We start from the raw sequence: 57,671 nt of genomic DNA, 5'->3' as shown, positions 1-57,671 counted from the left end.
TCAGGAGCAAAGACTATGTCGATAGGAACCAGATGTATGTGATGGGCCTTTCGATGGGAGGTATGGGCACCTACGAACTCTTATCGCGCAAACCGGATGTCTTTGCGGCGGCAATTTCGATTTGCGGAGCGGGAGAACCGGAATCCGTCACGAATTATGCGACCAAAGTCCCGCTTTGGGCCTTTCACGGGGCGCGGGACAATGTGGTAGACCCCCAACATTCGCTAACGATGGTTTCAGCACTTCTGAAAGAGGGCGGTCATCCGAAGTTCACACTTTATGACGACGCCAATCACAACAGCTGGGACAACGCCTTTGGAGAACCCGGACTGCTGCCCTGGCTTTTTTCACATTCCCGTTGACGATATCAAGGTATTCGATAAAAGCATCCTGTTAAGGAAATTCACATACATCTAATACATCAATTATGGCTACATATTCGAAACGTTTTGCACACCTAAGAACAAGCTGCCTACTTTTAGGCTGTATCGGCTTAGGGCCAATACTTGCCCAGACCGAAACCTATTGCAATCCCGTTAATATCGACTACACCTACATGATCTACAACTCCCACAAAGATCTTTCGTATCGGTCGGGCGCGGATCCGGCAGTAGTACGCTTTAAAGATGAGTATTATATGTTCGTCACCCGCTCTATGGGCTATTGGCACAGCAAGGATTTGGACGAATGGGAGTTTATCAAGCCCAAACAATGGTACTTTCAGGGCTCCAATGCCCCCGCTGCCTTCAACTATCGCGATTCCGTACTCTATATGGCCGGAAACCCATCTGGCTCCATGAGTGTTCTCTATTCGGATAATCCGCAGGACGGGGAATGGACCGCGACCCCGGGAATTTTGCATAATCTGCAAGATCCCGCGCTTTTTATCGACGACGACGGACAGGGCCATATTTACTGGGGCTCCTCGAATAAATTCCCCATCCGGGCCAGGAAACTGGACAAGGACAAAAGATTCCGGCCCTCGGAGAAAATCCACGAACTATTTAATCTCCAGCCCGAAAAGCACGGCTGGGAACGTTTCGGCGAAAACCACTCCGACACCGAACTCAGCGGATATATCGAAGGCCCGTGGATGACCAAGCACAACGACAAGTACTATTTACAATACGGCGCCCCCGGCACGGAATTCGACGTCTATGCCGATGGCGCCTATATCGGCGATTCGCCATTGGGGCCGTTCGAATACATGCCAAACAATCCCTTTTCCTACAAACCAGGGGGCTTTATTAACGGCGCCGGGCATGGCAGTACGGTCAGGGGCCCGGGGAATCAATGGTGGCATTTTTCCTCTATGGCCGTCAATGTCAATATAGGATGGGAACGGCGTATCGGGATGTTTCCCACCTTTTTTGATGAGGATGGATTGCTGTGGTCCAACACCTATTTCGGCGACTATCCCCATTATGCCCCGTCCGAATCGGACAAAAAAGGAAAATTCACGGGTTGGATGTTACTGTCATACGGCAAACCGGTAAAAACATCCTCCCATCTGGAAGATTTCGGGGCGGATGCCCTTACCGACGAGAACGTAAAATCATATTGGGTCGCCGAGCGGAACGATGCGGACCAATGGGCGAAGATCGACCTCGGCGAACCGGGCGAGGTTTATGCCGTACAGGTCAATTACAACGATTATAAAACCGATATGTACGGGAAGATACCCGGGCTATACCATCAATATACGGTAGAGGGATCATTGGATGGAACCCAGTGGTTCAACCTGGTGGACCGGAGTACCAACGATAAAGACGTGCCCAACGACTATGTAGCCTTGGAAACTCCGCGAAAGGCACGGTTCATTCGGTATAAGAATATCCACGCACCCACACCATACCTATCCATATCCGACATCCGGGTGTTCGGAAACGGGAGCGGAAAAGCACCAAAGTCAGTAAAGAACATCGAAATTATCCGGAACGACCAAAGGCGGGGCGCCAAAATCAGTTGGAAACCGGTCAAAAATGCCCAAGGATATAACGTATTGTGGGGCATCGCGCCGGATAAACTGTACAGCTCATGGCTGATCTACGGCGAAGAATCATTGCAGTTAAAATCCCTGAACACCGATCAGACCTATTATTTTACGGTCGAGGCCTTTAACGAAAACGGGGTTTCGGAAAGAAATCCGGTAACGGAGGTAAATTAGTTTTAACATAGAACAAAAGCATGAGGTCGGATAATCTATTTTTAGCAGTATTTCTTTTGGGTTTTATGGCCCATGGTACGATTTTGTCGCAAGATAAAACATGGTACAAAGGCAACCTACATGCCCATTCCTACTGGAGCGACGGAAATGAATTTCCGGAAATAATCATGGATTGGTACAAGACCAACGGATACGATTTTACAGTACTCTCGGACCATAATACCTTAGCGGAGGGCGAAATGTGGATTACCTTATCCGAAAAAGAATATTTGCAAGAAGCCTTTCATGACTATCTTGACCACTATGGGGAGTCGTGGGTAGAACATCAATTGGACAGTACGGGCCGAACCAAAGTCAAACTAAAGACGTTGGAGGAATATAGGTCCCTTTTTGAGGAAGACGGGGAGTTCTTGATCATTCAGTCGGAAGAAATAACCAGTAATTTTGGAGACAAGCCCATCCATATCAACGCGTCCAACATCCAAGAAAAAATAAGTCCCAAGGAGGGTGGGAACGTTGCGGAAATCATCCAAAATAATATCGATGCCATTTTGGAGCAGCGCGAAAGACTGAACGTACCGATTATGCCCCACATCAACCATCCGAATTTTGGATATGGTATTTCAGCCGACGACTTTATGCAGTTGAACGATGTGCGTTTTTTTGAGGTTTATAATGGACATCCTTTGGTCAATAACGACGGGGATTCGACACATCTGGACACCGAATCCATGTGGGATTTGATCAACGCTTCCTACCTACAGGAAGGCAAGCCCCTGTTATATGGGGTGGCCACCGACGACAGTCATAATTACCATCGGTTCGATAAGAGTTATAGCAATCCCGGAAGAGGTTGGGTCATGGTCAGGGCGGACTCTTTGACCGCTTCCAGTATAATCACAGCCATGGAAAATGGCGATTTCTACGCCTCGACCGGAGTGCTATTGAAAGGTCTGGAAACGGGCAACGACAGCCTACAGATAGAAATAGCCGCTGAACCTGATGTGGGGTACGAAATTCAGCTTATTGGAAAGGATCCGGCGTCCGACGCTTACCAAATTATAGAGCGGGTAAAAGGCACAAAGGCGAGTTTCACACTACCTCACGGATATGGCTTTGTACGAGCTAAGGTCGTATCGGACCAAACGAACCAAAATTTTTTCGACGAGACCGAATACGAAAAAGCTTGGACACAGCCCATAGGCATTAAAAAACCAAACTGATATGAAACTTGAGAAATGTATTGCTTTGCTCTTTTGTATGTGTTCCAATGCCTTTGCGGCGCAAAGCCAAAGCCCGATTCCCGAAGTGGAATCCCTTTTGGAACAAATGACCGTCGAGGAAAAAATTGGCCAGTTGAACCTGTTGACTCCCGGTGGTGGTATCGCGACCGGATCCGTGGTCAGCGAAAATGTGGAGGCCAAGATCAAGGCGGGCGAAGTAGGCGGCATCTTCGGCGTCACGGGTCCCGATAAGGTCCGAAAGGCGCAGGAAATTGCCGTCAACAGTTCCCGTTTAAAGATTCCCCTGCTCATTGGTTCCGACGTAATCCACGGCTACAAGACCACCTTTCCCATTCCCTTGGGTTCGGCATCGAGCTGGGATATGGACCTATTAAAACAATCCGCCCAAATCGCGGCGAGGGAGTCCACCGCCGATGGTATCAACTGGAACTTCTCCCCCATGGTCGATATCGCTCGCGACCCCCGCTGGGGCCGGATCGCAGAGGGCGCCGGGGAGGACCCTTACCTGGGTTCTGCGGTTGCAACGGCGATGGTCGAGGGGTATCAAGGAACCGACCTTACCGCACCGCACACCATGTTGGCGACCGTAAAACACCTCATCCTTTACGGAGCCTCGGAAGGGGGGCGCGACTACAATTCGGTGGATATGGGCAAAATCAAGATGTTCAACCAATACCTACCGCCTTACAAAGCGGCGGTCGATGCGGGCGTGGGCAGTGCCATGACCTCCTTTAACGATATCGACGGTATTCCTGCTTCCGCCAATAAATGGATGATTACCGACCTGTTACGCGAACGTTGGGGGTTTGACGGCCTTGTGGTTTCAGACTACACCTCGGTCAACGAAATGATAGCGCATGGCTTGGGTGATCTGCAGGCGGTGTCGGCCATGGCGCTTGAGTCGGGACTCGATATGGATATGGTCGGGGAAGGCTTTTTGACCACCCTTAAAAAATCCTTGGACGAAGGCAAAGTGACCGAAGCGCAGATCACCACGGCCTGCCGACGGATCTTGGAAGCCAAATATAGACTGGGACTCCTCGAAGATCCTTTCCGCTATTCGAACGAGGCGCGCCCCGAAAAGGATATCCTGACCGACGAAAACCGAAAACTGGCCCGCAAGCTGGCGGCCCACAGTTTTGTGCTGCTAAAAAGACATCAAAATATTCTTCCCTTGAAAAAGAATGTTAAAATCGCCTTAGTGGGGCCCTTGGCGGACAGTCGCAATAATATGTTGGGCACCTGGGCGCCCACCGGGGAGCATCGATTGGCCGTCACCGTACTGGAAGGTTTTAAAAATGTTGCTCCCGAAGCTTCTATTACCTACGCTAAGGGCGCCAATATTACCAACGATACCGTAATGGCCAAAAACGTCAATGTGTTCGGGCCGAAGGTGGAAATCGATAAACGTTCTCCCGAAACCCTCTTGAACGAAGCCCTGGCAGCGGCCAAGGCGGCCGACGTGGTGGTCGCGGTGGTAGGTGAGGCCTCCGAAATGAGCGGCGAAGCCGCCAGCCGGACGGAGATTTCGATTCCCGATGCCCAAAAGAGACTGATTCGGGCCTTGGCGAAAACAAATAAACCCTTGGTACTCGTGTTGATGAGCGGCCGGCCCCTGACCATAGAAGAAGAATATGAGCTCCCGGTAAGCATCCTACAGGTATGGCATCCTGGCGTGGAGGCTGGGAACGCCATTGCCGATGTGGTTTTCGGGGACTACAATCCTTCTGGAAAATTGACGGCCACCTGGCCGCGCAATGTAGGACAAATCCCCGTTTACCACAGTATGAAAAATACGGGACGGCCCGCCGCGCCAGTGGAAAGTACCCAAGACGCGGAGGCTTTCCAGAAATTCAAGTCCAACTACCTCGATGCGCCCAATTCCCCTTTGCTGCCGTTCGGCCATGGATTGAGCTATACGGAATTCGAATATTCCGACCTTCGGGTGGACAAATCCGAAATCGGCGCCGATGAGACCGTAACGGTTTCCGTAACCCTTAAAAACATCGGCAGTTACGACGGCGCGGAAGTGGTACAACTATATCTCCGGGATGTGGTACGCAGTATCACCCCGCCCAAACGGCAGCTGAAAGGTTTCCAAAAGGTGTTCCTCAAAAAGGGGGAATCCAAGAAGGTAAACTTGACCTTAAGTCCCGATGACTTAAAATTTTACAACAGTGATTTGGAGTTTACGGTCGAGCCCGGGGAATTTCAGGTCTTTGTAGGAACGGATTCCAATGCGGCCTTGAAGACAAGCTTCAGCTTGAAGTAGCAGACATTGATCAGCGAACTAAATCCGACGTAAGACGGTAAGACGTAGTAAAACATCATTCTAAGGAAAAGTCATCGGTCATACGTTTGAGATCCTACAGTTCTACCTTCTATTTGACGATTAGGTACATAAACGGACAAAAGTTTAAAACAAAATAACCCTTATGATACGTTACATCATTCCCCTGATAACCCTCCTATTTGTAGCGGGATGCAAATCGGATAATCCCGAAGAAACATCCGACGGTAAAAAGCCCAACATCCTCTTTATCATGGCCGATGACCATGCCATTCAGGCCATCAGTGCCTACGGACATCCTATTAGCGAGCTCGCCCCTACCCCGAATATCGATAGAATTGCCGAAAACGGGGCCCTGTTCCACCGTGCCTATGTCACGAATTCCATCTGTGGACCCAGTCGCGCGGTGATATTGACGGGTAAACACAGCCACATCAACGGCTTCCGACAGAACGGTGACCGTTTCGACGGTAGCCAGCCTACCGTACCTAAAATGCTGCAAAAACTCGGCTATCAAACCGCGATTACGGGCAAATGGCATCTTCACGGCTATCCGGAGGGCTTCGACTATTGGAACATCATTGTGGACCAAGGAAATTATTATAATCCGGATTTTATCAGACAGAGTGGTGATACCGTCCGTATCAACGGTTACGCCACCGATATCATTACCGACGACGCCATCGACTGGTTGCAAAATCAACGCAACGAAAGCATGCCGTTCTTTATAATGGTGCACCACAAGGCCCCGCACCGAAACTGGATGCCCCCGTTGCGGTACGTCAACAAATACGATTCGGTGCAGTTTCCGTTACCGGATACCTATTTCCCCGATTTCAAGAATCAAAAAGCGGCCCAGGAACAGCTTCAGACTATTTATGAGGACATGTACGAGGGTCACGACCTCAAGATGTCAAAGGAATATGGTAGCACCGAACTGGCGGCCAACCCTTGGATAAATGATTTCGTCAGAATGTCGCCCTCTCAACGTGAGGCCTGGGACGCGGCCTACCTGCCCGAGAACAATGCCTTTTGGAAGGCGGACCTGCACGGCAAGGCACTCGACGAATACAAGGGGCAACGCTATATTCGGGACTATATGGCCACCATTGCGGCGGTGGACGATGGGGTTGGTCGACTGCTCAATTACCTAGAGGAAAACGGACTTGACGAAAATACCTTGGTCATATACACATCCGACCAAGGTTTTTGGATGGGCGAAAAGGGATGGTTCGACAAACGCTTTATGTACGAAGAATCGTTTGGCACGCCCCTAATGGTACAAATGCCCGGCACTATCGAAGCGGGAACTGAAATCGGTGCCATGGTGCAGAATTTGGATTTCGCCCAGACCTTTCTCGATTTCGCCGGAGCGCCCGAAACGGGCGGAGAGATGCAGGGGGAATCGCTAAAAGGACTTATGGATGGAAGTATGGAGGATTCCGATTTTAGGGATGTTGTCTATTACCATTACTACGACTACCCGGCCTTTCACATGGTCAAAAAACACTATGGAATCCGTACCGATCGCTACAAACTCATGCATTTTTACGACGATATCGACACTTGGGAATTCTACGACCTTGAGGAAGACCCCCGCGAGCTCACCAACAGCATCGACGACCCCGACTATGCCGAGGTAATCGAAACCATGCATCAAAAACTCGACAGCATTCAAAAAGTGTACAAGGTAACCGAAAAGGAGTTCGAACAAGCCCCAAAACAAAAAGTGGAGCGGGCCTATAAGCTGTTCGACAAATTGCGGGGGACACCTATTGAATAGCGCTGTGGGAAAATCGTCTAAATCGAAGTGTTCTATGAACGTCTTTTTCGGACAAGCTTTTAATCTTTTTCCGTAATCACCCCGATTTCCCCAAACGACGTCCTAAAATCGTCGCCATCAACATTCGTTGCCCTTAATTTGATATACTGCCCCTTGGTTGGCTCAAACTCAACGGTCTGTTCGATACGGTTGTTGACCACATTGCCGAACTCGCCTTCGGCCACGGCTTTCCAATTTTGGGCATCGGAACTGACCGAAAACTTGTAGCCCGTAATGATTCCGAAGGGATAGCGTTCTTGTATCGGCCAGTAGGTAAAGCCTTTTAATTTGTACGACTTCCCCAGGTCTATGACCAGCTCCTGCGGTCTTTCCCCGCCTTCGTCCGTTGCCCAAAAGGTGTCGGGATTCTCATCAATCGCCTTTATGGCCTCCGAAATGGTTCCGCTGGATACTTCCACGACCTTCCAGTCCTTTTTAGCAATATCGTAGCGTTTGAGCGCAGTCTCCGTCGTCTCCCCCGATTCGGGGTCATATGCGATCGCCTTGACCGTGGTCGGTTCATCTACCGGAAACGGCTTCTCGAATTTCGGGGAAGCCGCGGTAGGCTTACTACCGTCCAAAGTATAGTGCACCTCGATATTCTTATCGGGAACGGACAGCGTGACCCTGCCGTCCCTGTTTCTTTGGAGGTCGGGCAGCGTAAGCAGGTTAGGGGCCCGATAGAGTTCGATGTTGGAGATGGCCAAGGGTCCTTTGGCATCCAAGAAATTGACCCGCACTTTGGATGCCGTCACGGGATCGAACCGCAATATCCGTTTGTACCCGACCGTGGTCTGTCTATCGATTTCCTTCCATTCGCCGTCGACCTCTGCTTCGACGCTAAAGTTTTTAACCCGCTGCCCCAAGGGAATATACTCTTGCAAAAGGACACGGTTGACCTCGGTAGGATCGCCAAAATCGAAGGTGATCGAAGCGGAGGAAAGGGTATCGTTGGTCGACCAGTAGGTGTCGTCAGCCCCGTCGTTGACATTGGTCGCACCGAATTGCCGGCCATTGCCACGTTCATCGGTGGCCGTTACCCTGGCGTTTTTGGCCAATTCGGACTTAAAATCCAGGTCCAGTTGTCCACGCAGGGCCATCAACTGCTTTACATCCGTCTCGTGCACCAATCCCCTGTCGTCAACGGGCAGGTTGAGCAGTAAGCTGGCGTTGCGGCCCACCGAACGGTAGTAAATGTCCAACAAATGGGGAAGGGACTTTACCTGATGATCTTCGGCGGAATGATAATACCATCCCGGGCGGATGGAGACATCGGCCTCTGCGGGGAGCCAGTGGGTACCGTCTTTATGACCGGAGCGCAGTTCTTTGTAGCGCGGCCAACCGGGATAGATCTCATCGCGCCGCATAATGCTCCAATTGGTCTCGTTGGCATATCCTTCTTCATTGCCTACCCAACGGATATCGGGACCTGCATCGCTAAAGATGACCGCATTAGGCTGCAGTTCCCTGATTATGTTCGTGACCTTGTCCCATTCATAGTAGGTCTTGTTATCGATCTTACGTTCCTCGTTCGCCCCACCGTAATAGCCCGTTCCACCGTTGGCCCCGTCGAACCAGACCTCGAAGATATCTCCGTAGTTCGTCAACAGTTCCCGCAACTGCTCATGAAAAATGGCGACGTATTCCGGATGGCCGTACCGCGGATTGTTCCGGTCCCAAGGGGATAGATACACGCCGAATTGGAGTCCATATTCCTCGCAGGCTTCCGCCAGGTCCTTGATAAGGTCGCCATTACCATCTTTCCAGGGGGAATTCTTGACCGAATGCTCCGTAGTCTTGGTCGGCCACAGGCAAAAACCGTCGTGGTGCTTAGCGGTAATAATGATGCCCTTCATACCCGCCTCCTTGGCGACCTCGGCCCACTGCCCGGCATCCAAGGCGGATGGGTCGAATTGTTCGGGGGACTCCCCGCCGGTGCCCCATTCCATATCCGTAAAGGTATTCATGTTGAAATGGATGAAGGCGTAGTATTCCAATTGCTGCCAACTGAGCTGCCGCTCCGAGGGCAAGGGGCCCACCGGCTTGGGCTGTGCTGCAATTTCAAAGGAACTACATATCAAAAACAGGAGTAGTATCGCAAAAGGCAGTTTAAAAAATTGAAGTGAAATCTTCACGGGATATCGATTTATTATAGTTGGAGTTCAAGTTAACGGAGTCCAGTAACCATCGGAATTACTGCTGGCAAGTAATCAGGTCGTCGACTTTTTGTCCCGTCTTTTCATCCTTGCATCATTCCGTCCTTTTGTCCTTTTGTCCTTTTGTCCTTCTGTCCTTTTGTCCTTCTGTCAAGAACATCACATTTCCCCATTGAAGGAAACGGACAAGAACCTGAATACACGGCCTTCAATGCGTATTATACGTTCTCCATAATCCCCAACGCCCGCTCTTCCTTCCAATTTCCCCGTGTAAAATCAGGAAATTTGACAGGCGCATTGCCTTTTTGGATAGAAATACCTGAAAGCGGCGTCACCACGGACCAATCCGCGGCATCGTACACATCCATATCCAAAGCTCGGCCTTGGTTGAAACCATCGATTAGCCGGTATAGCAGTACGAAGTCCATTCCCCCGTGTCCGCCGTGTTTGGCAATTTCGTCCTTGAGCCTGTTCCAAATGGGGTGTTTGTATTTCTCGAAGACCTCGGCATGTTCGGCCTCGGTCAGCCAATCGTGCTTTCCGTTCACGCTCAACCGGCTGGGATAACCCTCATGGTAGGCCTTGGTTCCCGAAATCGCATTGATACGGCTATAGACCCTGGGCGATGCCACATCGTGTTGCACCATAATCGTCCGCCCCTTGGCGGTTTTGATCAGGGTCATATTCATATCGCCGTGCTTGAAATCGGTATGCTTATAGAATTCGTTGTCGGGCTCGATGGTCTTGGCATATTCGGATAGATTCGCCTCCAGCGAGCTCATCGATACCAAGTGGTTGAAGCGATCGCCCCGGTTGATGTCCATATACTGTGCGACCGGTGCCAGCCCGTGCATCGGGTACAGGTTGCCGTCGTATTTCACATGATGCCGGATACGCCATTGGTTATAATACCCGGTCTTGCTGAACATCGAGTGCCTGAGATCGTGGATATAGGCCGCTTCGCCGTGGGTGAGGGTGCCGAAGTAGCCCTGATCGACCATTTGCAGCAGGGTAAGCTCTTCATTGCCGTAGCACACATTCTCCAGCATCATGCAGTTGCGCTGGGTCTCTTCGGCCGTATCGACCAGTTTCCAGCAATCTTCGACCGTATAGGCTGCGGGTACCTCAACGGCGGCGTGTTTGCCCTGTTGCATGGCATATACGCACATGGGCACGTGGTCTTCCCATGGGGTGCTGATAATCACCAAATCGATATCATCGCGCTTGACCATGTCTTTCCACGCCTCTTCGGTACCGCTATATTTTTTTGGATTCTGGCCCATTTCCTTGGCGAAATCCACGGATTTTTGAGCGTATTCATCCCGGATATCGCAAATAGCGGTAATTTTTGCTTTGGGATGTAGGGCCGCCATGTGTTTGACGTGGCTACTCCCCCGGTTTCCCACCCCGATAAAAGCTACGTTCACCTGCTCTATGGGTTCGGTTTTCAATCCGATGACGGACTTCCCATAGGATGGTCTTTTTTCGGACATCTTCTCCAAGGCCCTGTCCACGTCGGACTTGCCAAAGGCCGCCGCTCCCGGAAGCCCCAAAAACGCCCCGACCAGGGCCGAGGACCGTATAAATTTTCTTCTGTCGAAACTGTTCTTGGAATCTTCCATGGTATTTGGTTTTGTGATTTTTGTTTTTATGTATCGCTTTTTTGAATGCTCTTGGTTCGAACCCGGATTACCTTAGAATTTAAAGTTCTATCGTTACTTTGTAGCTGTTCAAGGTTCAAGGTCCGTCCACTTAGAACCTTTAGTTAGAACTGATGACGACCAGCTTCCGTCAACTACTTCCCTTGATATGCTCTTGCTGTCTGCTTCGATCTCCCTAGACCTTGGATTCCAAGTTCGACCACATCGCCGGGTTTCAAATATCTCTGGGGGTCGAGTCCGAGTCCCACCCCGAACGGGGTGCCGGTGGAGATAATATCGCCCGGCATCAAAGTCATAAACTGACTGATGTAACTGATCTGTTCGGGAATGTCGAATACGAAATCCGAGGTGTTGCTATCTTGCATCGTTTCCCCGTTCAAGGTCAACCAAAGATTAAGGTTGTGCGGGTCATCGATTTCATCTTTGGTGGCGATAAAGGGACCGATCGGTGCAAAGGTATCGCAGCTTTTGCCCTTGACCCATTGACCGTGACGCTCCAGCTGAAATTCCCTTTCGCTATAATCGTTATGCAATACGTAGCCCGCCACATGGTCCATCGCCTCGTCTTTGGAAACGTAAGATGCTTTTTTGCCTATGACCACGCCAAGTTCGACCTCCCAATCCGTTTTTTGGCTTCCCTTTGGGATGATCAAGTCGTCGTTGGGACCCACAATCGCGGAGGTGGCCTTAAAGAATAGCACGGGTTCTTTTGGGATCTCCATTCCGCTTTCCGCGGCATGCTTGGCGTAGTTCAATCCCACACAGACCAGTTTGGAAGGTCTCCACGAAGGCGGTCCCAGCCGGATGGTCCCCTCGATTTTCGGGCACTTGTCTTGATGGGATGCCAGCCAATCCTGAAGTTTGGAGATCCCTTGGTTTCCAAAAAAGTGCTCGTCGTAATCCTGTCCGAAAGCGGATACATCCAACCGGGTGCCATCCTCAAGTTGTACCCCGGGCTTTTCTTTACCTGTTTCGCCAAATCGTATTAATTTCATACGTTGAAATATTTTAATGAATTTATTAATGCTCGTTTCGTAAAAAAAATTGTTTCAAGTTCTTGTTTTACGTTGTCAACATCGGGCTTCAGCTCTGACAAAGTTCCCTGATAAATTTCATCAGATCTCCCTCAGCTTTGACCGAGGGATTTTACTCTTGTTCCTTAGAAATCTCCTCCCAGACCCTACCTTCGGGAAAACTATATGCTTGAAGGGATTCCCTTTTTATCTCGATACTATATCCCGGAAGTTCAGGTGGCATGTACGCTCCATTCTTCATTTTTACCGGATCGATAAAATGCTCGTGCAGGTGATCGACATATTCAATGATGCGATTTTCGAGAGATCCGCTGATCGCAATATAGTCGATCATGGACAGATGTTGTACATATTCACAAAGTCCCACTCCGCCCGCATGCGGACAAACGGGAATTTCGAATTTGGCCGCCATCAACAAAATCGCCAAAATCTCGTTTACGCCCCCTACTCTACAGCTATCGATCTGGCAGATGCCGATGGCCCTGGCCTGCATCAATTGCTTGAACATGACCCGGTTCTGGCAATGCTCGCCCGTAGCGACATGGATCGGGGCAATGGCCTTTGCGATTTTCGCATGGCCTAGAATGTCATCGGGACTGGTAGGTTCCTCGATCCACCAAGGATCGAACTTGGCCAGTTCTTCCATATTGGTGATGGCCTCATCAACATCCCATTTTTGGTTGGCATCCATCATCAGCCTCAGGTCCGGCCCGATTTCCTCCCGGATGATGGCTGCCCGGCGCATATCATCGGCTAAATCGGAACCTACTTTGATCTTGATATGGTCGAAACCCTCGGCCTTGGCCTCTTGGCACAGCCTGCGCATCTTATCATCGGAATAGCCCAGCCACCCCGCGGAGGTCGTATAGGCAGGATATCCATCCTTATGCAATCTATCGATACGTTCCTGTTTTGAAGCCTTCTTTCTTTTTAGCAATTGCAAGGCCTCGTCGGGCGTTATGGCATCCGTAATGTACGTAAAGTCGACACAGGAAACCAGCTCTTCGGGGGACATATCGGCGACCAGCTTCCAAAGTGGTTTACCTTCCTTTTTGGCGTACAAGTCCCAAACGGCATTGACCAGGGCGGCCGTCGCCAGGTGGATAACTCCCTTTTCGGGACCCAACCAGCGCAACTGGCTATCCCCGGAAATCATTCTATAGAAAGCGCCCATGTCCGCCGTGAAGCTTTCGAGCGTTTTCCCAATAATCAGGGGGGATAACGAACGCACCGCCGCCACACAAAGCTCGTTGCCCCGTCCTATGGTAAAAGTCAGTCCGTGCCCCTCCAGACTATCGGGATGGTCCGTTTTCAAAATGACGTAGGCCGCCGAATAATCCGGATCAGGATTCATGGCATCGGAACCGTCTAAAGACCGACTGGTCGGGAAGCGGACGTCGTTAATCTCGATGTCCGTAATACGGGTGGTGTTTTTCATTTCAAATAGCTTAGAATAACAAAACTAAGGTTTAGGCCGTTATTTGGCTACGCCGTTACTTTCTAAAACCGATATTTTTTTGTCCTTAATCGCCATCACTGAGCGAATCATAATCGAAATATAGGTATTAATACCAAAGATAGAACTTTGGTCCACCTGTCGGGGGTAGAAATCCTAAGAAATTGGATACCCTGAAATTTAAAATTTCGGTACCCTTAGCTGCCCGGGGTTTTCTATCTTTGTAGGATACTAATTGCATGGCATGGAACGCAACGAACTGTATCCCATATTTTTAAAGGTGTCCCACCTGAACATCTTGATCGTAGGGGGCGGGAACGTGGCCCTGGAAAAGCTGACATTTTTGTTGAAATCGAGCCCTACGGCACAGGTAGCAATGGTGGCGCCGCTATTTCGCGCCGAAACGTCTGTCTTGGCCGACAAGCACGGCATCGCCATGCATAGGGACAGCTATGACCCCAAATATCTTCAGGACAAACATATCGTCATCGCCACGACCGACCGACCGGAAATCAACGAACAGATATATCATGACTGTCGGGCGCAAAGCATCTTGGTCAATGTCGCCGACAACCCACCGTTTTGCGATTTTTATATGGGCGGAATCGTGACCAAAGGTAACGTAAAGGTGGCCATCTCCACGAATGGTAAATCGCCCACCACGGCCAAACGCCTTCGTCAATTTTTCGAGGATGTTATTCCGGAAAATATCGACGATCTGGTCAAAAACCTCAACGAATATCGCAAGACCCTCAAAGGCGATTTCGAGCAAAAAGTGGAGACCCTGAACGAATTTACGAAGGACTTGGTACAAAAACGGAGGTAGAACCGCTGCGCTTTAGAACCTGAGACGTAAGTTCTTTCTCTGACTTTCGCTGGATGCACCTCAGAGATCAACTGCACGCCCGTTCATTCAAAAACCCCGGAGTTATCGTTTGAACAGCGTGTTCCAAATTATCGATCGGCCAAAACGCCCTGATATCTCTCAATGATTTTACAACTCGAAAATATGTTCCATCAACCGCCATTTTTCTCCGGGTTTTGAACCGGGCAGAGCCTGTTGGTAATCCCACATCAAGGTTTCCCATTCCTGTACCTTAGGATTGGCCTCATCGGACTTTTGTTTTTCTTGGAACGAAAAATCGGGCCGGGTCTCCATAATCATAAACAATCGGTCTTCTACGTGGTAGATGTCCAATTTCTCTACTCCGGCCTCCTTGATGCTTGCCGTTATTTCGGGCCACACGTTTTCGTGGTACTCCTTATATTCCTTGATCAGGTCGGGGTCGTTCTTGAGGTCAAGGGCTAGGCAGTAACGTTTTGTTTTCATGGAAGAGCTTTTTTTTAATTTTGTCTTTTGCCCTAAGTCTCACCGTTGTACATCGGGTTTAGGTTTTAAAAGGATTCAGCGTTCAGTTGTAGGCTACCTACTACATCGGGTGCTCTTTCAACAACTCGGCAGGCGAATAGAAACCTTCCTTATCCTTGATTGCCTCCCTCACTTCTTTTACCTTCTCCGGGTCGATGGGGTCGGCTTTGTTGCCGAAACTGTTCCGCACGAAGGTCAATACCGACGCAATCTCCTCATCGTTGAGCATACCTCCGAAAGGCGTCATAGGTACTTGCCCGGGGTAGGACTTGTTTTCAAGCTCAAGCGGCCCCATAAGTCCCTTTAAGGTCAGTTTGATCAAACGTTCCTCACTGCCGGTCACCCATTTCTGACCTGCCAAAGGCGGGAATTGCGATGCGCTCAATCCCTGTCCATCGGATTGATGACAGGTAACACAAAAGCCTTCGCGGTTATAGATTTCCTCACCCTTAACGAACAATTCCTTGGCGGCTCCCTCGAGATCCGTTTTCGTTTTACCGGACTCATCTTCCCCCAGATTATGATCTTTTAAATGGGCCAAGGCCGCTTCGTAGGGTTTTTGCATCCAATCGTCCATCGGCAGTTCCCCCGCGGCCTCTACAATCGGCACGCCCGTCTGCTCATCCAACCAAGAGGCGGCCACTAGAGCCTCTAAACGGACCCGTGGGTTTTCGTCCTTGGCGGCTGCCATCAGCAGATCCGCCTGCTCGGGAATTTGGTGCCCGGTATACCGCAAAACCTTTACGGCGGCGGCTCGGGCCCGAAAATCGTCGGCGTTCAGCAATTGTATCAAAAGATCTTTGTCCACTTGGTTCAGGCCCCAGGTCACCCAAAGAGCTTCCAACAGATGGTGTTCGTAGCGGGGGTCGGAAGTATCAAGGTCCGCGACCCATGTTTTCAGTTGGGGCAGTACCTTTTCCGCATCCCGGCCCCGAAGTTCTCGGCGGGTCCGGTATCGGGAACGGTATTCGGGCAATTTGAGATTATCCAACAGAGTCTCGATGGAGGCCCCGTCGATTTCTGCCGGTTCTACCAAGGGGCGCGAAGGATACGTCATTCTATATATTCTACCGTGTACATGGTCACGCAATGGATCACGGGCGTTGTGCTGCATATGCCCGATCAGTACATTGTGCCAGTCCACGAAATACAGCGAGCCATCGGGGGCGAATTCCATATCCACGGGACGGAAATTCGTATCGGAGGAGGTCACCAGGTCCACACGATGTTCACTGACGTACCCCGATGATTCCGGGTCGTCGACCACAACATGCTGTTTGGTCCCCAAAAAACCGATGGTATTATTGATCAACAGATCGCCCTGCACCTCATCCGGAAAATGTCGGCTGGAAACGAACTCCAGTCCCGACGTCGGCCGTACGCGATGTTCATCCTCGATAATATTCTTGGGAAGCGGACTCGATTGACCGTAGCGCGACTTGATGGTTCCAGGTTGCATCCAAGTAACGTCAGGGCCCGAGGTATGGGCGAAAAACGGTTGACCCCATTCGTCAAAGGCAATCCCCCAGGGATTGGGGATGGGCAACTGCGCGGTACGTTCGAGACGATGCCTTTGTGGACTGTACCGGTAAAAGCCGCCATTGGTCGCCCGAACGGTGCCGTAAGCGGTCTCCACATTGGTATGCAAAAAGACACCTTCACCCATGTAGAGAGCCCCACTGGGGTCGGCCGTAAAAGCGCTGATCGCATGATGCGTATCGTGGTCATCGAAGCCACTGAGCAGTACCTCGCGGGTATCTGCATGGTCGTCCCCGTCGGTATCCTTGAGCAATACGAGGTCAGGGGCCTGGGAGACATACACGCCTTCGGGAGCCAATTCAAACCCGATGGTCAGGCTCAGGCTATCGGCAAACACGGTCTGTTTGTCCGCCTTGCCATCGTTATCGGTATCCTCTAGAATAAGCAATTTATCGTTCGGCTTTCCGTCGCCGGGTTTCCAATGTGGATAGCTTGGCATGACCCCCACCCAAAGGCGACCTTTGTTGTCAAAGGATAACTGTACCGGGTTGGCCAAGTCCTCGAACTCTTCCTCGGAGGCAAAAAGTTCTATTTTATAGCCGTCGGGCACGTCGATTTTGTCGAGGGCATCCTGTCCGTAAAGGTATTTGGGGTCTCCGGATCCATTGACTTCCTTATAATTCGTCTCCACAGGGGGCAATACGCGGGTCTTTGCGTCCATGGCAGCCAGATCGGTGGTCTTTCCAGCGGCGGCGTTCCAGATTGCCGTATCCCGATTGGCCGTCATTTGACGGACTTTTTCTATCTCGTAAGGGTAGTTGTCAGGACCGAAGGGGTCATAGCGCCGTCCGTAGGCATGCACCCCATTGGGAATCTTAAAATCATGGTGCCAGTACCAGTTTTTTTCCACCACGGCGTCGGTCACCGCCTCCCTTTTCGATTCGGCCACAGCATCCTTCTCTCCGAAAATTTGATCGGCCAGAAGCTCGGCAAATTTTTGGTATCCGTAGTCATTCAATTGGAAGCCGTCGGAGGTTATATCTTTTTCGTCGGAATCCATCCAATTCTTACTGGGTTCGAAGGCATCCACGAAGCCTATGCCGTTCTGCGCGGCCACATCGGCCATAGCCTCCGCGTACATCTCGAGGTTCTTGTTTTCGGCGACGCCATCGGGCAGGTCCATTTTATCGGACAGGTCCTCAAACGCGATGGGCGAGACCAATACCAGTTCCGGTGCCGATTCGCCGTTGTATTTTTGTGTTTTGGTATGTTCGATAAAGGCCTGCAGTTCATCCTTATAATTCTGAACACCTTCGGCACCTTGAAAGGATTCGCTGTAACCAAAGAAGGCAATGATAATATCGGCCTCTAGATCGGTCAACCATTCGTCTTCGGTAGGAAAATGACCGATGCTACCCGACTCATTGGCATATTCCGTTTGGAATTTTTCCGCACCCGGAAAGGCCCAGGGGGAATTCCGTGAGGAATGGGGCCGAAAACCCGGCGTATTGCCCCCGTCGCCCATATTTCGGATAAACAGGGTACTATCGGGGTAGCGCAGGTGCAGCTCCGTCTCGAAATGGCCAAAATCCATCATTCGGGAAGCGAGATTGTTTCCTATCAACACGATATGGTCTTTATCATGTACTTCGACCAGGCCCTCTTCTTTGTCGGTACAACCGGTAAAGATGACCAGCAGTAAAACTATTGCCCCAAAAAGGACTTTGTTTTTCTTTGGCATTTTGTTAAATGTTTAGTTTAGATGTTGGTATTTAGTGGTCACTTGGTCACTTGGTCACTTGGTCACTTGGTCACTTGGTCACTTGGTCACTTGGTCACTTGGTCAAGTATGAAAAAATCTAATTTTTTTAGGGATGCTAGCCACTTTTGGGACGGTTTCGAAATTATTCTACTAGGTTGTCTAGACTCCTATTTCTCAAATCTCCATATTAAAGTTTCAAACCTTACGTTCCATGTCTTAAGTCTCAAGTCTCGATTCTAATCTTACATGAACCCCTTCCGTTTCCGACCTCTCACAGGCCTCGATGATTCGCTGACAGGTGATGGCGTCTTCCAAGCTGGACAACGGGTTTTCATCATTGCGGATGACTTGGTCGATAAAATGGACCGCCGTGTTCTTTATGGATTCCGGATAGCATTGATAGGTCTGTGAATGGGGACCATTGGCAGCGTTGATTACAAAATCTCGGTAGCTGTACCGGGTGCTACCTTTGGTTCCCATAACCTTGATGATGCATGACCAGGGATCGCCTGCATGGTCGTCGTTGGCAAAACTGGCACAGAGATGCGATAAGGATCCGTTTTGCATCCGCAAGTTCGCCATGGCCAAGTTCTCCTGGGGCGCCAAGCTCGGATCCGAAGTGTATTTCAAACAGGAAACGGTCTTCGGCTGCCCGGCAAGATATAACATGGTATAACTATGATGGGTCAAAATCTGTCTAATTACCCCTGGATAACGCGCCCTGATTTCGTGCGCATGATGGATGTTGTACATCATATAAAATTGCGTGATTGTACCCAGCTGGCCCTTTTCGATCATGGCTTTCGCCCTTTTGATGCCCGGCTCATAAATATAATTGTGTACCGGCATACATTTCACTCCCGCCTTATCAACTGCATCCTGCATCCGCTCCAGCTCTGAAATACTGGAAGCTGCCGGTTTTTCGACAAGAATGTGCTTTCCGGCCTCTGCCGCACGTATCGTGTATTCGCAATGCGTCTCCATATTGGTCAACACAAAGACAGCATCGATATCGGGATCCTCGAGCAGCTCGTTGACCGAGTCATAGGTCTTGCACCCGAATTTCTCCGCTTTGGCCCGGCCTTTTCCCGGAGTCCGGTTCCACAATCCGACCAACTCGGCACCTTGAAGTCCATTTACGGCCTCGGCGTGTAGATCCGCGATGTCGCCCGCTCCAATAAATCCGATTCCAATGCTTTTCATGAGGCGGGACTTGAAAATTCCAAACTCCCTTTTTCCGCCATATCCCTAAATTCTATCAGTGATTTCCTTACTCCTTCCGCGATTGGAGTCAGCGGAAGGTCTTTAAACGTCGTGTCTATTTTTCCGTGGTTGAGATCGCATACGAAGAGGTTGGGGTCGGCATCCTCGGCAATCGAGAATTTTGCAAATTCATCCATTTCGAGAAGAGCTGCCTCCTTTTCGATGATTTTTAAAAATTCCGGAATAGGGATGGTCTCGCCCTTTACATTAAATGCCCCGAACCCTTCGTAGGACTGCAAGGTGCACTCCGCAAATGCACTGCCGATATCCTCCACAAAATGATAGTTTTCTCGGCCTTGATATGGCATTTCAAAGGGAATCTTCTCTCCGGACACGGTCCCTAGGGCCACCGCCTTCATCGCGTTGGTCGGTGCCGAGGTCTTTCCTTTGTCCCGACCTTTGCCATACGTCGTATTAATACGCAGACACAGGGTCGGGACGCCAGTAGTGTCGTAGAATAACCGGGCCAAATGCTCTCCCGCCAACTTCCAAATTCCATAGTGGTTCGGGGGTGCCAGGGGCACATTCTCCGAAATAAGTTCTTGAGGATACATGGCCCTTTTGCCGTACACCGCCGCGGAACTTGCGAATACAAACCGCTTCAGATTCGCAAGTTTTTCGGCAGCATCGAAAAGCGCCATCGTACCCCCCGTATTGATCTGCATCCCGCCGATGTGGTCCCTCGAACAATCGGGACTCTGATAGGCGCCCAAGTGTATGATGTGGGTGGGGTCGATTTTCGGTAATAGTTCCGAAATGGCTTCATAGTTCGATACATCCAACTTTACAAATTCCAAACGTGCATCCAAGCCTTCGCCCAGCCATAATTTTAAGGGTTCTTTGTTGCTCGAACGGGTAGCGACTACAATTTTTTCGACTTCGGAATACTGTAATAATTTATATATCGTGACCGCTCCGATGCAACCCGTACCGCCTGTTATGAAGATTCTGCTCATTTTTGTTGAATGTTAGATTTGATTCGACAGTGTTTAGTTCATTTTAACAACCGCTTTTACATTGTTCGCACCAATAGAATCTTCGAAGGCTTGGGTGATGTCCTTAAAATCATAGGCGTCGATATAGGCATCAGCGGGAAAAACACCCGTTACCATTAATTTTTGGGCAACCCTATAATCCTCTCTACAAGATCCCATCGATCCTCGCATGTTCAACGAGGTACGGGTCAAGTGGGTAGCGTTGATGGCAACTTCCTTGGGGTAGGTGGCGATAACACAAATATCGCCTTCCGGTCGGACAACGGATATAGCTTCGGAAAGCACTTGGGGTACGCCAGAACATTCGATCAACAGGTCAACTTGTCCGTTGGTGCCGAAGGGAATTCCATCGGCATCTTCGATTCCCGCTTTTAATTGTTGTGCGAGCGTGTTTTCGGGGGATACCTCAATGGTGATAAATCCCTGTTCCCCGGCCTTTTTCAAACGGATGTCACGGTCGTGTGCGATGCCGGTCACCAGCACCCTGGCCCCAGCGGCCTTTGCCAATTCGGCGGACATAAGACCTATGATTCCACATCCGGTCACGACCACATCGTCACCTGGCTTAATGTGACATTTGTGGTATAGGGCATTTACGACAACGGACAGCGGTTCTACCAATGCCCCTTGTTGAGGGGAGAGCCCTTTCATAAGCGGGACGACCCGGTCGGATTCCAATACCACTTGCTGTCCGAATCCTCCATTTCTATGGAAACCAATAATCTGTTTTTCCGGACAGAGGTTCCATTTCGCCACGCTACAGGCGGGGCAGTCCTCATCTTGGCAGCCCAGCATCGCCAAGGGCGTAAAGCGGTCGCCGACCTTGAGGCCATCGTGGTCGCCGGGACCCAGCTCGAGAATTTCGGCACTGAATTCGTGACCGATGATTCGAGGCCGTTCGACCCAATCAAAATTCGGTTTGCCCAAGGCGGCACTGTTGTCTGATCCGCAAATTCCAGTATATAGCGTTTTTGCCAAAATCTCTCCTTCCCGAAGCTCTGGAGTCTTCATTTCAACCACTGCGGTATTGGCGGTCACAGAACCCTCCGAACCGGGATAAATTCTTTCACGACCTTGTAGGCAGAAGCCTTTTAGTTGTTCTATCATTGTTTTTTTAGGCTAATTGTCCGATTTTTAATTTCAAGTGTTTTGGTTTAAGGTTCAATCGCTGCTGCGCAGCTGTTCAAGGTATAAGGTTGAAAGTTAAAAACCCCGAACCTTTAACGCGCCTTTGGCGCCATTGAACCTTGAACCTTCTCGGGCGGGTCATTGACTAAAAACCGCTACCGCCACTGCCGACCTTATTTCCACTCCACCCCGGTGTCCTTCCAGCTTCTGGACTTCGCCGATTCCAGAACCGCCTCACAGACTTTCTGGGTTTCTTGGGCTTCCTTAAAGGTGGGGGAGCAAGGTTTTCCTTCCTCCAAAGCTTTCAGAAAGTCCGCTACCTGATGGACAAAACTGTGTTCGTATCCGATAGAGAGTCCCGGAACCCACCACTTGTCCATATAAGGCTGATCACCATCGGTGACATGAATGGAGCGCCAACCCCTCTCGACGGATTCATCGCGGTGGTCGAAGTACTCCAATCGCGATAGGTCGTGTAAATCCCATCTAATGGAGGCATGTTCGCCATTGATCTCAAAAGTATATAGCGCTTTATGGCCCCTGGCATACCGGGTGGCTTCGAACAGCCCTAAAGATCCATTGTCGAAATGACAATGGAACAAACACGCATCATCGATGGTCACTTTCTGTTTTTCTCCGGTTTTGGAATGCACCCGTTCTTTGATAAAGGTCTCTGTCACGGCGGAGACATCCTTAATGCCGCCGTTTAACCACATTGCCGTATCGATACAATGGGCCAACAGGTCACCGGTCACTCCGGATCCGGCAGCGTCATTGTCTAACCGCCACGTGCCCTCGCCACCTTGGGGCAGTTCCGGACTGATGGTCCAATCCTGCAAAAAGTTCGCTCGGTAGTGAAAAATTTTGCCGAGTTTTCCGGCGTCGATCAGCTGCTTGGCCAGGGTCACAGCAGGAACCCTCCTGTAGTTGTAATATACCGTATTGGCGATCCCGGCCTTTTCGACGGCATCGACCATCGGCTGGGCCTCGGCAACGGTACGGGCCAAGGGTTTCTCGCACAGCACCATTTTTCCTGCCTCTGCCGCAGCAATAGCGATTTCGGCGTGCATGTGGTTCGGGGTACAGATATCGATTGCGTCGATATCATCGCGCGCCACCAATTTGCGCCAATCCGTTTCGAAGGATTCGTAGCCCCATTGTTCCGCGAAGGCCTTGACCCGTTCTTCGTTCCTGGCACAGACCGCCTTCAGAATAGGATTGTATTGTAAATCGGGAAAAAAATTGGGCACCCTTCTATAGGCGTTCGAGTGGGTACGGCCCATAAAGCCATACCCGACCAAGCCGATCCGTAAGTCTTTTTTATTGCTCATTGTCTATATTGTTCTATGTATTTAATCAATTCAGATTGCTAACTGCCACTGCCTACTGCTACCGCCTACTCTTCCTCGTACCACCCGTGCTTCTCCCTAACCGCTATCATGGCGGCCAGAATATCGTTCCAAGTTTTCGGCTTCATCATGACCTCATTGGGGAACATACAACCGTCCCAACAGATATGACGCAACTTCTTGGTCAAATTTCCGTTTTCGTCGCGCAGCCAGTGTCCCGCATCTACGGCGATATCGAGCTTGCCATTGGGGTCGTCGGCCAGGCAATGCCTACCGGTCTTGTCGTGGGAACCGGAACCGAAAACAGTACCGTCGTTCTGCGCGACGTGAAAATCGATGGTCCACGGCCGTAGGGCAGCGGTCAGTTTTTCGAGTCCTTTTGTCAGCGTCTCCCGATCGTTCCAATCGAAGTCTTGGGGCAAGATGCGCTCGTCGGGTTTATTGTATCCCAAGAGGTATAATAAGGTATGTGCCATATCGGCCTGAAATCCGATGTTGGGCCGATCCACGGCCTCGAGGTTTTCGACCATGGTCTTCCAGCCGTGCATACCGCCCCAGCATATCTCCCCTTCGGCCGCAAGTGATTCCCCGTAGTCCGCGGCTACGTCACAGGCCTCACGGAAAGTCTGTACTATTAATTTATTGTTCTCTACGGGATCGGCCTCCCAAGTGATGGGATCTACGGAAGAATCGATACGCACCACCCCCGAGGGCCGGATACCGAGTTCACGGAATTTTTGGCCGATTTCGCAGGCCTTTCGGACCTGGGTCACGAATTTCTGCCGTTCTTCCGCCGAACCCATGGCCGAACCTCCTCCTACCGGAGCCCAGATCGGGGCTACCAGACTTCCGATTTTCAAATTTTTTGCGGCGACCTTGTCCGCCATTCTCTTGAGAACATCGTCGTCGGCATCGATATCGAGGTGCGGATCGGCAGCAAAAAGATCGATCCCGTCGAATTTCACCCCATCGACCTCCGCGTCCGCGGTCAGGTCGATCAGGGTATCGATATCGATTGCAGGTTCAGAATCGGGACCTTTCCCGACGACACCTGGCCATGAGGCATTGTGTAGTTTTGGAAAATTATTTTTTGGCATTTGTCCTTTTTTTAAATTATTCGCGGTAATTATTTTATGTCATGCTCCGTCCACTAAAAATAGGGATTTTTGCGACGTAAGAAAATCGGAATTTAAACATTCTTTCGTCCAAGTTATTTGATAGAGGCTAATTCTCTCCCTTTCTAAAGCTAATTTTCAAAAATGCATCATCTTGAAAACGACCTCGCTTCAATTGGGAAGCAGTCTCACACTTGGAAGGACTCAAGCGTTCTATTCTAAAAACACGAACACTTGTTCTGGCATCTCACCAACTGTCCTTACAAATTTAACACAGCATCCAACACTATATTCCCACTATCTTCGTAAAAGATGACACTTTTTTGTCTTATCTTTCCCAAGAATCCTATTTCTAAGGAAAATTATGAGCAGCCCTAATATTGAAAAGACCATTACCTCGAGACAGGCTTTTATTTTTAAGGACCTTAAGAGTCCCTATTTCAACCCGAAATGGCATTTTCACCCGGAATTTCAGATATCCTATATCATCAAGGGGAAAGGAACACGGTTTATAGGCGATCACGTACAGACCTTTAAGGAGGGTGATCTGGTATTGACGCCACCCAACCTTCCTCATCTATGGCGTAGTGAAGAGGCCTATTTTGAAAAGAACAACCCCCTTGGCACCCATGCCATGGTAATCTATTTCGACCAAGAGCTGATGAGTCCCCCCCTTCTCCGCCGGGAGGAGTTTTACACCTTAAGGAAACTGGTCGAAAATGCGTCGAGAGGCATCGAATTCTACGGAAGCACCCCGCGCGATGTGTATCGGCTTATGCAAGGGATTCCTCCAAAAAAAGGGTTTAAGCGCATCATCAATCTACTGGAGATCCTGGAGGTAATGGCGGATAGCGAGACCTACAACCTGTTGTCGAGTCCTGGTTACACGGGCGTCTTTAAAACTAACGACGCGGAGAAAATGCATTTGGTCTACGATTACGTGATGAAGCACTTCACGACAAAAATAGAACTACAGGATGTGGCCGACCTATTGAACATGACCACCACCTCGTTCTGCAGGTACTTCAAGCCCCGGGCCAACAAAACCTTTACGCGCTTTGTCAATGAAATCAGAATAGGCCATGCACGAAAACTACTGCTGGAGGACAATTTCAACATCTCCCAAATATCATACGAATGCGGATTCAATACCTTATCGAACTTTAACCGACAGTTCAAGTCCATCGTAGAAATGAGTCCGCATGAATATCAAAAATTGTTTCTGAACATCAAGGCGGGGATTTCTTAGGTCGGCCTGAGTATTCTAGAATATGCCCAATTTTGATTAGTGTGGCGACCCGTCTCGACGAAAAGTCCGGCGTCGAAAAAAAATAGAATCGACCGAAGTAGGTTTTTGGTAGAGTATCGAAAAATTGCTTCCGCAGGACAAAAAAGTGTCAGGCTTTCGGAAAAAACAGGAATTTTATTTTTGCCTTTCCCTATATATTTAGAGGGTCGTATTTTTGATTCAATCAATAACCCTCAAATAAGAATTACAAGAAACGAGCATCAAGAAAATTTAAGAATTCCTGGACTGGTCAGAGCGTCAAAAATGTTTGACAGATAGTTGCAGCGACCGGGCCAGATAGCGGGGGGGGGGTTAAAATTTTAATGGGGAGAGCGTAGTGGTTATCCCGATAGCTATCGAAATTCTCAGCCGGCCCGAAAAATTCATTCCCGCCCGAACGGGACGGACGGGCTGCGGATTTTTTTTGATTAATTTATTTTCAGGTAATTAAAAACATTCAAGCGTATGAAAATCGGAATGAATATGTTGCTGTGGACGAACCACGTGACTTCAGAGCACTTTCCCGTAATAGAAACTTTAAAAAACACCGGATTTGACGGGATCGAACTTTTTTTAGGGGAAGGCAATATCTCGCACTATGCCAAGCTTGGGAAGCATTTTGACGCTATCGAAATGGGAGTCACGGCAGTTGCCAGCTTGGCCCCGGAGGAGAATATTGCCAGTCCTGATCCAAAGTTTCGGGCAGCGGGACTCGATAAGCTAAAGTGGTCGATAGATGTGGCCGAAGCAGCCAATGCGGAGATTATTTGTGGTCCCTTCCACTCCACTTTCGCCTATTTCACAAGACAACCGCCGACGGCGGACGAACGCCAACGCAGTGTGGAGCAATTGCGGAAGGCGGCCGAATACGCTGCAGATGCGAATATCGTTTTAACCCCCGAAGCCGTCAATCGGTTCGAATGCTATCTCTACAATACCATGGCCGATCTAAAAACTTTGGTAGAAGCTGTTGACCACCCCAACTTGGGAGCCATGTTCGACACCCATCACGCCCATATCGAGGAGAAAAGTCAGTCCGAAGCACTAAAGACCATCGCGCCGGTGCTCAAGCACGTGCATATCAGTGAAAACGACCGGGGCACCCCAGGTAGCGGCCAGATCCATTGGGACAGTGTTTTCGACACGCTCAAGGAAATCGAATACGATGGCTGGCTGACTATCGAGGCCTTCAGTACGATCATTCCCGAATTCGCCAATGCCATCAACGTATGGCGGGACTATTCCCCGGCGGAGGAGATTTATACCGAAGGCCTGCGATTGATTCAAAAAGGGTTAGAGGCTAGGAGTCGGATGCCAAAGAGATAGGAGAGGGTAATATTTAAAAACAATAGATTATCCAAGGGCAAGTCCATCAAGGTGCCCCCGCGGAAGAAAGCCTCAACAATCGCAGGGTTTTTACTTTTGTCGTAGTCCTTTGGATGGAGGCCCTCGGTGTTTAAGAATCAAAAAACTTCAATTATGAAAAAATTACTCTACATTTTTGTTTGTTGTACCCTGTTCGCCTGTAAAGAGGATAAAAAATCCGTTGCGGAAACGGTGCAACAGGAAGAACCACCAAAAGAACAGCTTGTTTTCGAGGGCGATGGTCCCGGTGCAAAAAACATTGTTTTAATTTCGGGAGATGAGGAATATCGGTCTGAGGAAGCCCTGCCGCAACTGGCGAAAATTCTATCGGAACATCACGGTTTCAACTGTACGGTGCTTTTTGCGCAGGACCCCGATAATCCGGGAATCGTAGATGCGAATTACGTGAACAACATCCCGGGCTTGGAGGCTTTGGACAAGGCGGACATGATGGTCGTCTTTACCCGCTTCCGCGCCCTGCCCGATGAACAGATGAAGCACATTGACGATTATTTGATGGCCGGGAAACCGGTTATGGGCATCCGCACGGCGACCCATGCCTTTATGTTTCCGGAAGATTCGGAATCGTCTTATCGGCACTACGGCAATTACTACAACGGAGACCGATCGGAATGGCAAGGTGGTTTCGGCCGACTCGTTTTGGGCGAACATTGGATCGCACACCATGGACACCATAGACACCAAAGCCAACGGGGGATGATTTTCGAAGATGTCCGTGACCATCCTATTACCAACGGTATCGAAGACGGAGATGTTTGGGGAGCTTCCGATGTATATGAAGTCCGTTTACCACTTCCGGGCGATGCGGAGCCTCTACTCTACGGTCAGGTAATGAACAGAAAAGGGGATTACGACGAGACCGATATCCATTACGGCATGCGACCTTCCGATGACGAAGTGGCCAAAGTGAACAATGAGGGCAAAACCGTGAACGATGTCAAAATGCCCATCGCTTGGACCAAAAGCTACCAACTGCCGGGCGGAGAAAAAGGTAGGGCATTCACTACCACGGTCGGGGCCGCCAGCGACATGCTTATCGAAGGTACCCGTAGGCTGCTGGTCAACGGCGTCTTCTGGTCAATGGACCTGCCCGTTCCCGAAAAGGCCGATGTTAGCCTCGTGGGCGACTTCGAGCCTACGCGTTTTGAGTTCCGGGATGAGGGCTACTATCAGGAAAAGGGACTTAAGGTAGGCGATTTTTATGTAAGGAGATGAGGAAAGGGCGCATCCTTCCGTGATACGCCCCTGTTCACAATCCTTTGCAGCTTCCCTTATTCACTTACCGATACGCTAAGGTTCAAAATTCTGGAGAAGGTCTCCATTTCGGTATCTTCGGTGGATTCGCCGTGCCCGTTATGTCCTTTTTTTCCGGATTTGGCATTCGGAGCGTAAGCCCCCTCGACATATATTCCGAAATGGTAGGTGCCCGGTACTTTGGTAGCCTTGCTATGCAAGTGCAGTGGACCTTCTTTATGGCTTACCACCGCGACCTCGCTGTCATCGATAAAGTTCAGTTCCTTTTTCTTTTCGAGTCGGGCGAGCAAAAGGGCAATATCTTCCACTTTTCCATAATTGTCCTCGGCCTCATTTTGTTTGAGGATGTCGATGACCTTGTCACGGGGCAGTATATCGTGGATATCAAAACTGGGGGATACCATTCTCGCAAGGCCCTTTAATCCGTGTATCGCTCCCATGGAGGAATCCGTACGTACCCCGATCTTGATTTCATTTCCGGGATTTATTAGAATTTTCTCGGTCTGAAGCTGCACTTTAAGGGAGGTCCTCGCATAGATGTTGACCACTATGTGACAGGCATCCCGTGAACTGTTATTGGTGCTTACCGTCCTGAAATCGAGTCCGTGCAGGTTTTTATGGGGCAAGTTGCGTGGAGGCGTCCTTTTTCCCGGTGGCACCGTGAGCCTGGCGTATCGCGGGCCTTTGATGGCCCCTGCGGCGACGGGGAACAGCATTTCCCCTAAAACCGGCATCATCATACTGTCAAGGCTCTTAGTCTTATAAAGGACCATCAAGGCCCATTTCCCCACCCAACAATCTTTTCCGGTATTTCCTCTTTGCACGACCAAGGTCAGTCTTCCGTTGGATTTCTTGGCGGTTACCAAGGGGGCGGGACAGCAATGGTGGCAACCGTCATCGTGCCGATGACCGTCCATGTCACCGTAGAATAGCTGTCCATTGGGTCCGTGCAGCATAAAGGTCCAGTTCCGGTCCTGGAAGTCCATTCCCTGTGCGGTGATATAGAAAATATCTTCCGCCGAGGTCGCGTGAAAGTACATATGGGCATGCTCCCCGGCGAACAGCTCCAAGACCGGATCAAAAATGGTGGTAAAACCGATGGCAGCGGCCAGGGCCTCGGAATAAAATTTATCAATGGTTCCCGCGTTCTCCCCTTGAAAGACCTGTTGGCTGGTCAGCGTCTTTCCTTTGGCCACCACGGAGGCCAAGGTCGGATAATCTACATCCGCACCCGTACCGAAGCCCATAGCGAAGATGGCCGTTCTACCGTAGCTTCCATCGGGAATGGAGGCCATTGGGGAGCCCGAGGTGAGCATTCCGTCGGTCAACAGGGCCAGGTAGCGTTGCTCGTCTGCCGGGTTGCCCCCGAACGGAGGTTCTACGACATTGTTCTGCACGTCGGCCAGAGCATCGGCCAGCGGGGTGCCGCCCCCAGGCGACATGGCCGCAACGTTAAGGTCGAAATCGGCCTGGCTAAAATCGGTGCCCGTCTTGACCAGTCCGAAGTTCGGCGCATTAAATACTGCATCGAACTGATTGCCGCCCAGGCTTCTGAACGTTTTGATACCGGCCATGACGTAGATGGCCCCGCTTTCCTGGACGGTTTCGGCGTCTTGTAGAAAAGCGGACACGCCCCGCTTTGCCGCTTCCCATTTGGTGACGTCGGGGTTGGTACTGACCATGGGATCCGGGGTGAGCCCCATCATGCTCCCCGTACGGTCTAGGCCGATGCCCATAATTGCGATGGTGTCGTAGGTATAGCCAAAAGCGTTTCTAAAGTCCAATGTATCACCGTTGGTCTGGGGACCTAGCCCGCTAAAATCGGGCATCGGAATATCCGAGGAAATCCCTACGTTCGTCCCGTAACCGGCCGCGCCCCCTGTATAAGGATACATGAGATCGTTGCGGTGATGTTCGGGGTTTCCCCCGGCGACGGGATACTCGTTCTCGTGCCCGTCCATCTGCCACATGGCCCACAGCCGATCAACGTTGCAGTGCAGCAAATAGAAAAAAGGATCCGAAGGCGAAACGTCGGGATTGTTCATGTGCCCGCCCGAACCCCCGATCCAGCCATGCATGCTGTTGTGCATCCTCATGGTAGCACTATTGGTGAGCCCTCCGCCCGATTCCAGGGCATCCTGAAAGTCACGAAGGTCGGTCATGGCGAGCGTTTCCTGGATATCAAGGGTAGTGGGCAGGTTGGCCGGATTACCGGTATTTCTTCTTAGGCCTCCCGTCGTGGAAGAAGGGAACATATCGGGAATCCTCCAGCCATCGAGACCAGCCGGCCACCATCCCGGAGCGGGCGTGGCGTTGCTTCCGGTACCGGGGCTGTCTACCGCAAAATAACCCTGTTGAATTACATTGTTCGAGCCAGGATCACCGTCGGGACCTATAAAATCATCGGTCATGATGGCCGCGGGGTCCTGCCAGTCCCAATACGGCAACCTTACGTCATCCGCAGGAAAATAACTTCGCAATTGCTCCTCGAAAAGGAAGAGAAAATAGCGGTGCCAGCTCAAAAAGCTATAGCTTCCCAGGCCGCCATGACCAAAATTAACGTTGTTTGTGCCAGGGGAGTCAGCGTTCTGTATCATCCAATGGATGGCCGTAAACTCGTCCCATTTGCTGTACTGATCGTTGGCCGCCGCGGTCGGGTTGACGATGTCCGCCTTCATGTGCACGCAGGCCTTTACAAAATTTTCTTTTTCCGTTGCCGATAAAAATTTGGCGTTTCTTCTTGTTCCCATGATGCTTTTTTTGATGTAATTATGATATTGATGTAATGCATGGGGGAACGAGGGGCCAATTGACAGGACCTAGTCATGGCAATTTTCTGTTTTTCAGAAAACACCCATCGAATTGTAGAATTGGCACAGGGATAAATGTAGGTCAAAACGTTTTATGTAGGAAGAAGAGTTGTATGGATGGTAGGGATTCATGTAGGGTCGGGAATCCACCGACCCCTAGAGCCCTGCTCTCATCTTTGACCCACCTTAACTTTCGCTATTCGTGATACTTTGGCGCGAAAAAAAGGGAAACACCCGCCTGTGACCGGGCGGGCATTAAAAGATAAGGTTCTACCCTGAACTTTGTGGGAAATTTCAGGATTCCCTCGGCAATCGGAAGCTATCACCAATGGAAAAAAGACGGAAAGAGCAAGGAAGAAAGACGAATACATTTTCCGGAACATCCGAAATGGCAGACCTATGACTGAAAATATCCATGTGTCCTTTATTTTCTTTGTTCCCTCCTCCTTTCATCTTTTGGTCAAACTCAATAACAACTGTTTTCACAGAAATAATGGTAGAGCCAAAATAATAAACAGCATTTAAAACGCTCATTTAATACCCCATATTCTGTACCAGATTAGGATTGTTCTGCATTTCAGATGTCGGAATCGGAAACAACAGTTCCCGTTCCGTAAGCGCTTTGTTGGGCAGATAGGTGAAAGTGTGCCCTACGAAATCCTTCAATTCATTGGTCTCCGGATCATAGGCTTTTCTCCATCTGGCCATATCGTACCAGGTCTTATTTTCAAAGCTTAATTCATGCACTTGCTCGATTCGTACCGCTTCCCTGAAAGCGTCCTGTGAAAGGCCCGTCAAATCATTAAGTTCTGCGCGTTGCCTGATCAGATTAACGGCATTGTACGCTTCTACTGTCGGACCTTCAGCTTCGTTCAAAGCTTCTGCGTACATCAATAAAACGTCGGCATACCGATATATACCCCAGTTTAAATCCGATTGGGCACTCTCTTCATTCGCTTGAATATCAAAAAGTTTAAATATATAAGGAGCTCCCAAGTTGGTACTGTCGCTTCGATCCGCCTCTAACGAATAGCTAGTGAAATAAAACTGCTTTTCTTCGGCCCTTTTATCGCCAACCTCATAGGAGTCGGCAAACTCATTGGTCGAAAAGATACCGCCGGTCTGGGCGGAATAGGCCGAAATTCCCAAGTTGTAGGGCAGTATTGCAGGTTGCCAGTTCCCTGATTGGATATTGGCCGCAAATTGGGTCATGAAAATGTATTCTCCTGTGTTCTTGGTAGCGGGATCGTGAAGTTCATCATAGCTATCGAACAAACGAAACTCTCCCGAATCAATGACCTCTTTGGCCTTAGCGGCGGCAAGCTGGTAATTTTCGGTTTGCTGAAGGGGATAGCCAGCCGAGGTTAAATACACATCGGCCAAAAGTGTTTTTATAGCTCCCATGGATACCCTTCCCGCTTCATCCCTCCAGGGTAGGCTTGAATTTTCAGCTTCTGTCAAATCAGCGATAATTAAATCGTAAACTGCTGCGGGGTCCGCTTGCTCCGGATATAATTGCTCAGAATTCAGGTCGATCGGATCTGTTATAATGGGAATATTGCCGAACATCCGTACCAATCCGAAATAATAATATGCCCGAAAGAACTTGGCTTCCGCCAAATAGTTCTGTTTTGCGGTCTCGTCCATATTTATTTCCGGAATTTTTTCAATCGCTAGATTGGCTCTGGAAATACCTGTATAATATTCGTTCCAGAAACTTTCGCCGTATCCATTATCCGAATTATTGATCAAATCCTTTACCAGATAAATATTCGTTGCCTGTCCTAGGGCAGTATTGGCCAAGCCAGTTGCAAATTCGAGCATTAACCAGGTGCCCCCTCCAAAGCCACTATTTGTAATGGGGATCAGTGGTTCATAGATACCATTGACCGCACTTTCTGCATGTTCGGCACTGGTAAAATAGGTGTCGGTAGTAAAGTTAGAGGCGTCTTCTTCATCTAGAAAATCACTACAGGCCAAGGTGCATGACACTATTGTCATGATCGCGATAGTTTTTATAGAAAATCTATAGGTATTCATGTTTTTATATTTTTTGTTGTTATAGTCCCACATTTAAACCGAGCACAAAAGTACGTGGTCTTGGATAGTCATATAGAGAGAAGCCCTGATCGAAGGTGCCGCCGCCATTGGAACTTTCAGGGTCGTACCCCGGATAATCTGTGACTACAAAGAAATTTTGCACCGAAGTATATAATCTAAGACGGTTTAAATGCAGGCGCTTGACCAATTCAGGTTTAAAATTATAGGACAGCATGAGATTTCGACCTCTTAAGAACGATGCATCTTTCAATTTCCCGGAATCGTTATGGGTATCATAACCAGCGGCAATCGGCCTAATTTGGGCGATATGGGTATCTTGATTGTCCGGAGTCCAAGCATTTAAGACCGTTTTGAAACTGTTCGCGATAGTTTGACGATCTTCGGCCGAGTGTTCGTCACGGTACATCACACTATTGCCGTACTGGAACTGTAGGTCGACCAGAAGCTCAAGGTTACCATATCTAAACGTATTGGAAAAAGTTCCGAAACCATCTGGAATACCTTTTCCGATTATAGCCCGGTCATCGCTGTTGATTGCTCCATCATCGTTAAGGTCACGGTATTTGATATCACCTGGCAGCCTATCATAAATAGCAGCTTGATCGGCTTCATCCGTATTCCAGGTACCCTCGTCGATATATCCGTAGAAGGTACTCACGGGTTCCCCGACTCGAATAAGCGTAGAGCCCAAAAAGATATCGGAACCCCCGGATAGCGCGGTTACTTCGTTCTTATTGATGGAAATATTGAAATTACTGCTCCATCCAAAAAGCTCATTGTCAATATTGATGGTGTTCAAGCTAACTTCAACCCCTTTGTTCTCCATACTGCCCACGTTTCTATATACATTGGTAAAGCCACTTGTAGCGGGAACAGGCGCATCGAGCAGCATGTCCGAAGTCAATTTTCGGTACAGATCGACCTCTAGGGCAATTCGGTTGTTGAGAAGACCCAGTTCAAGTCCGACATCTACCTGCTCGGTTTTCTCCCATCGCAGATCGGGATTGGCCATACGCTGTGGAACAGTGTAAGGGGCACGGTCACCCGCAAAGATTACAGTGCCACTTTGTAGTCCCGCCAAGGCCCTATATGCAGGAATTTCTGAGTTACCCGTTGCCCCGTAGCTGGCTCGCAGTTTTAAATTGGATATCGTTTCGTTCTGGGATAGAAAATCTTCCCCTGAAACCCGCCATGCCAATGCCGCCGACGGGAAAAACGCAAATTGATTTTCGGGACCGAATTTCGAAGAACCGTCGGCCCTTCCGGTCAAGGTCAAGAGATATTTATTCTTATAGCTGTAATTGACCCGGCCAAAATAAGAATTGAGTCCGTAAGCAACTCTGCTGGAGGTCGGGGTCTGTGGGTTGGATCCGGCCCCAAGGTTGTTAAAGCCATAAAAGTCATCGGCAAAACCTCTAGTAGATGCTCTTGATTCGAATTCATCTATATGCTGCCAAGAAAGTCCTAACATGGCCGTTAACGAGTTATCACTATTAAAATCTTTGTTATAGGTCAAATAGTTTTCAAACTGCCATGAGTTGTACCGGGAGTTGTCGACATATGCCGCACCGTCCGGCCTTGCAATATACCTTAGGTCCCGACCTCCGTAATAATCATTTCTCTGATTGATGATATTGGCCCCGATAGTGGTCCGCAATTGCAAGTTTTTATGAAGGGCAATATTACTATAGAAGTTCCCCAAAACGGTTTGGGTCTTAAGGAAATACCTGCGGTCATTGGCTACTGCAACCGGACTACCGCCCCCTTCCATGCCAGGATAATCGATATTGGAGCCCCAGCTTCCGTCGGCATAACGGACTGGGATAATAGGCAAAGCTTCAAATACCTGGCGCATGGTGGTTATGCCCCCGCCGCCAAGCTGGTCGATCTGCTTTTCGTTTTGATCGTTATAACTTAAACTACCCCCGACTTTCAACCAGTCATTGATGTCGGTATCCATGGTAAATCTACCCGAATAGCGTTTCAACCAAGACTCAACGATTAGACCCTCTTCGTCACGAAAGCCCATAAACAGGCCATAAGTACCCTTCTCGTTTCCTCCTGTAAAAGAAAGTTGGTGGTTTTGGGAGAAAGAGGCCCTTATGGCCTCATCTTGCCAATCGGTATTGTAAAGCGGGTTGCCCTCGGCATCGAATAAACGTGGGTCGGTCCGTTTTGTTCGAGGATCGGTATAGGCCCCTCCAGCCCATCCGGCCGGGTCATATTTTTCGGCGTTCGCATACGCAATTTCCTCAACCCTCAAAAACTCTTCGGAATTCAACAATTCCAGCTTTTTGGGTAGCGTGCCAAGACTAAAATCTACATCGTAATTAACGCGGCCACCGGCCGAAGTACCTCGTTTAGTACTGACCAATATGACCCCGTTCGCACCCCTTGCGCCGTAAATGGCGGTAGCGGAAGCGTCTTTTAAAACTTCAATAGACTCAATGTCATTGGGGTTCATGTAGTCGATAGGTGTGCTACCATTGGGAAGGCTAACGGAATTAAGTATTACCCCATCGACCACATAGAGCGGCGTATTGGCAATACTTACGGAAGTATTTCCTCTAATTCGAACCACGGTTCTCCCTCCAGGCCGCCCTGAACCCGAGGTTACGTTCACCCCGGAAACTTTTCCGGCCATGGCTTGGTTCATAGAGGCTGCAGGTCTTTCGGCCAGTTCTTCGGACTTAACAGATCCGACAGCACCGGTAAGGTCACTTTTTTTCTGGGTACCATAACCGATGACCACGACCTCATCGAGATTGGCAGCATCTTCCTGTAAGGATACTGTTATGGATGTCTGTCCCGAAAGTGGAATTTCCTGGGTGGCAAATCCGATATAGGAAATGACCAATACTGCATTTTCGTCCGTTACCTGCAGCTCAAAGTTCCCATCGAAATCGGTCTGGGTTCCGTTCGACGTGCCTTTTTCAACGATACTTGCACCGGGCAAGGGCTGGTCGTTTCCGTCAAGAACCATACCTGTGATGGTCTGATCTTGCAGACGACCTTCGTTATAGAGCAGTGTGGGGCTCGTTGGGCGCTCGTTACTGAAAATCGGATTCCCATAAGATGAGCTATAAAAAACTAAGATTACTAAACACCAATACTGTTTTTTTAATAAAAATGTAATATTCATGATGTGCTGGGATTGGTTTCAATATAAATCTGTGTTCCTATCAATCCCAAAAGTAAAATGAATAGTATCCGGAGAACACCTCTAAAATTTCAAATAGTACTATTTTTTTGCCTTTGACTGTTAATTTTCGGAATTGCGCCCTATATAATTCGGCAATTTTCTCTTATTCTAACCCTTGAAAAGTCGAAATTATCCTGATTTGCATTACTTTTTGGTCGGATGGTTGTTGCTTGAGCCATGCAGGGATTACTACGTAAATAGAAGTCACCACCTTTTTGCGGCTGATCTTAGTATAGAGCTATTAAATTTTACTTCAGCTCCAGTTCCTCCACCTGTTCGGCCCCCTCTCCGCGAACCGCTCGGTAGGCAGCGATCATTTCCTTTAATTTTTCGGGATTGGATTCCGCCAAGTTCTTCTGCTGGCCGAGGTCGTCCTTGAGGTTGTAGAGCTGGTAGTCGTCCGCGTTGCCCAGTTCGATGTTCACGAACGTATTGACCGCACGGCCGTCGTAGGGCGGGATCATGGCCCAATCGCCCTGCCGGAAGGCCGTGCGGCCGGTGGCCTCCAGCACGACCTGCTCCCGGCCCTCGTCGGATTTCCCTAGGAAAACGTCCAACAGACCCTTGCTGTCCTCCCCTTCTACGTCGCTGCCCACCAGGTCGGCCAGGGAACCGAGCAGGTCCAGCTGGGAGACCAGGGCACCGGACACCCCGGGCTCGATACGGCCCTTCCAATAGGTGATGAACGGCACCCGGGTTCCGGCCTCGAACAGGCTGTACTTTCCGCCCCGCAAAGGTCCCGCCGGTTCGTGGCCACCCAACTTCTCAACGGCATCGTCGTAGTAGCCGTCGTTCAGCACGGGACCGTTGTCACTGGAGAAGATGATCAGGGTGTTTTCCAGCAGTCCCCCGTTCTCCAGGGTATTTATGAACTCGCCGACCATATGATCGGCCTCCACGATCACGTCGCCCCTAGGGCCCATGCCCGATGCCCCGACGAACCGGGGATGCGGGGTGCGCGGTACGTGCGGCTGCTGCAGGGCGTAGTACAAAAAGAAGGGTCCCTCCTTCTCCGCCGTTACGTACTTTTGGGCCTCGGCCAGAAAGGTGTCGGCCATGTCCTCGTCTACCCACTTCGCCGATTCCCCGCCCTTCATAAAGCCGATGCGGGGAATGCCGTTCACGATGCTGTTATTGTGCCCGTGGTGCCATTTCATCTTCAGCATCCCGGGATTGTCCTTGCCCGTGGGCTGCCCCTCGAAATTCTTTGCGTAATCGACCTGTATGGGGTCGTCGGGATCCAGGTTGACCACCTCGCCGTTTTGGATGTAAACGGTCGGCACCCGGTCCTGCGTGGCCGCCATGATATAGCTCCGGTCGAAGCCGACCTCGTTGGGGCCGGGGGCGATGCGTTCGTTCCAGTTGACGTTCCCGTCGCCCAGTCCCAGATGCCATTTTCCGACGATTCCCGTCCTGTAGCCCTGCTGTTTCAACATTTTCGGAATCGTCATCTGCGCCGTATCGATGATCAGCGGTGCCGTGCCCGGAAGGATCTTGGCGCTTTTGTTCCGCCAGGGGTAGGTGCCCGTCAGCAGCGCGTAGCGGCTCGGGGTACAGGTCGCCGAGGAGGCATACCCGTTGGTAAAGCGCATGCCGCCGTTCGCGAGCCTGTCCAGATTCGGGGTCTCGAGTTCGGTGGCCCCGTAGGCGCCCAGCTCGCCATAACCCAGATCGTCGGCGTAGATGATGACGATGTTCGGGGGTTGGGGCTCCTCTTTCTCGGTCTGTTTTTGTTTTTCCTTGGATTGGCATCCGGAAATCAAAAAAAGTATAATGATTGCCGCATATGGGAATCGCAGGTGTGCAGTGGTCCAAAATTTTCGCATCGCTCAGTTTCAGTTATGGGTATTAGGGAAGCGCCTTTTATTCTAGATAGGTTCCACCTTAATAGGTATCCTTCATCCAATCGTACGGCTTTCTTTTTATCCAGTTGCCCCTGGTAAAATCAGGAAAATCCTGGGGTTCGCCATTGTTGGCGATGGATGCTTCCGACAAGGGGGTTACGGCACTCCAGGCCGCGGCGTCGTAGGCGTCCATCGGGGGAGCAACATTGAGCTTGGCCGATTCGACAAAGGCGTGGTCGACAAAGAAGTCCATTCCCCCGTGCCCCGCTCCGAGGGCATGCTCTCCATATTTTTGCCAAAGTGGATGGTCGTATTTTTTTAGCCAGGGGTCGGCATCCTCCCATTTGTGGGGTTCCGATTTTCCCTCGACATAAATCCGGTTACCGTCCACTTCCCAAAGACCTTTGGTGCCTTGAACGCGGAAGCCGAGGGAATAGGGTCGGGGAAGGGTCGTATCGTGAGTCACAATAATGGTCTCGCCGTTGGCGGTCTCAATGGTACTGGTAATGACATCGCCCATTTTAAAGCGGACTTTCGCATTGGGATGATCTTTCCCGCCGTGCTCTACGATATAGTTATGGAGTCCCCTCGCCTTAGTGGCATGGGAGGTCAGGGAAAGGAAGCGGTTTCCCCTGTTGATGTCCGCCATCTCGGCAACAGGTCCCAAACCGTGGGTAGGATACACATCGGCATTGCGCAAGACCGAATGCTGGGTGCGCCACTTGGATTCCGAGATGCCCTTCTCCCCGAATTCCACGCCCTTGCCGTAGGCATCCTTACCATCGTTCAGCAACACCCCACGGAGGTCGTGCTGATACCCGCATCGGTAATGAAGCATCTCGCCGAATACGTTCTGTTTGACCATGTTCAACACCGCTAACACGTCGCGTCGATAGTTGACATTTTCCATGATCATGAGATGGGAGCCTGTCTCCTCGTGGGTATTGACCAGGTCCCAACATTCTTCCATGGTATTGGCCGCGGATACTTCGAGGCCCGTATATTTACCCGCCTGCATGGCATCTACGGCCATGCGGGTGTGCCAAAGCCAAGGGGTGGCGATGAGTACGGCATCGATTTCCGGAAGGGCCAATAAATTAAGGTAGTCTTTTTCGTCCTTACCGAAAGTCTTGGGTTTTCCCCCGCCCGCTTTGGATATCGCATCCAAGGCCATCTTGACCCTCACATCATCGATGTCGGCGATTGCGGCAATGTTCACATCGTCCCGCTGCAACAGATTGTTCATGTGGTTGGTGCCCCTTAAGCCGACCCCGATCATTCCCACGTTCAACTTGTCCTGCTTTCCTAGCTTTGAAATCCCGAAAGAAAGGTTGGGCAAAGTCGCCATAGCCGTACCGGCCAAAGCCGTTTTTTTGATAAAAGTTCTGCGTCGATTCATGGGGTGGATTCTTATTTTTATATTGTAAATCAAATATAGACAAAAATCCAAAGGGATGCCCCATTCCAAGACGACCCCTTAAATTCTGACAATGAAGGTACCAAAAATCATATTTCTCATAATGCTTCTAGCGGTTCGGGGATCGGGCCAATCGGATATATCCCAAGATAAACCGAACGTACTGTTCATCATCGCCGATGACCTGACGGCCACTGCGGTATCTTCCTACGGGAATTCGGTCAGCCGGACCCCGAATATCGATGGATTGGCGGCCGAGGGCACACGGTATTCTCGGGCCTACTCCCAATATCCGGTGTGCGGGCCGTCGAGGGCTTCACTTCTTTTCGGCTATTATCCCAATGCCACGAATACCTACGGATATGTCAGCGGCAGGGAACAGGTGGGGCCTGCCCGAAAATCACTGCCACAGCTCTTTAAGGATAACGGATACTACACGGCACGGGTCGGCAAAATCTATCATATGGGCGTCCCTATAGATATTGAAACAGGATCGAACGGCCAGGACGATGCCGCCTCTTGGACCGAACGCTTTAACAGTCCCGGGCCAGAATGGAAGGCCGAGGGCGTCGCCGAACTGGTACAGAACAATCCTTACGGCGACCTGCCGCGAAAAGGCGGCAATGTGATGACCATCGTCAAGGCCAAGGGCGACGACCTCGTGCATTCCGATGGAAAAACGGCGGAAAAGGCATCGGAACTGATCAGAAAGCACAAAGATAACCCCTTCTTTTTGGCGGTCGGTTTTGTACGGCCGCACGTGCCCTTCGTAGCACCCCAAGACTATTTCAAACCCTATCCCTATGAACAGACGGTCTTGCCCCCGAAAGTGGAAAACGATTGGGACGACATCCCCGAAAGGGGCATCAACTACGTTACCAGCGTCAACGCCCAAATGTCTGAAGAGCATGAGAAGAAGGCCGTAGCGGCCTACTACGCCTCGGTGGCCTATATGGACGCGCAGGTCGGGAAGGTACTGAACACCCTAAAGGAAGAAGGACTCGCCGACAATACGATCGTCATTTTCACCTCCGACCACGGCTTCCATCTGGGCGAACACCGTTTCTGGATGAAGGTAAGCCTGCACGAGGAATCCGTTCGCGTGCCCCTCATCATCAAAGTGCCAGGGAAAGCACCCGCGACCTGTGAATCTTTCGCTGAACTGTTAGACCTGTACCCGACAATAGCAGAACTGACGGGACTCGATTATTCCAAAAACCTTCAGGGCAAGAGCCTTGCATCCACCTTGGACAACCCGGAGCGTACAGTGCGCGATATGGCCTTTTCGGTAACCCAGGGCGGTCGGTCGTTTTTGGTCCGCACCGACAAATGGGCCTTCATTCAATATGACGAGGATGCCGGGGCGGGCATGGAACTCTTCGATATGGAAACGGACCCGCAACAGTACAATAATCTCGCCCATAACCCCCACTATGCCGATGTGGTTTTGGAGATGCAGGTCCGGCTCAAAACGAAGCTAAAAAATGTGCGGGACAATGATTTGGGCATCGTGTACGGGCGGAGGGAGTGATGCCCTCAATGGACAAAAGGACGAAAGGAGGAAAGACAAAAGGGCTGGAGGAAGGCAAAAAGGACAAAAAGACGAAAAGAAGAAAGAATAAAGAATAAAGAATAAAGATGGTCAAGAACTCAAAAGTATTCCTTGGCAGTGGCGGGTCTTTTTTAACTCCCGGAAATGATTTTCAGTCTTTCTTTCTTGATCTTTCTGTCTTTTATTCCCGAGCCTACCGGGATAAAAATTGGCGAAGGTAAAGCGGCTAGAGGATGAAAGGCCCGGCCAGGGTTACGTCTCCCCCCTATTTCAACAAATCGAACATACGGGTATATTTGATGATAAAGCTGTTGTTCAGCGGGCCTCCATCCAACAAATTGTGATTATAAACAACGAACAGACCGGTATTGGCGCGCTGCAGCCACCCAAAACGGAAGTTGAACGCCCAAAGCTTGTCCACCGTGTTATTCTGCACCAACCCCTGCAAGTAGATATTGGGCTTGAAGGAGTACGAGATCTGGCTCCGGAACACATTGGCCGTAAAGTCGCCCCCTGGAAGGTCGAAGCGGTTGTACAGATAGGTGAAAGCGGCGTTGAACTTGTCGCCGGCCCTTAGGCGCAAGGTGGCCGTATTGACCGATCGGGTACCCCCGAAAGACCCTCCGGTATTCGACCTGATGTTGACAGAGACCGGTTTGCTCTGATTGGTAAAAAAAACCAGGGCAGCTTCGGCATGCCTATAGGTACCGGGGGCGACCGTGACCCCCTGCGAAATTTCAAAGGGCTCCAGCACCCCCTCCGTGGTAAAGTTTACGCCGGTATGGATTTCCAATCCGTTTTTGAACTCCCAATGGTTGTCGACGTGCAAAAATCCTGTTTCGAGAAAACCATCGAAGTTCCAATATCCCTGGTAGGATACGTGAGGCCGGTATTCCAAAATTTTGGCATCTTCATTTTTGGGTCTGAGATGATACATCAAAAAACCTTCCGGCTTGCGAAATGACGGGCGCAGCAAAAAGCCCACCTCGGGATTAAAGCCTTGTCCTACCTCGGTATAGGCGGCCCTTGCCTCCCAGTTGTTCCATTTGTAATCGCCCTTTAGTTGAAAGGCGTGGCCATCTGTGGATTCCTTGGCATCGGCGGAACGGGCATAGAATCCCGAGAGTCTCGCCTTGCGGCCCAACCCCCATTTCCCGTCGATGGCGAGGGTACGGTTAAAATTGTCGTCGGTTTGGAGGCCTTTTTTCGACACCCACATGGCTCCTAGTGCCGACCTTCCCTTAAATTCGTGGTTGACCCGGCCTACGGTAAAGTTGTTTTCTTCAATGGCCGCCTCCTCCACATCCTCGGTGAACATGGTCAACATCCCGACGTTGGTGCGACCCACCTTTCCGGACAATCTGGCACCGCCGATGATGGGTACGCTAGTACCGTCATCTCCGATACCGATACGACGGCTGAAGAACAGGTCGACCTCCCCCGGACTCCCCACACTGAAGAGTCCCGCATTCTCAAGAAAAAACGGTCTTTTTTCGGGAAAGAAAAGGTTAAAGCGATCCAGGTTTACCTGTTGTTCGTCGACCTCGACCTGGGCGAAATCGGTATTATAGGTCAGGTCGAGCGTCAGGCTCGGGGTAATGCTGTATTTGACATCGCCCCCGGCCTCGAACCTGAAGTCCGATTTCGAATCTACCGCCGTGAAATCCCTTGAAAGTTGGCCGAGCACATAGGGTATTACCTTTAAATTACCGGGCGTCCGCAATTCCAATCCCGTCAAGGTACCCGCCAAGGAGAGTCGGTTCAGGTTAAAACTGACGGGCAGCGGCGACCAATAGGCGATTTCATTGGTCTTCCGAATATTCCTGCGAAAATTGATGCCCCAGTCCCCCGGCTGAAAGCGCAAGGTACGCAGGGGAATGGCGAACTCGGCGCTCCATCCGTAGTCGCCTACTTCGGTCTTGACCTCCCAAGAGCCGTCCCAGTTCAAATTGAATCCGCCAATGGTACCGGTCTGTTGCCGGTTAACGTTGTTATTGCCCTGCCCCTCATTATCGACCTGCGCATCGTATTCGATCCCGATGGAGTTCGTGCCGAATACGAAACCGTTCTGGCCATCTTTATAGGTGTCCAAAATAAAGATGAAGGCATCGGTATTGTCCAGATTGGCATCGCGACGTGCATCGGAGACCACCAGTTTATCGGGCCGTTTATCATAGCAGACCACAGACAGGTAGAACGTCTCGGTGGTATAGCCTATCCTGATCTCGGTCTTCTCACTGGCCGGCCTACCAAAATTCGGCTGCACTTGGGTCAGGTCACCGAATACCGGGACTCCCTGCCAAACGGCGTCGTTCAGGACATCGCCGTCGATTTCGGGATTATTTTCTAGCGCCGTTGCGGTCATCACCGGACGCTTGCTTATAGGTATATTGTTGGCTAGATCCTGGGAAGCTGCACTTATCCAGCTAAGGGATCCCACAAAGAATAGAACGAAAATCTTAGGGAAGGACATGGGTTTGGTTCGGTTATTTTAGGATGGGGGACAAATCAAGCTTAAAGATATTCATTTGAATCGATAATGTGCCAGGAAGATACGGCGTATGCTCTTTGGACCAAGCTACAATTCCACCCTCATGCCCGTCTCCGCCGATTTCTTGGCCGCTTCTAAAATCTCGACCACAATCAGGTTGTTCGACAGCGACGAGAGATCGTTTTCGGGTTTCAAATTCCCTGAGAGCACTGCCTCCAAATAGGTAATATGGTCTTGATAGTCGTTCTGCGCCACGTTTATTTCATCTCCATCCACAGCATTCGTATTTTTGATCAACGTCTTTCCGTTCGGGGCGTGATACGATGCACTTGCCCCATAAACCTCGAGACTTTTTATGCCATACGACCAGTTCCAGGAAGCTTCGATGATTCCGATGGCATTTTCGTATTCCAACGTAATCGTAGCGTCGTCATCGACATTCGGATACACTTCCGGTTTCATTTGTTTCAGTACCGCTGTCACCGCAATCGGTCGTTTGCCCTTCTGGAGCCAGGTCATCAAATTGGCCCCGTAACAACCGAAATCCATCACCGCTCCCCCTCCATTTTTTATCGGGTCGGTGAGCCAGGAGAGAAATTCTTTGCTACAACCGATTTCCTTGGGGCCTTCGTGTCCGTCTTTGGCAATCATTTTGGTTATATTTCCGAAAGCGGACTCCCCCACCATGGTCTTTAACCGTTGATTGCTGGCGTACCAAGTAGTCTCGAAGTTGGTCAACAGATAAGTATCGTTATCGCGGGCCAGTTTGGCCATTTTTTCGGCATCGGCCACCGTGGTCGCCAAAGGTTTTTCCACCATCAACGGAATCTTCATGGGCAGGCATACTTCTGCTACCGCCAAATGTTCATTGATGGGATTATAGGCCATAACCACGTCGGGCGTCACCTCATTGAGCATCGTCGCCGTATCGGAAAAAAAAAGATGGTCGGGCACTTGATAGTCCTTTTGGTAACGGGCGATCAAATCCTGGTTCTTTTCCGCTATGCCCAACAAGTCTATTCTGTCACCGCTATAGGCTCGCATTATTTCATGGGCATGGTCGTGGCTCAGGCCGACTACGGCCACCTTCAACCGAACCTGTCCGAAAGTGTGCTGCCCTGTAAGCGTCAAAATCGCGATGAGATAGATAAATTTCATGTCGTAAATTACTTTCTATGGTGTCGCATCCCTGAAGTACATTGGTGATGGGCCCACTGATATCGATTTAGGCCAAGATTTATTCAAACCCGATGTTTTTGATACCCTCATGGCTAATTTCAATGGCCTCTAAGGGTTGTAGTCCATCGAAGGTTTTATCCTGCTCCACAAAGTAATATTCCATCCCCGAAAGCTCCTTTTGGGCTAAAATACTTTCAAAATCGATGCTGCCCTTGCCGATAGGGGCAAAACGGCCCTGGTCGTCCATATCCTTGACGTGCCATTCCTTGAAACGGCCCGGGTATTTCTCAAAATAGGCGACCGGGTCGGCCCCCGCCTTAGCCACCCAATAGAGGTCCATCTGAAAATTGACCAGCTCTGGGTCGCAGTTTTCCAATAGATAATCGATAATGACGACCCCGTCCTTATTTTGCTTGAATTCAAAATCGTGGTTATGATAGAGTAGTTTTAGCCCTGCCGCGTTGGCTTTTTCACCCAGCTGGTCCAGGATATCGGCCAGTTCTTCGACTGTGCCTTTCATGTCCATGCTGCGGGTTTCCGCATTATACGTGAACATACCCATTGGGGGCACGGGCACTACGAAGTATTCGAATCCGGCCGCTTTGACATCTGCCATCATGGCATCGGCATTCTCCAGATTTACGCTGCCCTGATGGGTGCTGACGGGTGCAAGCCCCAAACTGTCCACATATGACTTGAAGTCCTTCGGAGCCATCCCATAAAACGTACCGTCTTTATATCCGGCCGCCTCGATGTTTTTGTATCCCGCTCGCGCCACTTTTTGCAGGGTTTCCTTAGGATTATCCCCCATCGCGTCGCGGACAGTATATAGGGCCAGCCCACCTAGCCTTTCCGAGCCGGAGACCGAAGTCCCGTTTTCGACTGCAGAAGTGTCCGCAGTCGTTTTCTTGGAGGGATTATCCTTACAAGATAGGCCGATAAAAATGAGCGCTAGGGCGATGGATTTCAAACACAATAGTGATGTTGCTTTTTTCATTGTTCCGCTTTTTAGGATGATTGTTCTTGGACGGTTACCCGTATTTGGTTGACTCTTGGTTCCGAACAGCAGCCCAGAATAGATTCAGAACCGTAAACTTAGGACAAAGAATTCAATTTCTTGAAATAGCCGAACATTTTATTGCAGGAAGGTCGGCATCCGACAGAACGACAGTTAAAAACCATCGCAGCACGCGCTGCTTTAAGAGTCAGCTTAGCCCAGTGTCTTCAGGGTTGCCACCATCTTTCTTTCCAGAGACTTTCCATTGTTTGCCGCATCGGTATTCGTCCAAACTATCGGGCTCGTCCGAGAACTCGATTCCGGAGCTATCGAATACTTTTATAAAAGTCTTCAAGATAATCTTGCAATCCAGTACAAACCCCATCTTTTCCACATACGAGGCGTCCATTTCCAGTCTTTTGTCCCAGGACAGGCTATTCCTTCCCGAGACTTGCGCCAATCCCGTAATACCGGGCTTTACCGTATGGCGCAATGCCTCTCTTGAAGAATAATAGGGCAGGTATCTGACCCGCAGCGGGCGAGGCCCAACGATGCTCATATCTCCATTCAACACGCTCAACAGTTGTGGCAGTTCATCCAAGGAAGTTCTTCTTAAAAATGCACCTAACGGGGTAACTCTATCGTCGTCCGGTAGCAGCTCGCCCTGGGCATTTTTCCCATCGGTCATCGTTTTGAATTTTACGATGTTAAAGATTTTATTGTCCTTGCCGGGCCTGGATTGGAAAAACAGGGGGTCGTCGGTTCTTCCGGTCAATAATAGTAAATAGATTACCGTATAGATCGGAAACAGAAGAATAGTGAACAAAAGAGCAAAGACGAAGTCAAATAGAGGCTTTACAAAGGTTCCGTACATTCCACGAGCTTGGATCATTTTATTTGAAAATCTTTGATACAGAAATTCGTCCCCTATTGACGGATTTCACGATGGACAAAAATTACAGGGACAGGATACTCTCAACATTCAATCTATTCTGTTTAGGAACATTTACGACGGTATCACATTTCGAAAAAGTCAGGTTGTCGATGTAATTGTCGTACTCTGACACGTTCCTGTTTCCCTTTGACCATTCTATATAAATGCCAGGTACGTTCACTCCTCCGGCATGTGATAATGGATACCCTCCCCCAAACCGTGGGTTCATTTCCAGAAAATAGACTTGGTCGTTTGCCAAAAAAAAGTCGCAGTCCATTATTCCGATGTGTTTGGTCTGACCAGATAACTTTCTTCCCAGTTCGGAAAATTGTTCGCTTATTGCCGTTGTCGCTTTATCGGTTTCCCCGGAGCGCATAATTAATTTTTTTCTGGCGAAAGAACCATAGTGCCTTCCCTCGAAATCGTTCAGGATATCCATGCCAAATTCTTGTCCTGTTAATTTCTCCTGAATTATGATGGCTTCGTCAATTTGACTAAAGTTCATCTGGTTCAATACGGATTTCTCTATCTCTACGTTGAGCCACTCATAGGCAAGACGCAGTTCACGTCGGTTGTCCACTTGCTTGATGCCAATAGACGCGCTGCCCCATCTGGGCTTTAGGATCAACGGAAAATTGACTAGCCCATTAGAAATAGCATCTTCAGCATCGTTCACTGACAAGAAACTTAATGGAGTTTTAATGTTCAAGTGTTGAAAAAAGCGAAAAGTTTTCCATTTATCCGAAGCAATGGAGACGATTTTTTCATTGGATACCACAACGCGTGCGCCCCCCGATTCCAAATAGGACTTGTTTTTTGACAAAAGGGGCAACTCTATATCATTTAACGGAATGACCAGATCGACCTGGTACCGGTCAATAACATCTTTCAACTCAACTAGATATTCCGGATGATGTACGGGTTGCATTTCGAAAGACAGATCGGCATCGGCAAATGCCGGGGCCAAAGGGTTGCTGTCAACGGCAATGATTACCCCTTGCTTCCCGATGATTTCCTTAAAATATTTGAGTAGGTAGTTTCTTCTTCCGGCACATGTGAACAATAAATTCATTCTTGGTAACGATAAAATTTTAAATTGATTTTTTAATTGGAATGGGAAGGCCGGTTTTGAGTATATACGTAGTTTTTTTTAAAAAGTTTTATTTTATCGATACATTTTCTGATGGTATTTTAAGTTTGTGATGACGTTTGCCGATTTTTGGATTTCATCTTTTTTTTATAGTTATTGATGATAAGCCTTCTTTTACCCGATGCCAATTGGGGTATTTCGTTTTCGTAGGTTATGACGATTTCCGCATCGTTGCCCAAATACCCTTTTAAAAGTTCCAAGACTTGTTTCCCGTGTCGAAAAGGTCTCTCTAAATTCAGTTTCAAGGTATATTGCTTTTTGCCTTCCTGAATAAATTGGAACTGTTTGATCTCCGGATAGGATTCCAAATGGAAAATAATGAAACTGGACTGTATGTTTCCCTTGGTGTCATACAGGGCATCCATGGTTCTACCTTCCACCTTTGAAAATGCGGGCGCAGCGTTAAAAACGGAATCGGGCACCATACGCGCAAGATCTCCAGTATCATAGCGTATAAAGGGCATGCAGTAGTTGAAAAGGTCCGTTACCACTACCCGCCCAAGTTCTCCCTCTTTTACCGGAATATCTTTGTCCGGATGCAGGATCTCTACGAAATAGCTTGCCCAATTTATCTGGAGGTGGTTGTTTACTTCTGACAATTGCAGGGAAAGTATTCCATTTTCCATATTGGAATAACGCAGTAGCACCGGGGCATCAAAAAATTTTTTGAGCGCTTTTCTCGTAGTATCGCTTAGTCCTTCCGCCATGGCAATAATACACGAAATTTCTGTGTTTACCTGTCCGGAACCGATTTTATCGAGATATTTGCATATATCGCGCAAGGCCGAGGAATAGGCAAGTATGGCCTTTGTCGACTTGTCCCTCTCCAGGGTCGAAATAAGATCGGATAGGTAGGCGTCAGAAAATTCCGTGACGTTCACCATGTCGATGTTTCTCATTTCGGTGGTCAGCCAGCTTCTTCTGTGCATTTTGAACCATTTGCGAACATAATAGAGCCGATATCCGATCTCAAAACCTGCCTGCTGCTTGAGATAAATGGCATCGGCGGTATTCCGTCGCTTTTTATCCTTATTCTGAAGGGTCGTGAACGGTGTTCCCGAAGATCCGCTGGTAGACATTTTAAAATTGTCCTTCCCGCGAAAGGCACTGGACTGAATCGACGGGTAGTTCTCCCGGATAACGGATTTATTTAGTATTGGAAAATCCTGTAGATTGCCGTAACCGGAAAATTCTCTGTAGAAGTCCGTGGTCTTAACGGCATGATCTAAAAGGTCGCCAAGGTGTCGGTCTCTCCTATTGTTGGATTCTTCACTGCCATAGTTTTCGAGAATAAACCTGATATCGTCGTAATGCGCTTTTGTTCTGCCCCCCTTTAACGCGTCGAAACCCCAATAAAGTCGGTTACGCAACTTTTCCAACCTCGTTTTTATAAAACTTCCCTTTTTCATGTCCTCCCGATCATTTCATTGAATAAGGGATGCTTAACATACCCGCCGTAGCCTATTTCCCCGAGCATAATGCCCGGGGTATGGTTGCCTTCGATCACCACGGGACCATTTGGGGTTAATGCGATATCCCAACCGACCAGCCTATTCGGTATATGTTGGGCTAGTTGTAGGCATAGCTGCCGGGCTTCGTTGAAATAGGGTATTTTGTAGCCCTTAAATTCGAAATCCGTATCGGGATGACGGTAATATACATTGCCCCCAAATCTTATTCTTTGTAGCCCTTTAGGCATTAAATTTCCCGTTAATGGCTCAACAGGAACGGAGAAGCCTCCGGAACTCAAATTGTCAACAAATTTTCCACCAGCTCCGAACCGCATGACCATTCCTAGAATGTTGATTTTTCCGCTGTTCTCGATGTAGGTTTCCACCCGTAAGGTGTTGATACTGTGGGGATAAATTTTGTTGACTTCGGCGTGCTGAACGATACCTTCTTGGTGTACAAAGGCACCGGTCAAAATAATATTGCCAAATTTCTTTAAGTCTTCCTTTAAACTGGAATATTCCAATAAAAAGACTTCGGTGCCGCCGTACCCGCAGAACGATTTAATGAATAGCCTCTTAACGCCCGAAGTCTGCAGAACATTTTTAAAACATTCGAACAGTTCCTCGACAATTCCTGCCGATTGGACTTTACCATTGTAAAAAAAAGAACCGTTCATATTATAACTGACCACTTTTGGGCTTGGCAGCCCATACTTTTCACAAAGCAGGGAAAATAGAAATTTATCACTTAATAAATGGACATACTCTTCCTGATTATTTTTCTTGGAAAGTATAATAGATCGGTACTGCTTCATATCCAAATAATCGTACGGATTTTTATACTCATTTCTGTAAAGAAACCGGATAATGTAATGGATAGGAAAACTTTTCTTTATGGCCCAAAGACCAAAAAACTCCTTGAGCATAAGGAGAACGGGCTTTTTATCGGAATCGTTCCAAAAGACTTTGACCTTGGCGTAGTTTTCCTTTAAACCCATACATATAAAGTGAAGCGTTGTGGCAGATGATCCTGGAATGACCTAAATCTACAAGTACCACAATAGTGCACAAAGATTAAACTAGTACCTTAAATTTTATAAATAAAAATCCCAATTAAGGGGCTTTTGTGGATTAAAGTACTGGAAAAATCGTTCATTTGCGCAACACACTGTCCTCAAAATTGTTTCTGCCCATGGTATTAAGGCAGCCTATCGCGCACCAGACCGTAAACAAAAGTGCCCAGAAGCGCACCGCCGATGACCACGAGCATGGAATAGTATCCTGCACCCGCCAACACGTACATCGGGCCGGGACAAGCGCCGGTCAAGGCCCAGCCCAATCCGAAAACAATGCCACCTATTAGGTTATGTATCCCCTTGGCCTTAGGTTCCAGCTGCATTTCTTGGCCGCCGAGCGCCTTGATATTGTTGCGTTTGATAATTTGGATACCGATGACGCCCAGCACCAGGGCCGAACCTATGATACCGTACATGTGAAACGCACCGAACTCGAACATTTCATAAATTCTGAACCATGAGGCGGCTTCGGATTTATACATGACAATCCCAAAAAAAACGCCCACTAGCAAATAAATAAAGTATCTCATTTTTAACCGAAAATTAATGGGTACAACAAATGAACCATCACCAAGCCCCCGATAAAGAATCCGATCACGGCTATAAGCGACGGCAACTGTAGATTGCTCAGGCCCGAAATAGCATGGCCCGAAGTACATCCCCCGGCATAACGGGCACCGAAGCCGACCATAAACCCTCCTAGAATCAAAATCGCTAGCACGAACGGATCGCCCAATTGATCGGCCGCAAAGATTTCGGAAGGAAGATAGGCATCCCCAGCACTTTCGATATCGTAATCTTCTGAGAGTTTTTCTGCGATTCCGGGATTGATGTCCACCGTATTGTTCGACATATATTGCGATGCCAAAAAGCCTCCGATTACCGCACCTAGTACCACGGTAAGATTCCAACGCTGCTGCTTCCAGTCGAATCTGAAAAAATCAGTCGCCTTCCCGGCACCCCCAATGGAACACATCGTAGCCAAGTTCGACGACATGCCGAATTTTTTGCCCAGAAACAATAGAACAAACATGACAAGGGCTATCAAGGGGCCCGAAACATACCAGGGCCAAGGTTCATAAATATAATCCATATGCAAAATTTTGGCGCAAACATCGCGGTTCTTGGGCAAAGCTTTAGTAACAAAGGTTACATTTCATAAAAAGACGAAAGTAAGAGGGAACAAGGCTAACCAAAGAAAAAGGTATTTTTAGACATTGGCCTGCCCGTCTGGACGCTCAGGAAAGTTTGCTCGTCTTTCTTCCTTGCTCTTTCTGTCCTTTTTCAATTGCGAATCTTTTCAAGGTCAGGCCGGGACTTAAGGTTACCTACAAATGACAGGACCATCATTTAATCATCATCCGCCAGATAAGTGCCCTGCCCAAAGGTGAAAATGTCGGAAGGCGTTCGGGCGGTCTCTATAATATCTTCCATCTCTGCAACAACATCCGGATGTTCCTCGGCGACATTGTTCGTCTCGCCCCGATCTTCATCTAGATCGTAAAGTTCCAAGGCGCCGTTGGGATTTTTAAAGACATTGTACCTGACCGCTTTCCATTTGCCTTTTCGCACCGCCTGCCGGCCTCCTCTCTCATGGAATTCCCAATACAGATAGTCGTGGTGTTTTTGCTCGGCATCGTTCCCCAAGAGGGTCGGCAAGAGTGAAATTCCGTCGGTATCGTCCGGTACACTTATCCCGACGATATCAGAGAAAGTAGGAAGAATATCCCAAAAGGCAGATATCAGGTCGGTTTTAGATCCCGGGGCAATCCGGCCCGGCCAACTGGCAATCATGGGCACCCGAATACCTCCTTCGTAGAGGTCTCGCTTTACGCCCTTAAACGGACCATTGCTGTCGAAATACTCCGGATCCGCCCCGCCTTCTTCGTGGGGCCCGTTATCGGAAGTGAAAATGATGATAGTATTGTCCGCAAGCCCCAAATCGTCTACTTTGGCCATGATATCGCCCACCTGGTCGTCCAATACGTCGATCATCGCGGCGAACGCGGCATGGGTCTCCTCTTGAGAGCGATACGGTCCTTGGTTAAAGTTCGGGCCATCATCGACCCCCTCGTAAGCTTTTTCCGGCGGATATTTGCCGCGGTGCTTTTCCATATATTCCTCTGGCGCGGCCAGCTCCGCATGCGGAATGATGGTCGGGACATATAGGAAGAAGGGAGTGTGCTTATGAGTATCGATAAACTTCAAGGTCTCTCTATGAATGAGCTCGGGAGCATAGGCGCCATCCTTTTTGTTAGTATTTTCGGAAAGCACGATGGAGTCGGTGTTGGACCATAGATGATCCGGATAGTAATTATGTCCCAATCGCTGGCAGTTGTATCCGTAAAAAGTGTCAAAACCCTGATTGGTAGGATCGCCTTCCGAACCTGGAAAGCCCAATCCCCATTTTCCAAAGGCACCGGTGACGTACCCGGCCTTTTTCATGGCTTCGGCCAAGGTATAGGTGCTGTCCGGAATCGGATGTTGTCCCTCGGGCTGGACCTCCTTATTGCCCCGGACCACGGTATGCCCCGTATGCATTCCGGTCATTAGCGCCGATCGTGATGGGGCGCAGACGGTACTGCCCGAATAGTGCTGTGTAAAAAGCATGCCCCGCTCGGCCAGCTTGTCGATATGGGGTGTTTCGAATTTTTCCTGTCCATAAACGCTGAGATCTCCGTACCCTAGATCATCGGCCAAAATATAAATGATGTTGGGTTTGGCGATGCTGTCGGCGGTTTCGTTTGCTGCAGCGTCTTTGTTTTTGTTGGAACTGTTGCACGATGCGATAAAAATACTCGCAAAGGTGAACAGGAGCTTGTAATAAATTTTCATATCGGGAAGATTGATCTATTGGATTGGGTATAATTTATAATTCGTTTTGTTATGGGATGGACAAATCCTAAAAATACTATTCTTTTTCGGATAACAATCCCTTTTCGATTCGTGGAATCCTAAATTTTTCCAAGTCGGAACGCTGGTGTTCCCTTTTAAAAATAGCCGAGGCCCGCTGGATGATCTCGGGATGCCCTCCGGCCAGATTGTTCGACTCTACCGGGTCATCCGCAAGGTTGTACAGCTCCAAGGTCGGTTCCTTTTCATTATCCTTCAAGTTTTGCCGCACGACCTTCCAATCGCCCATCCGGATGGCTACCTGCCCGCCGTATTCGGGAAATTCCCAATACAGGAAGTCATGTCTCTCCTGCCCTTCCTTACCCAACAAGGTCGGCAAAAAGCTGATGCCGTCGGTATCTTCGGGAGCATCGAATCCGACCAGTTCACCCAAGGTCGCCATCACATCATAGTGTGCGGAGACCAGGTCCGACGTACTGCCCGCTTTGATATGCCCCGGCCAAGTGGCTATCATGGGCACCCGGATGCCGCCTTCGTACACAAAGCCTTTTGCCTCGCCGCGTTCTTCGCCGAAAGGTCCGGAACTGTTAAAGAACTTCCCATGGGTGCCCCCGGTAAAAGTCACCCCGTTATCGGAAGTAAAAATAATTAAGGTGTTATCGTACATTGCCTCATCCTTTAAGTACTCCACCAATTTCCCGACGTTTTCATCCAAATAGGAAATCATGGCGGCATACCCCGCCCGCGGATTTTGGTGGGGGAAATAGTTGTTGTCGCCCAAATAGGGTTCCTCGTCCCCAAATTTTTCGATGTAATGATCGACCCAGCGCTGGGGCGCCTGGATGGGATTATGGGGAATGGGCGTGGCCCAATAGAGAAAAAAGGGATTTTCTTTGCTTTGGGAGACAAAGCCCATCAGCTCGTCGAACATCAGCTCGGGGGCATAGTCGGTCAAAGCGAAGTCCGAATAATTCTCGGGATCGTCCGGGTCCGCGCCTTGGGCCAATCGGGTGTGGGGGGCGATGGTATCGTTGTTCAAATAGACCCTGTTTTCGTTCTTGTAGAGGTGTACCGGGTAGTAGGTGTGCGCCTGGCGCTGGCAGTTGTATCCATAGAAGAAATCAAATCCCATTTTGGTGGGGATGCTTTCGGTGTGCGGCGCTCCCAAGCCCCATTTGCCAACTATACCCGTGGCGTATCCCTTCTGTTTCAACTTTTGAGGTAAAAGGACGGTATTCGCAGGAATAGGACGCTGCCCCTCCAAAGTCGAATCTATTATCATCGCCCTGTAATTTCGGACATCGCCCCGCTCGCCCCACTCGTCATTTCCCCGAATATAGGCATTCCCAGAATGTTTGCCGGTCATCAACATATACCGGGCGGGAGCGCAGACGGGAGCACTGGTGTAATGCTGGGTAAATAAGATACCCTCTTGTGCGAGCGCATCGATGTTCGGGGTCTCAATTTTTTCCTGTCCGTAGACGCCCAATTCCCCGTAACCGAGATCGTCCGCTAAAATGTAGATGATATTGGGCTCATCGTTCTTCCCCGCCGTTCGTTGTACCGTGCCATCCGCGTGTTTCTTGTTTTTGGAATCGGTGCAGGAAAATGCCATAACGGCGGCGATCAAGAAGAATGCATAATTGAGGTAGCGCATTTGTTTTTTTGGGAGTTGTTTAAGAAATTCGGACGTTAGAATGTTTCTTTGCTAACAATACTCGGAAATGCTAAAATACCTTAAAAAAATAAAATGCTTGTCCGTTTAGGGACCAAAACCCGACGTAGTACGCTAAGAATTGGCGCAAATATCTGAAAATCATTAACAAAGCGGCCCGTTCGATGAAAAAGTTCACAGTATTGCGTGTTAGGTAGAATAGTCTTATGCCCTAATCCACGATTAAATTGAAAAAACGCCTCCCCGTAAGAAAAACGTGGAAAGTACTGGGCCTGCATAACCGAAATTGGAAGTCATCGCTCTTTCGTAGAAAAGGAGCCTGTGGGCCCTTAAACGCGATTTTATGTCCGAATATGTCAGCCCGGAGCGTGGTTAAAGGATAATAGGTTGCAAAGTTCAAAAGACCAGTTTAAAATGGTATATTAAAATCCTCAGGGATTTATTTATTGGAAGGTTTCCGTAATTTACGGAGAAGAATCGTACATTACTTATACCATATTATTTAATTCTTAAAACACACATTATGAACATTACATTAGCGCAAGCCGAAAAAATAGTTTCAGCGGCAAAAGAAAAAGCCAAGTCATTGGACACAAAAATGAATATCGCAGTCGTAGATGCGGGAGCAAATCTAGTAGCTTTCGCACGCATGGACGGCGCATGGCTGGGTTCTTTGGACATCTCGATCAAGAAAGCAAAAACGGCCCGTTATTTTGATATGAATACCGGCGCTGTCGGCGAGTTGTCTCAGCCGGGCGGTTCTTTGTACAATATCGAACATTCCAACAATGGCTTGATCACCTTTCCGGGTGGCGTGCCGATCAAAAATGGTTCGGAAGAAATCATCGGAGCCATCGGCGTTAGCGGAAGCTCCGTTGAAAATGATCAGGCAGTAGCCGAAGCAGGCGCAGCGGCCCTTTAAGTACCGATCAACTTACACTAAAGAGGGTAGCCGATTTTCGGTTATTCTCTTTTGTTTTAGGGGTATCCCGCGAAAAAAACCAGTATGGGCCCCGAAAAAGAAAATGTGACTACTGTTTATATTGGCTAGTTTGGGCTGTCTTTTCAAGATTTTTAGTCCTTGGTCCTAAGTCTCACAGCCCCACGTCAGATTAAGGTTTCGAAACGGATAAACATAATATAGTATATTGGACTATGGAAAAAAAGATAAAAACAGGAATTCTGTCGTACGGTATGTCCGGCCAACTCTTTCATTCCCCTTTCGTAGATGCCCATAAAGGATTCGAATTTACGGCGGTGGTAGAGCGTTCGCAGAAACGTGCAGATCAAAAATATCCTGATATAAAAAGTTACGATTCCGTGGACGCGCTTTTGGCGGACGATGAAATCGAACTGGTCATTGTCAATACGCCGAACAATACCCATTTTGAATTTGCACTCAGGGCACTTCAAATGGGCAAGCACGTAATGGTCGAAAAGCCCTTCACCGTTACGCCCGCGGAGGCCGAGCAACTATTTGAAACGGCCCGAAAAAACAATAGGCACGCACTTCCCTATCAGAATAGAAGGTTCGATAGCGATTTCCTTTCCGTAAAACAAGTGATCGATTCGGGCAAACTCGGTCAATTGGTCGAAGTACATTTTCGGTTCGATCGCTATAAATACGAAATCGGGCAAAAAGCGGCCAAGGAAACCCCTGTTCCTGGTAGCGGACTTTTATTCGACCTTGGCCCGCACCTCCTCGATCAGGTAATTTCACTGTTCGGTATGCCCTTGAATTGGACCAAAACGTTGGGCCATTTTCGTCCCAATACACAGGTAGATGATTATGCGCACATCCATTTGACGTATCCCAAGGATCTTCAGGTTTTTGTTACTGCCAGTCTTTTGGTCGTCGATACCAAGCCTGCTTTCACTTTGAACGGCACACAAGGGGCTTACGTAAAACAGCGTTCGGATGTTCAAGAATCACAATTGATGGAAAATGTGGGTCCCAAAGATCCTCAGTACGGTCTGGAAGAAGATAGCCAGATGGGAGTGCTTACCCTGATGACCGAAGATGGATCCAAAAAAGTCGAAAACATTGCTTCGCCCAGATCCTCTTATCTGCAGATCTTCGATGCGGCGTACCGAACGATCCGCGAAGGCACCCCGTACCCTATAACCGCTGAACAGGTTATAAAGCAATTGGAAATTTTGAATTAGTGCAAGCTATGCTTCCCATGCGTTCTCTTGCCTACTAAAAATAATGTGGCCCAAAGGCTTGAAATCAAAATATACGCTATGTCGAACTATCCGGAAAAAGTACTTCTAAATGACGCTATTCTAAACGCATCTGAGGCTAAAGTGTCGGTTTTTGACCGTGGTTTCTTATTTGGAGACGGAGTGTATGAGGTCATGGTACAGTTAGACAATCGCTTTTTCTTCGGAAAAGAACATCTAGACCGACTCGAAAGCTCCCTTAAAAAAGTGCGGCTTAGCTTTGAACTGTCAACACTTCCACAGAAAATAGACCGACTGCTCGACGCTACAGGATTAACTACCGAAGACTGCCTGCTCTATATTCAGGTAACCCGCGGAACGGCCCCTAGAAAACACGCATTCCCCAAAGATACCGCGCCAACCTTATTGATGTATGCCGTACCCTTCGTGCTGCCGGAAGTTAATAACAAACCGGTTTCGGCAGTTACCCGCCCCGACTTTAGGTGGCATCGTTGCGATATCAAAATGACCTCGTTACTCGGCAACGTCATGGCAAACGATTTTGCCATTCAAAACGGCCATTATGAAGCTATTTTCA

At 49.3% G+C, this 57,671-nt stretch carries 41 protein-coding genes (2 of these 41 only partly in view); 13 read left to right on the top strand and 28 right to left on the bottom strand.

Features of this window, described 5'->3' with window-relative positions; genetic code table 11:
• The 5 genes from RQM65_RS11900 to RQM65_RS11880 form a co-directional block, all read left to right on the top strand.
• Positions 1-362, top strand: partial view of a carboxylesterase family protein gene (locus tag RQM65_RS11900; protein ID WP_314015261.1) — the 3' end only. It extends 424 nt beyond the left edge of the window; only the last 362 of its 786 coding nucleotides appear in the window; its start codon lies beyond the left edge, outside the window; its stop codon occupies positions 360-362.
• A 65-nt stretch (positions 363-427) separates the two neighbouring features.
• Positions 428-2,167: a family 43 glycosylhydrolase gene (locus tag RQM65_RS11895; protein WP_314015260.1), complete on the top strand. Its 1,740-nt coding sequence runs from the start codon at positions 428-430 to the stop codon at positions 2,165-2,167.
• 20 nt (positions 2,168-2,187) lie between these two features.
• Positions 2,188-3,390 carry a CehA/McbA family metallohydrolase domain-containing protein gene (locus RQM65_RS11890; RefSeq protein ID WP_314015259.1) on the top strand — a complete coding sequence of 401 codons (1,203 nt, stop codon included), beginning with the start codon at positions 2,188-2,190 and terminating at the stop codon, positions 3,388-3,390.
• Position 3,391: 1 nt separating this feature from the next.
• The gene (bglX, locus tag RQM65_RS11885; protein ID WP_432279847.1) at positions 3,392-5,683 is read left to right on the top strand and encodes a beta-glucosidase BglX; all 2,292 of its coding nucleotides are present in this window, start codon (positions 3,392-3,394) and stop codon (positions 5,681-5,683) included.
• Between the two features lie 163 nt (positions 5,684-5,846).
• A complete protein-coding gene (locus tag RQM65_RS11880; protein ID WP_314015258.1) occupies positions 5,847-7,484 on the top strand; it encodes a sulfatase family protein in 1,638 nt (545 codons plus the stop codon).
• 59 nt (positions 7,485-7,543) lie between these two features.
• Here the strand turns inward: RQM65_RS11880 and RQM65_RS11875 are convergent, their stop codons facing one another.
• The 4 genes from RQM65_RS11875 to RQM65_RS11860 all read right to left on the bottom strand — a co-directional run bounded on the left by RQM65_RS11875 (position 7,544) and on the right by RQM65_RS11860 (position 13,812).
• On the bottom strand, positions 7,544-9,490 hold the full coding sequence (locus RQM65_RS11875; protein WP_432279868.1) for a discoidin domain-containing protein: 1,947 nt from the start codon (positions 9,488-9,490) through the stop codon (positions 7,544-7,546).
• A gap of 407 nt (positions 9,491-9,897) precedes the next feature.
• Positions 9,898-11,301: a Gfo/Idh/MocA family protein gene (locus RQM65_RS11870; RefSeq protein ID WP_314015255.1), complete on the bottom strand. Its 1,404-nt coding sequence runs from the start codon at positions 11,299-11,301 to the stop codon at positions 9,898-9,900.
• Between the two features lie 173 nt (positions 11,302-11,474).
• Positions 11,475-12,335, bottom strand: a complete 861-nt coding sequence (locus RQM65_RS11865) for a fumarylacetoacetate hydrolase family protein (protein WP_314015254.1) — start codon at positions 12,333-12,335, stop codon at positions 11,475-11,477.
• Positions 12,336-12,486: 151 nt separating this feature from the next.
• Positions 12,487-13,812: an L-fuconate dehydratase gene (locus tag RQM65_RS11860; protein WP_314015253.1), complete on the bottom strand. Its 1,326-nt coding sequence runs from the start codon at positions 13,810-13,812 to the stop codon at positions 12,487-12,489.
• A 262-nt stretch (positions 13,813-14,074) separates the two neighbouring features.
• Here RQM65_RS11860 and RQM65_RS11855 point away from each other — a divergent pair, with 262 nt between their 5' ends.
• Positions 14,075-14,656 carry a precorrin-2 dehydrogenase/sirohydrochlorin ferrochelatase family protein gene (locus RQM65_RS11855; protein WP_314015252.1) on the top strand — a complete coding sequence of 194 codons (582 nt, stop codon included), beginning with the start codon at positions 14,075-14,077 and terminating at the stop codon, positions 14,654-14,656.
• A gap of 168 nt (positions 14,657-14,824) precedes the next feature.
• Here the strand turns inward: RQM65_RS11855 and RQM65_RS11850 are convergent, their stop codons facing one another.
• The 7 genes from RQM65_RS11850 to RQM65_RS11820 all read right to left on the bottom strand — a co-directional run bounded on the left by RQM65_RS11850 (position 14,825) and on the right by RQM65_RS11820 (position 24,272).
• The gene (locus tag RQM65_RS11850; RefSeq protein WP_314015250.1) at positions 14,825-15,160 is read right to left on the bottom strand and encodes an L-rhamnose mutarotase; all 336 of its coding nucleotides are present in this window, start codon (positions 15,158-15,160) and stop codon (positions 14,825-14,827) included.
• A gap of 100 nt (positions 15,161-15,260) precedes the next feature.
• On the bottom strand, positions 15,261-18,419 hold the full coding sequence (locus RQM65_RS11845; RefSeq protein WP_314015249.1) for a PVC-type heme-binding CxxCH protein: 3,159 nt from the start codon (positions 18,417-18,419) through the stop codon (positions 15,261-15,263).
• A gap of 237 nt (positions 18,420-18,656) precedes the next feature.
• Positions 18,657-19,643 (bottom strand): Gfo/Idh/MocA family protein, encoded by a 987-nt coding sequence (locus RQM65_RS11840; protein ID WP_314015247.1) that lies wholly within the window; start codon positions 19,641-19,643, stop codon positions 18,657-18,659.
• The gene (locus tag RQM65_RS11835; RefSeq protein WP_314015245.1) at positions 19,640-20,659 is read right to left on the bottom strand and encodes an NAD-dependent epimerase/dehydratase family protein; all 1,020 of its coding nucleotides are present in this window, start codon (positions 20,657-20,659) and stop codon (positions 19,640-19,642) included. Before RQM65_RS11835 ends, RQM65_RS11840 begins: the two co-directional genes overlap by 4 nt.
• Positions 20,660-20,692: 33 nt before the next feature.
• Positions 20,693-21,805, bottom strand: a complete 1,113-nt coding sequence (locus RQM65_RS11830; RefSeq protein WP_314015244.1) for a zinc-dependent alcohol dehydrogenase — start codon at positions 21,803-21,805, stop codon at positions 20,693-20,695.
• Positions 21,806-21,999: 194 nt separating this feature from the next.
• Positions 22,000-23,157: a Gfo/Idh/MocA family protein gene (locus RQM65_RS11825; protein WP_314015242.1), complete on the bottom strand. Its 1,158-nt coding sequence runs from the start codon at positions 23,155-23,157 to the stop codon at positions 22,000-22,002.
• A 65-nt stretch (positions 23,158-23,222) separates the two neighbouring features.
• Entirely contained in the window at positions 23,223-24,272 is a 1,050-nt protein-coding gene (locus tag RQM65_RS11820; protein WP_314015240.1) for a sugar phosphate isomerase/epimerase family protein, read from the bottom strand.
• A 382-nt stretch (positions 24,273-24,654) separates the two neighbouring features.
• Here RQM65_RS11820 and RQM65_RS11815 point away from each other — a divergent pair, with 382 nt between their 5' ends.
• The 3 genes from RQM65_RS11815 to RQM65_RS11805 all read left to right on the top strand — a co-directional run bounded on the left by RQM65_RS11815 (position 24,655) and on the right by RQM65_RS11805 (position 28,179).
• A complete protein-coding gene (locus RQM65_RS11815) occupies positions 24,655-25,539 on the top strand; it encodes an AraC family transcriptional regulator (protein WP_314015239.1) in 885 nt (294 codons plus the stop codon).
• Positions 25,540-26,043: 504 nt separating this feature from the next.
• Positions 26,044-26,904, top strand: a complete 861-nt coding sequence (locus RQM65_RS11810; RefSeq protein ID WP_314015237.1) for a sugar phosphate isomerase/epimerase family protein — start codon at positions 26,044-26,046, stop codon at positions 26,902-26,904.
• 153 nt (positions 26,905-27,057) lie between these two features.
• Entirely contained in the window at positions 27,058-28,179 is a 1,122-nt protein-coding gene (locus RQM65_RS11805; protein ID WP_314015235.1) for a ThuA domain-containing protein, read from the top strand.
• A gap of 56 nt (positions 28,180-28,235) precedes the next feature.
• Here RQM65_RS11805 and RQM65_RS11800 read toward each other — a convergent pair whose 3' ends face one another.
• The 6 genes from RQM65_RS11800 to RQM65_RS11775 form a co-directional block, all read right to left on the bottom strand.
• Positions 28,236-30,968, bottom strand: a complete 2,733-nt coding sequence (locus tag RQM65_RS11800; protein ID WP_314015233.1) for a tyrosinase family protein — start codon at positions 30,966-30,968, stop codon at positions 28,236-28,238.
• Between the two features lie 354 nt (positions 30,969-31,322).
• Complete coding sequence (locus RQM65_RS11795) at positions 31,323-31,562, bottom strand: hypothetical protein (RefSeq protein WP_314015231.1); 240 nt, start codon at positions 31,560-31,562, stop codon at positions 31,323-31,325.
• A complete protein-coding gene (locus RQM65_RS11790; protein ID WP_314015230.1) occupies positions 31,563-33,068 on the bottom strand; it encodes a RagB/SusD family nutrient uptake outer membrane protein in 1,506 nt (501 codons plus the stop codon).
• A 19-nt stretch (positions 33,069-33,087) separates the two neighbouring features.
• Entirely contained in the window at positions 33,088-36,096 is a 3,009-nt protein-coding gene (locus RQM65_RS11785; protein WP_432279867.1) for a SusC/RagA family TonB-linked outer membrane protein, read from the bottom strand.
• A gap of 443 nt (positions 36,097-36,539) precedes the next feature.
• Positions 36,540-38,117 (bottom strand): sulfatase family protein, encoded by a 1,578-nt coding sequence (locus tag RQM65_RS11780; protein ID WP_314015226.1) that lies wholly within the window; start codon positions 38,115-38,117, stop codon positions 36,540-36,542.
• A 58-nt stretch (positions 38,118-38,175) separates the two neighbouring features.
• Complete coding sequence (locus tag RQM65_RS11775) at positions 38,176-39,534, bottom strand: Gfo/Idh/MocA family protein (RefSeq protein ID WP_314015224.1); 1,359 nt, start codon at positions 39,532-39,534, stop codon at positions 38,176-38,178.
• Between the two features lie 91 nt (positions 39,535-39,625).
• Here RQM65_RS11775 and RQM65_RS11770 point away from each other — a divergent pair, with 91 nt between their 5' ends.
• Positions 39,626-41,083 carry a sulfatase gene (locus tag RQM65_RS11770; protein WP_314015223.1) on the top strand — a complete coding sequence of 486 codons (1,458 nt, stop codon included), beginning with the start codon at positions 39,626-39,628 and terminating at the stop codon, positions 41,081-41,083.
• Between the two features lie 286 nt (positions 41,084-41,369).
• On the opposite strand, the gene RQM65_RS11765 is transcribed toward RQM65_RS11770, so the two are convergent.
• The 11 genes from RQM65_RS11765 to RQM65_RS11715 form a co-directional block, all read right to left on the bottom strand.
• Positions 41,370-43,577 carry a carbohydrate binding family 9 domain-containing protein gene (locus tag RQM65_RS11765; protein WP_314015221.1) on the bottom strand — a complete coding sequence of 736 codons (2,208 nt, stop codon included), beginning with the start codon at positions 43,575-43,577 and terminating at the stop codon, positions 41,370-41,372.
• Between the two features lie 105 nt (positions 43,578-43,682).
• Positions 43,683-44,753 carry a Gfo/Idh/MocA family protein gene (locus RQM65_RS11760; RefSeq protein WP_314015220.1) on the bottom strand — a complete coding sequence of 357 codons (1,071 nt, stop codon included), beginning with the start codon at positions 44,751-44,753 and terminating at the stop codon, positions 43,683-43,685.
• Between the two features lie 79 nt (positions 44,754-44,832).
• Positions 44,833-45,771 (bottom strand): sugar phosphate isomerase/epimerase family protein, encoded by a 939-nt coding sequence (locus RQM65_RS11755; protein WP_314015219.1) that lies wholly within the window; start codon positions 45,769-45,771, stop codon positions 44,833-44,835.
• 208 nt (positions 45,772-45,979) lie between these two features.
• Entirely contained in the window at positions 45,980-46,645 is a 666-nt protein-coding gene (locus tag RQM65_RS11750) for a sugar transferase (RefSeq protein ID WP_314015217.1), read from the bottom strand.
• 82 nt (positions 46,646-46,727) lie between these two features.
• Positions 46,728-47,777, bottom strand: a complete 1,050-nt coding sequence (locus tag RQM65_RS11745) for an ATP-grasp domain-containing protein (protein WP_314015215.1) — start codon at positions 47,775-47,777, stop codon at positions 46,728-46,730.
• Positions 47,778-47,896: 119 nt separating this feature from the next.
• Positions 47,897-49,264: a phenylacetate--CoA ligase family protein gene (locus RQM65_RS11740; RefSeq protein ID WP_314015213.1), complete on the bottom strand. Its 1,368-nt coding sequence runs from the start codon at positions 49,262-49,264 to the stop codon at positions 47,897-47,899.
• Positions 49,261-50,304: a sugar-transfer associated ATP-grasp domain-containing protein gene (locus RQM65_RS11735; RefSeq protein WP_314015212.1), complete on the bottom strand. Its 1,044-nt coding sequence runs from the start codon at positions 50,302-50,304 to the stop codon at positions 49,261-49,263. The genes RQM65_RS11740 and RQM65_RS11735 overlap by 4 nt, the downstream gene beginning before the upstream one ends.
• A 200-nt stretch (positions 50,305-50,504) precedes the next feature.
• Entirely contained in the window at positions 50,505-50,912 is a 408-nt protein-coding gene (locus RQM65_RS11730) for a DUF6691 family protein (protein ID WP_314015210.1), read from the bottom strand.
• A 2-nt stretch (positions 50,913-50,914) separates the two neighbouring features.
• The gene (locus tag RQM65_RS11725) at positions 50,915-51,475 is read right to left on the bottom strand and encodes a YeeE/YedE family protein (protein ID WP_314015208.1); all 561 of its coding nucleotides are present in this window, start codon (positions 51,473-51,475) and stop codon (positions 50,915-50,917) included.
• 257 nt (positions 51,476-51,732) lie between these two features.
• The gene (locus tag RQM65_RS11720) at positions 51,733-53,217 is read right to left on the bottom strand and encodes an arylsulfatase (protein ID WP_314015207.1); all 1,485 of its coding nucleotides are present in this window, start codon (positions 53,215-53,217) and stop codon (positions 51,733-51,735) included.
• 76 nt (positions 53,218-53,293) lie between these two features.
• Complete coding sequence (locus RQM65_RS11715) at positions 53,294-54,892, bottom strand: arylsulfatase (RefSeq protein WP_314015205.1); 1,599 nt, start codon at positions 54,890-54,892, stop codon at positions 53,294-53,296.
• A 541-nt stretch (positions 54,893-55,433) separates the two neighbouring features.
• Between RQM65_RS11715 and RQM65_RS11710 the strand changes: the two genes are divergently transcribed.
• From RQM65_RS11710 to RQM65_RS11700, 3 genes are all read left to right on the top strand, one after another.
• Complete coding sequence (locus RQM65_RS11710) at positions 55,434-55,832, top strand: GlcG/HbpS family heme-binding protein (protein WP_314015203.1); 399 nt, start codon at positions 55,434-55,436, stop codon at positions 55,830-55,832.
• A 233-nt stretch (positions 55,833-56,065) separates the two neighbouring features.
• Positions 56,066-57,076 carry a Gfo/Idh/MocA family oxidoreductase gene (locus tag RQM65_RS11705; protein WP_314015201.1) on the top strand — a complete coding sequence of 337 codons (1,011 nt, stop codon included), beginning with the start codon at positions 56,066-56,068 and terminating at the stop codon, positions 57,074-57,076.
• Between the two features lie 78 nt (positions 57,077-57,154).
• Positions 57,155-57,671 carry the 5' portion of an aminotransferase class IV gene (locus RQM65_RS11700; RefSeq protein ID WP_314015200.1) on the top strand. The gene runs 347 nt beyond the window's last position, so only the first 517 of its 864 coding nucleotides appear in the window; its start codon is at positions 57,155-57,157; its stop codon lies off the right edge, out of view.

The organism is Pricia mediterranea, from assembly GCF_032248455.1.
Taxonomy (GTDB): domain Bacteria; phylum Bacteroidota; class Bacteroidia; order Flavobacteriales; family Flavobacteriaceae; genus Pricia; species Pricia mediterranea.
Note: the sequence above shows the minus strand (reverse complement) of the source record. Positions and strands in the feature narration are given on the sequence as shown.

What these genes read in the sequence shown, in the direction of transcription:
- RQM65_RS11895 (WP_314015260.1), top strand. Translation starts at nt 428, where the DNA reads ATGGCTACATATTCGAAACGTTTTGCACACCTAAGAACAAGCTGCCTA.
- RQM65_RS11890 (WP_314015259.1), top strand. Translation starts at nt 2,188, where the DNA reads ATGAGGTCGGATAATCTATTTTTAGCAGTATTTCTTTTGGGTTTTATG.
- bglX (WP_432279847.1), top strand. Translation starts at nt 3,392, where the DNA reads ATGAAACTTGAGAAATGTATTGCTTTGCTCTTTTGTATGTGTTCCAAT.
- RQM65_RS11880 (WP_314015258.1), top strand. Translation starts at nt 5,847, where the DNA reads ATGATACGTTACATCATTCCCCTGATAACCCTCCTATTTGTAGCGGGA.
- RQM65_RS11875 (WP_432279868.1), bottom strand. Translation starts at nt 9,490, where the DNA reads ATGAATACCTTTACGGATATGGAATGGGGCACCGGCGGGGAGTCCCCC.
- RQM65_RS11870 (WP_314015255.1), bottom strand. Translation starts at nt 11,301, where the DNA reads ATGGAAGATTCCAAGAACAGTTTCGACAGAAGAAAATTTATACGGTCC.
- RQM65_RS11865 (WP_314015254.1), bottom strand. Translation starts at nt 12,335, where the DNA reads ATGAAATTAATACGATTTGGCGAAACAGGTAAAGAAAAGCCCGGGGTA.
- RQM65_RS11860 (WP_314015253.1), bottom strand. Translation starts at nt 13,812, where the DNA reads ATGAAAAACACCACCCGTATTACGGACATCGAGATTAACGACGTCCGC.
- RQM65_RS11855 (WP_314015252.1), top strand. Translation starts at nt 14,075, where the DNA reads ATGGAACGCAACGAACTGTATCCCATATTTTTAAAGGTGTCCCACCTG.
- RQM65_RS11850 (WP_314015250.1), bottom strand. Translation starts at nt 15,160, where the DNA reads ATGAAAACAAAACGTTACTGCCTAGCCCTTGACCTCAAGAACGACCCC.
- RQM65_RS11845 (WP_314015249.1), bottom strand. Translation starts at nt 18,419, where the DNA reads ATGCCAAAGAAAAACAAAGTCCTTTTTGGGGCAATAGTTTTACTGCTG.
- RQM65_RS11840 (WP_314015247.1), bottom strand. Translation starts at nt 19,643, where the DNA reads ATGAAAAGCATTGGAATCGGATTTATTGGAGCGGGCGACATCGCGGAT.
- RQM65_RS11835 (WP_314015245.1), bottom strand. Translation starts at nt 20,659, where the DNA reads ATGAGCAGAATCTTCATAACAGGCGGTACGGGTTGCATCGGAGCGGTC.
- RQM65_RS11830 (WP_314015244.1), bottom strand. Translation starts at nt 21,805, where the DNA reads ATGATAGAACAACTAAAAGGCTTCTGCCTACAAGGTCGTGAAAGAATT.
- RQM65_RS11825 (WP_314015242.1), bottom strand. Translation starts at nt 23,157, where the DNA reads ATGAGCAATAAAAAAGACTTACGGATCGGCTTGGTCGGGTATGGCTTT.
- RQM65_RS11820 (WP_314015240.1), bottom strand. Translation starts at nt 24,272, where the DNA reads ATGCCAAAAAATAATTTTCCAAAACTACACAATGCCTCATGGCCAGGT.
- RQM65_RS11815 (WP_314015239.1), top strand. Translation starts at nt 24,655, where the DNA reads ATGAGCAGCCCTAATATTGAAAAGACCATTACCTCGAGACAGGCTTTT.
- RQM65_RS11810 (WP_314015237.1), top strand. Translation starts at nt 26,044, where the DNA reads ATGAAAATCGGAATGAATATGTTGCTGTGGACGAACCACGTGACTTCA.
- RQM65_RS11805 (WP_314015235.1), top strand. Translation starts at nt 27,058, where the DNA reads ATGAAAAAATTACTCTACATTTTTGTTTGTTGTACCCTGTTCGCCTGT.
- RQM65_RS11800 (WP_314015233.1), bottom strand. Translation starts at nt 30,968, where the DNA reads ATGGGAACAAGAAGAAACGCCAAATTTTTATCGGCAACGGAAAAAGAA.
- RQM65_RS11795 (WP_314015231.1), bottom strand. Translation starts at nt 31,562, where the DNA reads ATGAGCGTTTTAAATGCTGTTTATTATTTTGGCTCTACCATTATTTCT.
- RQM65_RS11790 (WP_314015230.1), bottom strand. Translation starts at nt 33,068, where the DNA reads ATGAATACCTATAGATTTTCTATAAAAACTATCGCGATCATGACAATA.
- RQM65_RS11780 (WP_314015226.1), bottom strand. Translation starts at nt 38,117, where the DNA reads ATGCGAAAATTTTGGACCACTGCACACCTGCGATTCCCATATGCGGCA.
- RQM65_RS11775 (WP_314015224.1), bottom strand. Translation starts at nt 39,534, where the DNA reads ATGAATCGACGCAGAACTTTTATCAAAAAAACGGCTTTGGCCGGTACG.
- RQM65_RS11770 (WP_314015223.1), top strand. Translation starts at nt 39,626, where the DNA reads ATGAAGGTACCAAAAATCATATTTCTCATAATGCTTCTAGCGGTTCGG.
- RQM65_RS11765 (WP_314015221.1), bottom strand. Translation starts at nt 43,577, where the DNA reads ATGTCCTTCCCTAAGATTTTCGTTCTATTCTTTGTGGGATCCCTTAGC.
- RQM65_RS11760 (WP_314015220.1), bottom strand. Translation starts at nt 44,753, where the DNA reads ATGAAATTTATCTATCTCATCGCGATTTTGACGCTTACAGGGCAGCAC.
- RQM65_RS11755 (WP_314015219.1), bottom strand. Translation starts at nt 45,771, where the DNA reads ATGAAAAAAGCAACATCACTATTGTGTTTGAAATCCATCGCCCTAGCG.
- RQM65_RS11750 (WP_314015217.1), bottom strand. Translation starts at nt 46,645, where the DNA reads ATGTACGGAACCTTTGTAAAGCCTCTATTTGACTTCGTCTTTGCTCTT.
- RQM65_RS11745 (WP_314015215.1), bottom strand. Translation starts at nt 47,777, where the DNA reads ATGAATTTATTGTTCACATGTGCCGGAAGAAGAAACTACCTACTCAAA.
- RQM65_RS11740 (WP_314015213.1), bottom strand. Translation starts at nt 49,264, where the DNA reads ATGAAAAAGGGAAGTTTTATAAAAACGAGGTTGGAAAAGTTGCGTAAC.
- RQM65_RS11735 (WP_314015212.1), bottom strand. Translation starts at nt 50,304, where the DNA reads ATGGGTTTAAAGGAAAACTACGCCAAGGTCAAAGTCTTTTGGAACGAT.
- RQM65_RS11730 (WP_314015210.1), bottom strand. Translation starts at nt 50,912, where the DNA reads ATGAGATACTTTATTTATTTGCTAGTGGGCGTTTTTTTTGGGATTGTC.
- RQM65_RS11725 (WP_314015208.1), bottom strand. Translation starts at nt 51,475, where the DNA reads ATGGATTATATTTATGAACCTTGGCCCTGGTATGTTTCGGGCCCCTTG.
- RQM65_RS11720 (WP_314015207.1), bottom strand. Translation starts at nt 53,217, where the DNA reads ATGAAAATTTATTACAAGCTCCTGTTCACCTTTGCGAGTATTTTTATC.
- RQM65_RS11715 (WP_314015205.1), bottom strand. Translation starts at nt 54,892, where the DNA reads ATGCGCTACCTCAATTATGCATTCTTCTTGATCGCCGCCGTTATGGCA.
- RQM65_RS11710 (WP_314015203.1), top strand. Translation starts at nt 55,434, where the DNA reads ATGAACATTACATTAGCGCAAGCCGAAAAAATAGTTTCAGCGGCAAAA.
- RQM65_RS11705 (WP_314015201.1), top strand. Translation starts at nt 56,066, where the DNA reads ATGGAAAAAAAGATAAAAACAGGAATTCTGTCGTACGGTATGTCCGGC.